A 56,676-nucleotide genomic window follows, 5' to 3' on the forward strand; every position below is an offset into this window, starting at 1 on the left:
AGGTGCGCGGCCAGCAGGTCCCGCACCGGCGGTTCCGAACGGGTGAAGACCCGGCGGGCGCCCTGCGGGCCGGCCAGGTCGAGCACCTGCTCCAGGATCCGCCCGGCCCGACGACCGTCCCCGCCGCGCTCGGCCAGCACCGCGTCCAGCAGGCCGGCGTCCAGGCGTACCGGCAGGGGCCAGGCGGCGGCCGGCGGCCCCTGCCAGTCGGGCAGCGCCCTCCCGGCCGCGCCGGCGTCCCCGGCGCGCAGCTCGACCCGGGCCAGCGCCACCGCGAGCGCCGGGGACGCCGTGTCCTCGGTGGCGCCGGCCAGCAGTTCGCGGGCCGTGTCCACGTCGCCCCGCTCGGCACGGAGGTCCGCCTCGGCGGCCCGCAGCAGGCCGGCCAACTCGGCGGCGGCAGGCCGGTCGGTCAACGACTCCCGGGCGCGGACGAGCAGCCGCTGCCCGGCGGCCGGATCACCGGTGTCGTGGTGCAGGTGGGCCCGACACAGCGCGGCCACCGCCGCCGCCACCGGCTCGCCGGGCCACCCCGCCGACCCGTCGTCACCCGACTCCGCCACGGCGGAACTCGCGGAGCCCGCCGAGCCTGCGGAGCCGGTCACCGGCACCGCCAGGGCGAGGTTGGCGGCAGCCTCCTCGGGTTGGTCACGATGCAGTGCCACCAGGGCCAACGCCAGGTAGGCGTAGGCACAGTCGAGGCGGCACGACCAGCCCCGGGAGGCCGCCACACCCAGGGCGTCGCGGGCCGCCTGCTCGGCCGCGCGAAGCTCTCCCCGGACGGCGAGCAGCAACGCGGAGCGGCTGGCAGCGACCAGCTCCGTACGCGGCCGGCCGGCCTCCCGGGCCGCCGCCCGCGCCCGGACGAACCGCGCGTCGGGCAGCGCGCCGGCGGCCAGCTCGACCAGGCCCAGCGCGGTGCCCGTGAAGGCCCGCAGGTCCGCGTCCTCGGCGGCGCTGCTCCCGCCGACGGCCTGCGTGGGGTTCGGCACACCGGTCGGCGTCGCCCCGGCCGGACGGCTCCGCAGCAGACGAGCGGCGGCGGCCCGCACCTCGGCCGGATCGCCGGCGAGGCGGGCCACGGTCAGCTCCAGCGCGGTGGCCAACCGCAGGAACCGGTCCCGACGCGGCACCGGCAGGCCGCCCGCGTACCCGGCGGCGGCGCGCAGGTGAGCGGTGGCGCCCGGCAGGTCACCGGCGTACGCCCGCTCGGCGGCGCAGGCCAACGCCACCTCCGGGTCGGCGCGGACCACCTCCGGAGGCGGCGACGCCGGCGTCGGTCCGCTCACCGGCTCCGGGTCGTACCTGGTCAGCTCCGGCCAGTGCGCGACGAACAGGTCACCGGCCCGGTCCCACCGGCCGGCGGCCAACGCGTGCCGCAACCCGTCGGCCGGGCGGCCGTCGCCGGCGTACCAGTCGGCCGCCCGCGCGTGCAGCTCACGCAACTCCTCGACGGGCAGCCGGGCCAGCTCGGCGCGGAGCAGGTCGGCCAGCAGGGGGTCGCAGCGGTACCAGGGCGGGCGGGTGTCCTCCCGGTGCAGCAGACCGCCGGCCCCCGCCAGGTCGGCCAACGACCGGCCGGCGTCGGCACGGCCGGTCAACGCCTCGGCCAGGTCGGCGCAGACGGTCTCGGCGAGAGCGGTACGGCGCAGCAGATCCCGGTCGGCGGGGTCGACCGACGCGAGCACCTCCTCGTGCAGGTAACCGGCGATCTCCGGGTGGTCACCGCCGAACTGCCCCACCCAGCGCTCCGGGTCGGGGTGCCCCCGCAGGGCCAGCGCGGCGATGCGCAGCGCGGCCGGCCAACCTCCGGTGCGCTCGCGCAACCGTCGTACGGCGGCAGCCGGCAGCGGCGCGCCGTGCGCGATGAGCAGGTCGGCCACCTCGTCGTCGGTGAAGGCCAGCTCGTCGGGGCCGATCTCGGTCAGCTCTCCGGCGAGGCGCAGCCGGTGCAGGGGCAGCGGCAGGCCGGCCCGGGCACCGACCACCAGGTGCAACCGCTGACCGGCGTGCCGGAGCAGGAACTCCAGCCCGGTCAGCGCCGCCGGGTCGCCGACCCGGTGCAGGTCGTCCAGGACCAGCAGCACCGACCGGTCGGCGGCGGCGAGCGCGGCGGCGAGTATCTCCAGCTGGTCGGGGCGGGGTGCCCGGTCGGGAACCGGCGCGGCCGGGCCGTCGTCCGCCGGCCCGGTGGCCGAGCGCAGGGCCGCCGCCAGGTACGCCCAGAGCCGGTCGCCGTCGTCACCGGCCTCCACCGACACCCACGCGGGTCCGGGTCCCGCCTCGGGCGTGTCAGCGGCCAGCCGCACCCAGGAGGCCAGCAGGGTGGTCTTGCCCCAGCCGGCGGGGGCGGCGACCAGGGTGACCGGTCCCGCGCTGCCCTCGTCGAGCCTGCGCAGCAGTCGGGGCCGCGCCACCACCGGCTCGGGCGGCGCCGCCGGGCTCAGCCGGGACGCCAGCAACGGCGGGTCCGCCGGTCGCCCCTGTGCCGTGCCGACGCGCACGCGATCCTGCTGTTCCGGCACCCGGCTCCACCCCCGTCGACGCGTTCCACCCCCCGGTCGGCGAGCGGTTACCCGGCCCGGACGTGTTCACCCCTTCCGGGCGAGCCCGCTTCACCCGGTCCGGGCCGAGGGTCGAGGGACGTGGACCGGGAGGACGGGTGGGGCTGATGGGACGGCTGACGCGGGCGCGATCCGCCCTCGGCGGCACGGCGCTGGCCGGGGCGGCGCGCCTGCTCCGGTGGCGTGGCCGGACCGGCGCGGGCGGTGACCCCGCCGCGCCGGCCCGGTGGGAGGTGGTGACGGTGGGCCGGCCGCCGGAGCAGGTGCTGCCCGGCGGCCGGTGGCCCGAGCCGCTGCGCCGCCTGGACGGCGCGGTCGAGGTGCGGATGCGGCCGGCGCCGGGCGACCGGGGCACCGAGCTGGCGGCCCGTCCGCTGGCCGGCGCCACCCCGACCGTCGGGCTGGCCGCGCATCTGGTCGGCGACGACCCGGGGCTGCTGGTCCGCCGCACGCTGCGCCAGGTGAAGCAGCGCATCGAGACCGGCGAGGTGCTGCGCCCCGACCGGTCCCCACTGGACGTTCCCCGCGCCGGCTGGTGGTGACGACGGATTCCCGCGCTCATGATCTACCGGTGGCGGCGGTGGGTGGCAGACTCTGGGGATGGCTGGGGAGCGGACGTATGACGTGGTGCTGTTCGGAGCCACCGGGTTCACCGGAGGGCTGACCGCCGAATACCTGGCCCGGCACGCGCCGTCCGGGCTGCGCTGGGCGCTGGCCGGGCGCAACCCGGATCGCCTGGCCGCGGTACGGGACCGACTCACCGCGATCGACGCGACCCTGGCCGGGTTGCCGCTGCTCACCGCCGACGTGACCGACGCCGACTCGCTGAGCGCGGTGGCCGAGAGCGCCCGGGTGGTGGCGAGCACCGTCGGCCCGTACATCCACCACGGGGAGCCGCTGGTCGCCGCCTGCGCCCGCGCCGGCACCGACTACCTGGACATCACGGGTGAGCCGGAGTTCGTCGACCTGATGTACGTCCGCCACCACGCCGAGGCGACCCGCACCGGAGCGCGGCTGGTGCACGCCTGCGGGTTCGACTCCGTCCCTCACGACCTGGGCGTCTGGTTCACCGTCAGGCAGTTGCCCGCCGACGTCCCGATCACCGTGGACGGCTACGTGCGCGCCGGCGGCCGGTTCTCCGGCGGCACGTACCACTCCGCGCTGACCGCGTTCTCCCGCACGGGGCAGGCCAGCCGGGCGGCCCGGGACCGCCGGGCGCTCGAGCCGCGCCCCACCGACCGACGGGTCCGGGCGGTGCCCGGCCGGCTGTCCCGCTCGGCGGAGCTGCGCATCTGGACCGTGCCGCTGCCCACCATCGACCCCCAGGTGGTCCGCCGTTCGGCGGCGGCCCGCCCGGAGTACGGCCCGGACTTCCGCTACCGGCACTTCGCCGCCGTGAAGCGGCTGCCGACCGTGCTGGCCGGCGCGGCGGGGCTCGGCGTACTGGTCGGGTTGGTGAAGGTGCCGCCCACCCGGCGCTGGCTGCTCGGCCGGCTCGCCTCCGGGCAGGGGCCCACCGCGCAGCAGCGGGCGGCGTCCTGGTTCCGGGTCCGGTTCGTCGGCACCGGCGGCGGGCGACGGGTGGTCACCGAGGTCGCCGGCGGCGATCCGGGCTACGACGAGACGGCGAAGATGCTCGCCGAGTCGGCGCTCTGCCTGGCACTGGACGAGCTGCCGACGACCGCCGGCCAGCTCACCCCGGTCGCCGCGATGGGTGACGCGCTGCTCGACCGGCTCGTCCGGGCCGGGCTCACCTTCCGCGTGCTGAAGCAGGAGGCCACGACCCCGGGGCCGGAGGCGCCGTCGACGCCGGGGGCCGAGGCGGCGACTTGACCCTCGACCGGGTCGAGGGGGCAGGATGCCCGGCGTGGAGAGCGACCTGCACAGCATCGGTGAGCTGGCCCGGGCCAGCGGCCTGACCGTCAGCGCGCTGCGCTTCTACGACTCCGCCGGGGTGCTGGAGCCGGCCCTGGTCGACCCGGTGACGGGCTACCGCTGGTACACCGACGAGCAGATCGCCCCGGCCCGGCTGGTGGCCGGGCTGCGCCGGGTCGGCATGCCGGTGCCGGAGATCGCCACGGCGGTACGCGCCGAGCCGGCAGCGGTGCACCGGCTGCTCGACGCGCACCTGCGCCGACTGTCGGACGGGCTCGCCGACGCCCGCCGGGAGATCACCCGGCTCCGCGCACTGGTCGACCCGGCGCCGCCGGCGACCACCACGCTGCTGCTCTCCCCCGCCGAGCTGGCCACCGCCCTCGACGCGGTGCGCTTCGCCGTCGGCGCCGATCCGGAACTGCCGGTGCTCTCCGCCGTGCTCTTCGACGTCGAGCTGGACGGCGTCCGGCTGGTCGCCACCGACCGGCACCGGCTCGCGCTGGCCCGGGCCGGTGCCAGCGTCGACGGGCCGCCGGTGCGGGTGCTCGTCGGGGTGGACCTGGTCGACCGGCTCCGCGCGCTGCTCGACGTCGCCGACGCCCGGCCGGTGCGGCTGACCGTGTCCGGCGCGGACCTGCGGGTCGCGGTGGCCGCCCGGACGCTGACCGGCACCGCCCTGCCGCACGACTTCCCCGACTACCGCAGGCTGCTGCGGGAAACCGTCGGTGAGCGTCCGGCCGCGTACCGGATCCCGGTGGACACCGCGGCGCTGCGCGCCGCGCTGACCGACCCGGCGGCCCCCACGGTCGCCCGTGAGTTCGGTGGCGAGTCGCTGGCGGTCACCGTGCTCGGCCTCGACGAGCGAGGTCACCTGCGACTGCTCCCCGCCGCCGGTCTCGCGCCGGACGGCCACGACCCGAGCGGGCTGCGGGTCGGTGTGAACGGTGGCTACCTGCTGGACGCGCTGGACGCGGCCGGCGGATCGCAACTCGTGCTGGAGCTGGACGGGCCGATCGCACCGCTGGCCGTCCGCCGCCCCGACGACGCGGACACCTTCTCCGTGCTGATGCCGGTCCGGCTCTGAGCCCTCCGGCGCACACGCGACGGTGGGCTCGCGCTCCCCGTCCCGGCGGGGCGGGGGCGCGACGGTAGCATCTGGTGGTCCACTCGACCCCGGACGGAGGCGTACGGAGCAGCATGCTCGACATGGAGTTGATCCGGAAGGATCGCGAGGCGGTGGCGACCGCGCTGGCGAAGCGACTGGATCCCGCCGAGGTCGATCGGGCCCTGGACGAGATTCAGCGGCTCGACCAGGAGCGGCGCGCCCTGATCACGGAGATCGACGCGGAGCGGCAGCGCCGCAAGGCGGAGGCCCGGGCGTACGCGCAGGCGAAGCGCGCCGGCACCGCGCCGCAGGTCACCGCGCCGGAGGCCGAGCGTAAGCAGCTCGCGGAGCTGGAGTCTCAGCTGGACGAGGTGCAGGCCCGGCTGCGCGACGCGATGAGTGAGCTGCCCAACCTGCCCAGCGACGACGTGGTGGCCGGCGGCAAGGAAGCCAACCGGGTGGTGAAGACCTTCGGCGAGCCACCGGTGATCGAGAAGGTCCGCGACCACGTGGAGCTGAGCCGCGCGTTGGGCCTGGTCGACTACGAGCGCGGGGTCAAGCTCGGCGGGTCCGGTTTCTGGATCTACACCGGGGTCGGCGCCCGGCTGGAGTGGGCGCTGCTCAACTACTTCGTCGACCAGCACATCAAGGCCGGTTACGAGTTCCTGCTCCCGCCGCACTTGCTGCTGGATTCGGCCGGCTTCGCCGCCGGGCAGTTCCCCAAGTTCTACGACGACGTCTACCACCTGGACTCGGCGTCCGCCCCGCGTGGCCAGTTCCTGCTGCCCACGTCGGAGACGGCGATCCTCGGCGCGTACCAGGACGAGATCCTGGAGACCCCGAAGCTGCCGCTGAAGGCGTTCGCGTACACCCCGTGCTACCGGCGGGAGTCGGCCGGCTCGCACTCGGACGAGCGCGGCACGGTGCGGGGGCACCAGTTCAACAAGGTGGAGATCTTCCAGTTCACCCTGCCGGAGCAGGCCGACGCGGCGCTGGAGGAGATGCTCGCCCACGCCGAGAGCCTGGTCGAGGGGCTGGGTCTGCACTACCAGCGCACGCTGCTCTCGGCCGGTGACGCCAGCGCCTCGATGAAGAAGACCCTCGACATCGAGGTGTGGATGCCGAGCACCGGTAAGTACAAGGAGGTGTCGTCGGTCTCCTGGGCCGGCGACTACCAGGCTCGTCGGGCGGCCATCCGTTACCGCGAGCCGGGCGGCAAGCAGACGCGCTTCGTGCACACCCTCAACGGGTCGGCGCTGGCCACCAGCCGGCTCTTCCCGGCCATCCTGGAGCAGTACCAGCAGGCCGACGGCAGCGTCCTGATCCCCAAGGTCCTCCAGGACCGCCTGGGCACCGACCGCCTGACCCCGCTGCGCTAGCTGGAAAACAACGCTCCCCGCACCTGGTCGACGGCGGCGGGACTGATGCCTGCGCACCAGTCCCGCCGCCGTCCACTCGGCCACGATTGTGACACCGTGGTCAATCCCGACGCTGAGCTGTTCCGGCTCCCGCGCGGACGTGCGGTGCCGGTTCAGGCACCGAACACCTCCGCGTGGGTCAGGCGGGCGTCACCGGGCTGCCAGTCGGCGACCGCGATCGCCACGTACCGCCCGGAGGACCTCGTCGAGATGGTGGTCTCGGGTCGCGGCTTCGGGACCGAGGCGACCGCTACGTAGCCGAGCCCGTCGGCAGAGGTGGCTACGGTGATCGGCCGCCGCCGACCGGGAGTCCAGGTCAGGCGGACCGATGCCAGACCCTGGAGCGATCCGAGGTCGATCACCAATCGGCCGGTCGGGCCGGGTTGCCAGGCGGTAACCGGGTCGCCGTCGACGGCGGCCGACGGGTCGGTCATGCCAGCCGGGAGCGGTGAGGTCGGGTAGGTCGTCCGAGACCGGGCCAGGTCGCTGGTTGGCGTCACCATCCCACCCGCGAACGCGACGTCCCGGCTGCGTCCAGCGGGTACCGTCACCCGCCGTCGGGCACCGCCGGCCATGGACTCCAGCTGCACCATCACGATGTGCTCGGCGGGTGCGGTGATTCGGAGGTGGTGCGAGTCGGTGACGTCGAACCGGGTACCGGCGGGAATCGACTTCGCCGGTCGTACCGCGGTCGCGGTGAACCGCGGCGGCTCGACGCGTGCGGTGGCGGCGGCAAGGTCGACCTGGTAGCTGGTGGTCCCGGATCCGGTGACCTGGCTTCCGTGGTAAAGCCGCAGCGTGGCGTGCTGCGACAGGGTGACGGCCGCCGTCGTGATGTCCTCGTCGGACAGGTTGAACAGGCTCAGGTATCCGTCCGCGTCACTCACCCGCAACGCCTCCGGACCGCCATTGGGCAGGGTTCGAGACGCCGCGGCGGCCAGGGCCGACCTGCTCGCGCCCGTGTACCCCTCGATGATCAGCCGAGTGCTGCCGGTGGCCGGTCCGCTGGACAGGGTGACGGTGGTGGCGGTCACGGTGATCGGATTCTGGCCGTTGTGGACTACCAGACCCGCTCGTCCGTCGACGTCCAGCCAGGAGCCGGCGATAGTCGGGCTGTCCGGCACGACCGCCGCGTCGCTCCAGTTGATGCCGTCCAGAGAGGTCTGGATGACGTATCGGGTGCCGTACGCGGCCTCCCAGTCCAGGCGTACGCCGCTGATGTCGATGGACTCGCCGAGGTCGACGGCGAGCCAACTGTCCGCGCGGCCGCGTTCCTCCCGGGCGACCGCCCAGCGGGTGCCGGAGTTGCCGTCGGTCGCGTTCGGTGCGGGGTAGGCGGGGTCGGCGGACGAGGCCGTGGTGGGCCGACCGGTGGCGAGGTCGATCCCGCTGGCGCCGAGCACGGCGAAGGCGAACAGCGAGTAGCCGTACTGGTTGACGGGGGATCGGCCGAGCATCCGCACGTACCTGGCTGGACGAGGCGCAAAGCTGATCTGGTCGGTTCCGCCGTCGCCGAGGCCCTGTTGTCCAGCCAGGGTGACGGACCCCTGTTCGCCGGTGAAGGTGCGGGTGCCGGTGAGCCCGGGTACACCGGGCATGTCCAGGTTGAACAGGGTGAGCGCGCCCTCGTCGGCACCGATGCCGGTGGTGGCGTACACGACCGTACCGGTGGGCAGCGTGACGTATCCCGCGGTGCCGCCGGCGACGCGTAGAACGGTGGCCGTGGCGTCGAGACCGTCCCGGGCCATGGTGTACGCAGCGGAGGTGCGGCCCAGGACCGGCGCCGACTGCCTCGGCAGCAGCGAGGCGGCCCGGGTGTCGAACAACCAATTATCGTGGGCGGGGGCCCACAGGAACGAGACGTACCCGGTCTTGCTGACCGCCGCGGCGAAGGCGGTCGGGGTTTGCTGGGCGGTCAGCCCGGCCTGCTCCCCGAAGTCCCGGGTGCCCGCCGCCGCCGCGAAGAACGTGGTGCTGGCGACCGGCTCGACCACGCCACCGTTGGCTGCCCGCCAGGAATGGAAGAGATAACTGATGGCGAGTTCGGCCCGGGCCTCGGGCTCGTACTTCGGCTCGCCGCTGAACTTGGTGAGCCGATACTCGGGCGGGTAGTTCAGGTAGGGCATGAGCCGGTCGGCGAGGTCCGCCTCGGCCCGGGCGGCGTGCCGGTCGCCTTGGACCTGCGCGAGGAAGGCGAGTGGCAGGACATCACGGCCGTACAGGTGGTAGCGGTCCGCGACCATCGGCATGAAGGGTTCGCCAGCATCGCTGGCCAGCAGCCGCATGGTCCGCCACAGCTGGGCGGCGCTGGGCTGCCGGGTGAGTGCCTCGGGGAGCGGTTGGCCGGCGGTCAGGAAGTGCGCAGCGGTACGACCCGCAGTGCGCCACAGTTCTTCCTGGTAGTGCGGGCCGAAGGAGCCGTGATTCTCGACGAGGAACGTGTCGTGGATGTTGTGGGCGGTGTTCCAGTCCGCGACCGCCCGCCCGTCGACGACGGCGGCGTTGGCGCGGTCGGCTGCGGGTAGTCCGGTCGCGTTGAGCGTCCACGTCAGGAACCGCTCGCGCCACGCCGCGGCTGCGGGGTCGTCCGTCGCCCAGGCCAGGCCGGGCGCGATCGCCTGGGCGTAAACCCCCATCTCCTCGAGCTTGGTGTCGCCGATCCAGCCACCGGTGAGGCCGTTCGGCGTCCAACTGCCACTCAGCGGGTCGTTACGGGTGCCGAGGGAATGGGCGTACGCGGCCTGCCCGCGGGCGATGCGGTCAACGTTGTTGCGGGTCACCTCGTCCAGTTCGGACCACAGCAGTCGGGCGGCCAGGACGAAGTACAGCTCGAAGGTGCTGTCCCAGAAGAGCTGTCGGCCCCACTCGGTGCCGCCGGCGAGCCGGTTGGTGGCCGCAAATCGGCGGATGGTGGCGACGGTACGGGCGTGGAGCGTGTCCCGGTCGACGCCCGCGGCCGCCGGGTCGTACCCGGGCGAGATGAGCAGGACCGCGTTACCGAGGACGACCGCGAACCTGAAGTCCGCGAGGCGGTATGCGTTGATCGCCGGATCCCATTGCTCCTCGGCCCATCGGGTGTGGGCGAGCAGCAGCGCGTGGTAGGTGTTGGCAACCGGGCCGGTGGCCGCGGCGTATGACGTGGTGGCGGCTGGCGCGGCTTGGGCGGTGGCGGTGGGTCGGGCGATGGCGAGTCCAGCGCCGACGGCGCTGCCAAGGATGAGGAGCCGCCGCCTGCTCAACTCGAATTCGGATATACGCATGGTGGTCCTTCGGTGTGACAACGTTGTCAGACAGACTCTGACGATCGTTTCCGGATGTCAAGACCAACGTCGTTGCCTCAGGGCTTCGGCCGGCGGGGGTTCCGGTACCGCAAGACACCCCCGCCCTTCCGGCCGTCGATCATGAAGTTATTGCCCGTCGCCTCGGCGTGTCGTGGCAATAACTTCATGATCAACGAGGCTGGGTGGGGTGCGGAGGCGGTGGGTGCGGGCCTGGGTCAGGGCTGCCAGGATCAGCAGGGCCGCCAGGGCGGCTACGAGCAGTGCCGGGCCGATGGCGTCCAGGGCGTTGGACAGGGTTCGTTGTAACTGGGACGCCGCTCGGATGACCGGGTCGTGGAGGGCGTCGCGGCGGCCGGCGGCGAGCCGTAGCTCGTACCAGCCGTACCAGGCGACGTAGCCGCCGGCGGCCAACAGCACCAGGCCACTGAGGCGGGGCACCAGCGCACCGGCGACGCGCAGCCGGGCCACCAGGCCGTCGCGCAGCAGCGCCACCCCGAGGGCGGCGACCGCGACCACCAGCCCCATCCCGAGGGCGTACGCGCCGAACAGCGCCAGCCCCTGACCGGTCGAGCCGGCCTGGAGGCTGGTCACCACGATGGCCAGGAACGGCGCGATGGCGCAGCCGAGCGAGGCCAGCGAGTACGCCGCGCCGAACAGCGCCATCGACGGCCAGGACCGGGTCAGCCGGGGCGCCCGGGCGGACCAGCCGGGGGCGGGCAGCCGCCGACCGGCGAGCAACCAGCAGCCGGCCAGCACCAGCAGCACGCCGAGCGCCACGGTCAGCCACGGCAGCCGGGGCCGCAGCCAGCCGGCCAGCGGCGCGAGCGCCAGGCCGAACGCGCCGAACACCAGCACGTACCCCAGGGTCAACCCGGCCGCCGCGGTGAGCGCGCGGCCGACCGCGCCGCGGGTGTCCGACTTCCCGGCGACCAACAGCGAGAGGTACGCGGGCAGCAACGCGAAGCCGCACGGGTTGACCGCGCCGAGCATGCCGGCGGTCAGCGCGAGCAGCAGTGCGGCGGTCACGCCCCGGCCAGTGCGGCGACCTTGGCGGTGAGCGCCTCACCGTCCAGGAAGCCGTGGTGGACGACCGCGCCGTTCCGGTCGATGATCACGAAGATGCTCTGCTCGGTCACCTTGAACCGCTTCCAGAGCGCACCCTTGCTGTCCTCGATCTGTGGCGTCGCGCCGAGGTCGAACTCGGTGACGAACTCCTTCATGGCCTTCCGCTCGCCCAGCCCGGCGACGCCGACGATCGGCACGGTGTCCCGGTACCGGGGTTCGATCTCGGCCACCGTCCATGCCTGACTGGCGCAGGTGGCGCACCACGGCGCCCAGAACCACAGCACCACCGGTTTGCCGGCGAGCTGTGCCGCGTCGAACGCGGCCCCGCCGAGGGTGGTCCCGGTGAAGCGCAGCACGTCCGGGATCTGCGTTGGGGCGGCGGGTGGTCCGCCGGTCGCCGCGCCGGTCGGGGTGGGCGGGGCGCCGGTCGAGGCCGGGGCCGATCCGGCGGCGGCGGGCCCACCCGGCGCGGTGCCGGTACAGGCGGCAATGCCGAACAGGGCCACCACCAGCGCTGCGGCGGTGGCGGCACGGCGTAGCTGCCCGACCCCTGTCCACGCCATGCTGATCCGCATCCGCTCCTCCGTTCCGGTCCGGAAGGGACCCTTCCTAGCCGTGAGGCGTTGACAGGTGCCCTTCCCTACTCGGCCTTGGCGAGTCGGAGAGCCAACTCCGGGCAGACCTTGACCGCCTTCAGCGCGCCCTCCCGCAGCCAGGTCGGCACCGGGGTGGGCGGGAACGCGGGGTATCCGTTGCCGTCGAGTCGGATGAAGTCCGGCACGACGTGCGCGCACAGCCCGTGCCCGTCGCAGCGCGACCAGTCCAGGGTGAGCTTCTGCGGGTTCGCGTCGGGTGCGCCCGGCAGCCCCATCACGCCCTTGACCCGGCGGCCGCAGCCGTCGCCGGTGGTGTGCAGCCGCAGATCGTCGGCGAAGACCTCGATGGCGGAGAGGGCGAACCGGGCGGTGCCGTCGGGGTGGCTGCACGCGCCCCGGCCCTTCACCTCGCCGGCGGCGGCCCGCACCACGTCCGCCGGCTGGCTCCCGGCCACCGCCAGGTCCACCGCGCGGGCCAGGTCCGGCAGGCCCATCTTGCACGGTCCGCACTGGCCGGCGGACTCCCCGGCCAGGTAGCGCACCACCTGGGCGGCCTCACCAAGCGGGCAGGTGTCGGTGCCGAGCGGGACGATGATGCCGGCGCCGAGAGTGCCGCCGACCGCGGCCAGGCCCTTGCGGGAGACCTCCGCGCGGTCCGCCGCCTCCGGGGTGATCCACTTGCCGTGGTAGCCGCCCATCAGGATGCCCTGAACGTCTGGCACCTCGCACAGGTCGAGGACGTCGCGCAGCGGCATACCGGCGGTGCACTCCACCACGGCCGGTCGGCCCGCCGCACCCGTCACGGTGAGCAGCACGGTGCCCGGCTCGTCGTCGGTGCCGAGCGCCGCGTACTCGTACGGGCCGAGTCGGGCACCGACGGCGAGCTGGGCGTACGTCTCGGCGTTGGAGAGCAGGGTGGGCAGGCCGCCGACCCCGGAGTCGCTGGAGCGCTTCTTGGTGCCGGGTGGGATGTGCGGCAGCCCGTTGATCCCGTTGACCAGGGCGCCGCCCTCGCCGGAGATGAACCGGTGCGGCACGGTGACGATGGTGGCCGGCACCGGCATCCGCCGTTCCGCCAGCGCCTCCATCAGCGAGTCCCGGCCCACCCCGTCGTCGGCCACGCCGATGACGATCTCCTCGGCGTCCAGCGCGTACGCGGCCAGCGCCGCACCGTCCAGGATCAGGTGCGGGGCGCGGGTCAGCAGCACCTTGTCCTTCCAGCTGGCCGGCTCCCCCTCGGTGGCGTTGACCACCACCACGGCGGCGAGGTCCTGCCGCTCGCAGGACTCCAGCACCGCGCGCAGCTTGCGGGCGAACGGGAAGCCCGCCCCGCCCTTGCCCTTGAGCTGCATGCCCTCGGCGAGCCGGAGGAGCTGCGCCGGCTCCATCGGGCCGATCGGCCCGTGCACCTCCTCGTGCGCCGCCAGGTCCAGCCGGCCGAACTCCGCGAAACCGGCGGTGAGCCGGGGCTCGCCCACGCAGGCGACCGGGGGCACCGTCGTACGCATCACTTCGCCTCACCCCGCAGCCCGGCCCAGTACGCGCCGTCCACCGCGTCCGCGCTGGCCTTGCGCCGCTTGGCGGACCGGCTCTCGCCGGCGGCCCGCCGTGCCCGCCGCGACGCCAGGTCGACCAGGGTGGGGGTGTCGTCGACGGGCGGCGGCACCTCCTCCGGTACGTACCGGGTCGGCGGGCGCCAGTAGTCCGGCTCCTCCGGCAGGTCGTCCTCGGCGCTGTGCCGGCCGCTGCCACTGCGCGGCGCCGCCGAGATCGGACCGGCCGAGATCGGACCGGCCGAGATCGGACCAGCCGAGATCGGACCAGCCGAGATCGGTTCGGCGGAGACCGGCCCTGCCGAGATCGGCGCGGTGGCCTGCCACCGGCGCGGGCTGTCCCACGGCTCCTCGGGCTCGTCGAGCATCCGCTGCGGCGAGGCCGAGTACCTGGTGCCGTCGTCCTCCACCGACCGGGAGCGGCGGCTCGAGCGCCGGGCGACCGGCTCCAACTCCTCCTCGTCGCGCCGACGGGTGACCGTCTCCTCCGCGCTCCGGCGACCCGACCGGCGGGTCGACGACTCCCGCTCGTCGCGCCGGCCACGCGTGGCCCGTTCGGTGTCCCGCCGGGCCGCCGGCTCCTCGTCGCGTCGGCGTCGGGTGGGCCGCACCGGCTCGGCGAGCGAGCCCGGCTCGGGCACCACCGGGACGGTGAACCGCTCGGGGTCGCGCCGCCGCGGGCCGGCCGGAGCGGTCCACGAGGCGGTGGTGGTCTCCGCCCAGGCGGGGCGCTTCTCGTCGCTGTTCTCGCGGCGTCGGCCCAGCCCGGCCAGCAGCGAGCGGCCCCGGCTCTCCTCGCCGGCCCGACCGGCCATCGCCGTGTTGCGCAGCGCGGCCTGGTGCTGTTCGCGGCTGCGCCGGCCGATGGTGACCGAGAGCCGGACCAGCAGTGCCAGCACGACCAGCAGGACGCAGCCGAGGTAGCTGAACACCACCCAGGACTGGGCGACGCGGCCGGCGTACAGGCCGTGGAACAGGGCGAACGGCCAGGCGACGTACGCCGTGGAGTGCAGTGCGCGCCACAGCCACTTCGGACCGACGCCGGCGAAGCGGGCCCGGATGATGCCGGTCCAGATGACGCTGACCATCAGCAGGGCGGCAACCGTGCCGAGCCCGACGTAGAACCCTCTGCCGCCGATGAAGGGCACCAGCGCGTCGGTCGCCGCCGCCCGGCCGGTGGCGATCTTGGTGAGCACGTGGAAGACCAGCCCGGCGACGCCCAGCACACCGGTGGCCCGGTGCGCCGACTGCATCAGTACCCGGTGCGAGATGCGCAGCACCAGCCGGTCCGTGGCGAGCAGGCCGAGCATCACGGTGAGGCTCAGCGACACCAGGGCGATGACGCCGGCGAAGAACTCGGTGAAGAAGAAGCCGTACGCGTACGCCGTCTGCCCGGCGCCGGTCAGCATGGTCGCCGCCCAGAGCGCGGCGAGCACCGACGCGATCAGCATGGCGGTCGCGGACCGCGATCGGGTGCGTACCCCCCGACTGCTGGCACTGGTCCGGACGGTGGCCGCCTTCTGGTTCTGCTTTGCCCGGGCCATCTGCTCCTCGATCGTCTCGCGGCGGCGCACCACCGGCCGACCCCTGCTCCCCCATCCAGTACGGACCGGCAGGGCTCGCGGATCACCCGGCGGCGGAAATTTCTGAGCCGGATCGAACCAACCGGCGCCGGGACGCGTGTAGCGCCCCACCGCCGGAGCGCGCGTCGACGCACCATCGGCCGAAATGGACAGTGACGGATGTCCATGCATTGACAGGCGCTGCAACACGCTTGTAACCTTTCGGAAAATTTCAGCCTGTGCTGCAAGATTCCGGCAACCAGGCTCTCTTCCCCCTGCGGCGCCACCCCACCCCCGCCCCCGTCAGGAGTCCCGATGCACCGACGTCGACGCGGCTCGGCGATCCTCGCCCTCGGCCTGGTCGCCAGCCTGCTCGTCCCCGCCACCGTGACGGCTCCCCCGGCCGTCGCCGCCCCGTCCGGGGCCAAGAAGGTCATCGTCCAGCTCTTCGAGTGGAACTGGCCCTCGGTGGCCAGCGAGTGCCAGAGCACGCTCGGCCCCAAGGGCTACGGCTACGTCCAGGTGTCACCCCCGCAGGAACACGTGCGGGGCAACCAGTGGTGGCTGGCGTACCAGCCGGTCAGCTACCGGATCGAGTCCCGCAAGGGCACCCGCGCCCAGTTCCAGTCGATGGTGAACACCTGCCACGCGGCCGGGGTCAAGGTGATCGTCGACGCGGTGATCAACCACATGTCCGGCCAGGACAACGGCGGCACCGGCTGGGCCGGCTCCTCGTACTCGCACTACGACTACCCGGGCATCTACCAGACGCAGGACTTCCACCACTGCGGGCGCAACGGTGGCGACGACATCGCCAACTACAACGACCGGTACGAGGTGCAGAACTGCGAACTGGTCAACCTCTCGGACCTGAAGACCGAGTCGGACTACGTCCGCACGAGGATCGCCTCGTACCTGAACGACCTGCTCTCCCTGGGCGTCGACGGCTTCCGGATGGACGCCAGCAAGCACATGCCGGCCGCCGACATCGCCGCGATCAAGGGCAAGCTCTCCCGCTCGGCGTACATCGTCCAGGAGGTCATCCACGGCGCCGGCGAGCCGGTCCAGCCGACCGAGTACACCGGCAACGGTGACGTGCACGAGTTCCGCTACGGCAAGGACCTGGCCCGGGTGTTCCGCTCGGAGCGGCTGTCCTACCTGCGCAACTTCGGCGAGGGCTGGGGGCACCTGCCCACCGGCCCGTCCTCGGTGTTCGTGGACAACCACGACACCCAGCGCGACGCCGGCGGGGTGCTCACGTACAAGGACCGGGGCATCTACGCCCTGGCGAACGCCTTCATGCTGGCCTGGCCGTACGGCTCGCCGACGGTCATGTCCAGCTACACCTTCAGCAACCGGGACGCCGGTCCTCCGTCGGACGGCGCCAACAAGACGCTGAACACGGCCTGCTACTCCGGCTGGGAGTGCGAGCACCGCTGGCCGGTGATCGCCAACATGGTCGGCTTCCGCAACGCCACCGAGGGCGCCGGCGTGACCAACTGGTACGACAACGGCAACAACCACATCGCGTTCAGCCGCAGCGGCAAGGGCTTCATCACGGTCAACGACGAGGACTCCGCGGTGAACGGTCGCTCGTACTACACCGGGCTTCCCGCCGGCCGCTACTGCGACGTCATCCACGGCACGTACGCGGGCGGCACCTGTAGCGGCCCGGTGATCACGGTGGACGGTGGCGGCTGGTTCGCCGCCAACGTGCCGGCGCACGACGCGGTGGCCATCCACGTCGGCGCCCGCGTCTGACCTGCCGGGAAGGGGCTCCTGTCACCGCTTCTTTGTCGGGCAGGAGCCCCTTCTGGCGGCGCAGGTCCGATAGAGTGCTTTAGTGCCGTTTGACCGAATGACCCCGTACCGTCGCCGTGGCGTGTGGATGGCCGCCGCCGTCGCCGTGGCCGCGATGCTGGTCGCCGCGCTGCTGGTCGGCCAGGCCCTCACGCCCCGCTCGACGACCACCGACCGACCAGTTGCGACGGCGCCCGACCCGACGCCGAGCAGCATCGAGCAGAGCCCCGAGGAGTCGGTGCCACCGGCCGCGCCGGCCCCGGACGGGCTACCGGTGGTCGACTACGACCCCGCCCCCAAGGGCTTCCCCACCGATCCGGACACCATGGACACGACGCCGCTGACCGAGGGCGTGCACCCGACGCGGCGGATCGCCGCGTACAACGCGCCCGGCGGGCGTCCGCTGGCCTTCCTCGAACCGACGCTCGCCGGCGTCGAGCTGACGGTGCCGATCGCCCAGCGGCGGGCCGGCTGGACGGCGGTCCTGCTGCCCTCGGCCAACCGGCGGCTGGCCTGGCTGCCGCCCGGCGGGTTCGACGTCGTGCCGCTGCGGGACCAGATCGTGGTGGAACGCAAGGTGCACCGGCTCACCTGGTACCGAGCGGGCAAGGCGGTGCGCTCCTGGGAGGTCAGCCTCGGCCTTCCGGGGCAGGACACCCCGCTCGGCCGGACCTTCATCCTGGGCCGCACGCCGCCGCCGCAGGACGTCTACGGCGGAGTGGACATCTACGCCCTCGGCTCGGTGCCCGACGACCCGGACTCCGTGCCGACCGGGTTGCGGGGAGCGCACATCGGCGTGCACACCTGGTACAACGACGACGACCTGGGCAAGAACACCACCAACGGCTGCATCCGGTTGACCCCCAGCGGCCAACGGGAGCTGCTCGCCGAGGTGCGCCCCGGCAGCAGCCTGGTGGTGGTGGATCAGCTGCCCACCCCGCCGCCCACCGCCTGAGCCGCACCGGTCACTCGCCGAGCAGCCAGCCGTTCTGCTCGGCGATCCGCACCGCCTCGGCCCGGTTGCGGGCGCCGGTCTTGCCGATCGCCGCCGACAGGTGGTTGCGCACCGTCCCCTCGGACAGGTGCAGCGCCCCGGCCAGGTCCGCGACCGTGCCGCCGCCCCGGGCCGCCCGCAGCACCTCGGCCTCCCGCTCGGTGAGCGGGCTCGCCCCGGTGGCCAGCGTCTCCGCGGCCAGCGTCGGGTCGACCACCCGCAGGCCGGCGTGCACCCGGCGGACCGCGTCGGCGAGCTGCCGGGCCGGGGTGTCCTTGACGACGAACCCGTTCGCGCCGGCCTCCATGGCCCGACGCAGGTAACCGGGCCGACCGAAGGTGGTCACCACCAGCACCCGGCAGGCCGGCAGAGCGGCCCGCAGCGCGGCGGCGGCCGCGATCCCGTCCAGACCGGGCATCTCCACGTCCAGCAGGGCCACGTCGGGCCTGGTTCGGCGGGCCTCGGGCACCACCTCGTCACCCCGGCCGACCTCGGCCACCACGGTCAGGTCGGGCTCCAGCGAGAGCAGCGCGGCCAGCGCGCCACGAACCAGCGCCTGGTCGTCGGCGAGCAGCAGCCGGATCGGCGCGTTGGCGGGGCCGGTCACCGGGCTGCCACCGGCGCGTGCACCCGCAACAGGAAGCCCGTTCCGTCCGGACGGCGACCCACGGTCACCGCCGCGTCCAGCCGCCGCGCCCGCTCGCGCAGACCGACCAGGCCGTGCCCGGCGTCGTCGTCGGGAGTGGACGGACCCCGACCGTCGTCACTCACCTCCACCCGGTCCCGGCCCACCCGGACAGTGCAGTTCCGCGCCCCGCTGTGCCGGACCACGTTGGTCACCCCTTCCCGCACCGCCCAGCCGAACAACCGGTCCCACTCGCCCGGCAACGCCGGCACCTCAGCCGGCAGCTCCGCCGCGATGCCCGCCGCGGCCAGCGCCGAACGGGCGCCGGCCAGCTCACCGGCGAGGGTCACCTCGCGGTACGCCCCGACGGTCTGCCGTACGTCCGCCAGCGCCGCCCGGGCCAGCCCCTCCACCTCGGCGATCTCGATGGCGGCCCGCTCCCGGTCCACCTCGATGAGCCGGCCGGCCAACTCCGCCTTGATCGCCACCACCGTCAGCGAGTGCCCGAGGATGTCGTGCAGGTCGCGGGCGGCGCGGGCCCGCTCCTCGGCGACCGCGAGCCGGCGGATCTCCTGCTGCGCGGCCCGGAGCTCACTGTTGCGCTGGGCCAGCCGGGACACCCCGAACATGGCGAACGAGGCGAGCAGCACCGCGAAGACGATGGTGTTCTCCGCCTCCCACGCCGGCACCAGCCAGGACGCCACCAGCGGGGTCACCGCGCAGACGGCGACGCTGGCCAACGCCTCCCGCGACGGCAGCAGGAACACCGCGGCCGCGGCGACGTACACCAGGGTGGCCAGCCAGTCCCCGTCGGTGCCCGGGATGCTGGCCAGGCCCACCGCGAGCAGCAGGAGCAGCCCGGCCCGCGCCCGGGGCACCGGGATCGGCCGCAGCGACTCGCGCAGCCCGCGGGCCCACTGGAACAGCAGGACGTAGCCGACGCTGAAGGCGATCAGGGCGGCCACGCCGAGGACCCGTCGCCAGGGTTGTGGCTGGTGCAGCGCGGTGGCGAGCGGCACGTTGAGGAAGAACAGCCACACCGCGGCCAGCAGCCAGCCGGTGAACCGCCAGTGGCGGCTCACCGGCCGGGGCTGATCCGTCGAGAGGTGCATCGCGTCCACGCTAACGGTCGCCGGTTGTCAGACCCGGGCGGTGTCGCGGCGGAACAGCCGGACCGCGCCGATGCCGAAGACCAGGGCCCAGAAGGCGATGTTGGCCAGCGCCGCCATGCTCACCCCGTCCCCGGTCAGCGGGGCGCGGGACAGCTCACCCACGCCGTAGACGGGGGTGAACGTCGCGACGTGCTGGAGGACGTCCGGCAGCACCTCGACCGGGACGAAGAGCCCGCCGAACATGGCCAGCACGGCCAGGACCGGGCCGATGAACTGCATGACGTTCTCGGCCGGCACCAGGTAGCCGATGAACAGGCCGAACGCGGCGAAGACCAGCGAGCCGAGCCAGGCGGCCAGCCCGGAGAGCAGCCAGACGTACACCGGGATGCGGACGCCGGCGGCGGCGCCCACCAGGAACTCGACGACGACCGCGAGCAGGCCGAGGGTCATCGCGGTGATCAGCTTGGTGGCCACGTACGCGGTCGGGCGCAGCGGGGTGAGCCGCAGCTGCCGGCTCCAGCCAAGCGCCCGCTCGGTGGCCACCGCACCGCCGGCGCTGGTGGTCGCCACCATGGCCGCGTACACGGCCAGGCTGATCATGACGTACGCCGTCACCGGGCGGCCGTTGTCCAGCGCCTGACCGCCCTGCGGCAGGCCGAAGATGAGGAAGAAGACGCCCGGCATGATCAGCGTGAAGGCGAGGGTACGGCGGTTGCGCAGCATCCGGCGCAGCTCGATGCCCTGCACCGCCGGGGCGAAGCCGCCCAGGGCGGGCAGCCGGCGGTCGGTACGGGTGGCGGCGGGGGTGGCCGGCAGGGTGGTCATCTCAGGCTCCGGTGTGCTCGGTGGTCAGGGCGAGGAACGCGTCCTCGAGATTGCGGGAGGTGATCTCCACGTCCCGGGCCGCGGTCCGGGCGAGCAGGTGTCGGGCGACCGCGTCCGAGTCGCCGGTGCGCACCAGCACGCTGTCGCCGCGTACCTCCACGGCGTCCACGCCGGGCAGCGCGGCGAGCGCGGCCTGGTCGGCGCCGGGCAGGGTGGCCCGGACGGTACGGCCGGCGGCAAGGTTCTTGATCTCCGCGGTGGTGCCGTCGGCGACGACGCGCCCCTGCCGCACCAGCACGATCCGGTCGGCGTACGCGTCCGCCTCGTCGAGGTAGTGGGTGGCGAAGATGACCGTCCGCCCCGCCCGCGCGTCGCGGCGCAGCGCCTGCCAGAAGTCCCGCCGGCCCTCGACGTCCATGCCGGTGGTCGGCTCGTCGAGCACCATGAGGTCCGGGTCGGGCAGCAGCGCCAGCGCGAACCGCAGCCGCTGCTGCTGGCCGCCGGAGCAGCGCCCCACCACCCGGTCGGCGATGTCGGTGATGCCGGCCCGCTCCAGCACCTCAACGGCCGGGCGGGTGTGCCGGTAGAAGTGGGCGGTCATCCGGACGGTCTCGCCGACGGTGAGGTCCTTGAGCAGGCCGCCGGTCTGGAGCACGGCGGCGACCCGGCCCCTGGCGACCGCGTCGTCCGGGGTGCCGCCGAGGATGCGGACCGTCCCCGCGTCGGGGCGGGCCAACCCGAGCAGCATGTCGATCGTGGTGGTCTTGCCCGCGCCGTTGGGGCCGAGGAACGCCACCACCTCGCCGGGCTGCACCCGCAGGCTCAGCCCGTCGACCGCGGTGACCGGGCCGAAGGTCTTGGTGAGGCCGTTCAGCTCGACGGCCGGATGCGTACTGGTCATGGCACTCATGCTCCGGCGGCCCGGGGGCCGGTACCCGGAGCGGTCGTCACGTTCCGGCCGTGACATTTGTCAGGGGCCCGTCGCCGGCGGCCCGCGTCATCGCCTGGGCGACACGGAGCGGGCGGCGAGGAATTCCGCGCACGGCAACGGGTAACCGCCGGGCCGGGACGCCGCGACACCGGGAGGACGCGATGGGTGCCACACCGCAGGGCCAGGTCGACACGGTCGTGCTGGTCCACGGGCTCTGGATGACCCCGCGGAGCTGGGAGGGCTGGGCCGACCGGTACGCCGCTCGTGGCCTGCGGATCCTCGCCCCCGCCTGGCCCGGCATGGACCGGGAGGTCGAGCGGCTGCGCGACGATCCGGCCCCGATCGCGCAGCAGAGCATCGCCAGGATCGTCGCGCACTACGACCGGATCATCCGGACGCTGGTCCGGCCGCCGATCATCATGGGGCACTCGTTCGGTGGGCTGATCACCCAACTCCTGGTCGACCGGGGCCTCGGTGCGGCGGCGGTGGGTGTGGCCCCCGCCCCGGTCAAGGGTGTGCTGAAGCTGCCGTTGAGCACGCTCCGCTCGGGCTTCGCGATCCTGCGCAACCCCGCGAACCGCAACCGGGCCGTGCCGTTCACCCCCGAGGAATTCCACTACGCGTTCGGCAACACGATGAGCCGGGCCGACTCCGACCGCGCCTGGCAGCGCTACGCCGTCCCGGGCGCGGGGCGGGTGCTCTTCGAGGGCGCGTTCGCCAACCTCGACCCGACCTCCCCGGCGAGGGTGGACAACGGGCGCAACGATCGGGCCCCGCTGCTGCTGATGGCCGGGGAACTCGACCATGTGGTGCCGCCGTCCGTGGTGCGCTCCAACGCCGGGCTCTACCAGAAGTCCCGGGCGCTCACCGCGTACGAGGAGTTCCCGGGACGATCACACTTCACCGTCGGCCAGGACGGCTGGGAGAAGATCGCCGACTACGCGCTGGACTGGGCGCTGCGCGCGGCGGCCCTGCCCCGGGCGGCGACCATCGCCAGCGAGAGCCCTCGCCGCTGAGCGTCCCCGGTGTGGGCCGCTGCCGGGCGCATGAGCGGGCCGGCCACGGGTAACGGGGAGGGATGAGGGCGAGTTTCCGGCTTGGCCGGATCGCGGGGGTGCCGGTCGGCGTCAACTGGAGTGTCCTGGTCATCTTCGCCCTGATCGCGTGGGGACTGGCGGCCAACCAGTTCCCCCGCTCGTACCCCGACCGTTCCCCGGTGGCGTACACCCTCGCCGGGCTGGCCGCGGCGGTGGTCTTCTTCGTCGGCCTGCTGGCCCACGAGGTGTCGCACGCGGTGGTGGCCAAGCGCAACGGGCTGACGGTCGACGGCATCACGCTCTGGCTGTTCGGCGGCGTCGCCGAGTTGAAGGGCGAACCCCGCGACCCGGGCGCGGAGCTGCGGATCTCCGGGGTCGGGCCGCTGGTCAGCCTGCTGATCGGGGCGTTCTTCGGCGTCATCGCCGCGCTGCTCGCGCTGGCCGGGCAGGGTGGGCTGCTGCTCGGGGTGCTGGCCTGGTTGGCCGGCATCAACGTGCTGCTGGCCGTCTTCAACGTCCTGCCGGCCGCGCCGCTGGACGGCGGTCGGCTGCTGCGCGCCGCCGTGTGGAAGGCGACCGGAGACCGGACCCGGGCGTCGGTGGTCGCCGCCCGCGCCGGGTGGGTGCTCGGCGCGCTGCTGATCGGTCTCGGGCTCTGGCAGTTCCTGTCCGGGGTCGGCTTCGGTGGGCTCTGGCTGGCGCTGATCGGCTGGTTCCTGATCGGCGCCGCCGGGATGGAGGAGCGGCAGACCCGCGCCGGCAGCGCGCTACGCGGGGTCCGGGTCGGCGACGTGATGACCCCGCAGCCGCAGACCGCCTCGGCGGAGATGACCGTCGCCGACTTCGTCGACCACTACCTGTTCGCGTACCGGCACTCGGCGCTGCCGCTGACCGAGGAGGGCCGGCCGACCGGCCTGGTCACCCTCGACCGGGTACGGGGCGTACCGGCCGACCGGCGGGCGTCGACCACGCTGGCCGAGGTGGCCTGCCGAGCCGACCAGTTGGTCCTCGCCCAACCCGGCGAGGAACTCAACGACCTGCTCCCCCGGCTCCGTGAGTGCGCCGACGGCCGCGCCCTGGTGGTGACCGACGACGGCCGCCTGGTCGGCATCATCTCCCCCAGCGACATCAGCCGCGCCGTCCAGAGAGGCACCCTCCGCACCCCCCAACCCACCCCCCACTGACCGCGGTGATCATGAAGTTAGCGGCACGACACGCCGACACTGATGTCGCTAACTTCATGATCACCGGTGCGGGGGCCGGGGTGGACCCCCGGGGAGGCCTTAGCGGGGGAAGTGGGTGTCCAGGTCTTTGGTGCGGAATTTGCCCTTTGGGTCCAGGTGGGTCAGGAGGGCGGTGAAGTCCCTGTGGCGGGGGTAGCGGGTGGACAGCGTGGCCGGGTCGGTGACGAAGACCTTGCCCCAGTGCGGGCGGAACTCGAACGGCGTCAGCCGCTCCTCCACCTCGGCCACCACCGGCAGCACCCTGGCGGCGTCGGCGATCCAGGTGAAGTGCAGGACGAAGCTGTCCCGGTGGTGGTTCGGGCTGAGCCACAACTCGTCGGCCGCCACCGTACGCAGCTCGCACACCTGCAGCACCGGGGCGATCAGGTGCGCCACCTCGTCCAGGGCGGCGAGCGCGTCGGCGGCCGAGGCGCGTGGCACGTGGTACTCGGACTGGAGTTCGTCGCCGTTGCTCGGGGTGAACCCGAGCTTGAAGTGCGGCAGCCGCTCCTGCCACGGGCCCGGCACGCCGAGCTGCGGGGTGCAGTTCTCCGCCGGCATCCCGAGCACGGGGTGGCGCGGCCGGTCGGCGGCCGTCGTGCCGAGCCAGTCCGCCGGGGGCGGGGCCTGGTCGGCCAGCTGCTTGCGCCACACCTCGCGCAGTCGCGGCGCCCGCCAGTCGGTGAACACGCTGACGCTGTAGGCCGAGCCCAGCGCCTCGTCCAGCGCTTCCCGGGGCAGGTCGAGCCGGACGTACTGGCGTACCTCGAAGGCCGGCACCAGGTCGAGGGTGACCCGGGTGACCACGCCGAGCGCGCCGAGCCCGACCACCATGCCGGCGAACGTGTCGGTGTCCCGGTCGACGTGGAGCAGGTCGCCGTCGGCGGTGACCAGCTCCAGGCCGGCGACGGAGGTCGCGAGGTTGCCGTGGGTCTGACCGGAACCGTGGGTTGCGGTGGCGACGGCACCGGCTACCGAGATGTGCGGCAGCGAGGCGAGGTTGGGCAGCGCGTACCCCTGGGCGTACAGCTGTGGGGCGACGTCGCCGTAGCGCAGCGCGCCGGTGACGGTGACCCGTGCGCGCTCGCGGTCCACGTCGATCGACGGCGGCAGCCCGGCCAGGGTGACCAGGTCACCTTCGGTGTCGCCGAGCCGGTTGAAGGAGTGCCCGGTGCCCACCGCCCGGATCCGGTCGCTGCCGGCGACCAGTCGGCGCAGCTCGTCGACGGAGGTGGGCCGGTGGAACGCGCGGGCGGCGTAGCGCACGTTGCCGGCCCAGTTGCGACGTGGGACGTCGGCAGCGGCGGCCGACGGGCCGCCCCGCTCAGGCTCGGTCACGTGGCGCTCTCCCGATCGGTCGAGGGGTGGTCGGCCAGCGCGGCGACCAGCGCGTCCAGCGCCGCGTCGACCTGGAGCCGGCCGTAACCCCGCTGGGCGACCGGCAGGCCGGCCGCGGAGGCGTGTTCGATCTCCGCCCGGGCCGCCTGCCGGGTCGGGCCGTCGCCGGACACCAGGGCGTCCTGGCCGCGCCGGATCAACCGGTCGACGGTGTCCATGCGGTAGCCCCGCAGGCCCGCGGGGAGGTCCGGGTCGGCGAAGGCGGCGCGGCGCAGCGCGGGCAGGTCCACGAACCGGTCGCCGGCGTAGCGGGTGAGCGCGGCGGACACCTGTTCGGGCTGCTCCCGGACCTGGTCGAGCACGAGCAGCTCGACGGCGGGCCGGCCGTCGAGCGGATGGCGGGCGGTCACCGGCGGCCCCAGCGTCACGCCGGGCGTGGGCACCAGCAGCAGTCGCGGCGGCTCCGGACGGCCGTCGCGGCGGGGTGGCTCGTCGAGGATCAACGCGTCGACCTCGGCCCACCGGATCGACCGGCGCAGGCCCGGCCGCCGGATGGTCAGGCCGTCCGCGCCGATCCCGAACCGGAACGGCCGCAGCGCGCTGCCCAGCGCGACGACGCCCAGGGCGACGGCTCCCACCGCGATGATCGTGCGTAGCAGGGCGTCCTCGCGGGGCAGGGCGAGCAGCACCACCCCACCGAGTACGCAGACCAGGGCGAGGACAAGGGCTCCCCGACTCCGGCGTAGTTCCACGCTCGGACCCCCGTTCATGACCGTGGCGTCGGTCCCAGCATCCTCCGACACACCGGGCGCCACGGACACCGGACGATCGGGCACGGTTGTTCTCGCCATCGTCGGGGAACCCTACGCCCATGAGCACTTACCGTGATCCGGCCCTGCGGGGCGACGTGTTCCCCTCGGAGGAGGAGCTGGACCCGACCGGCAGCGGGGTCGAGCCGGCGAGCGCCCCACCGGTCGGGGGGTTGCCGAGCCATCCGTCACCCACGCCCGGTCCCCGACCCACACCGGCACCCGCGCCGGCCCCGACGCCGGTGCCGGCGCCCGGCCCGCCGCCGCGTGCCCCCGGGGCGCGGTCGATCGTGACCCGGCATGTGGACGGCTCGGTGGAGGTGGTCACCGACCTCGACGGGGACGGCGTCGCCGACATCGTGCAGGTCGACCTGAACGGCGACGGCGCGACGGACGTCACCTATGTGGACAGCGATCGGGACGGCCGGCTGGACACCGTGCTGCGCGACCCGGGCATGGTCGGGACGGGCGGTGGAGCGCACCGGGAGGTCTGACCGGCCGCCGGATCACGTCGGGCTCAGAGCTTCGCCATCACCTCGCTGGCGACCAGCTCGATGTGCTCCAGGTCGGTGAGGTCCAGCACCTGGAGGTAGATCCGCTGGCTGCCGATCTCCGCGTACCGGCCGATGGTGTCGAGGACCTCTGCGGGCGTGCCGGCCAGGCCGTTCGCCCGTAGTTCGTCCGTTTCGCGGCCGATGGCGGCTGCCCGGCGGTTCACTTCGGCGTCGTCACGCCCGCAGCAGAGCACCAGGGCGTTGGACCAAACCATCTCGGCCGGGTCCCGCCCGATCTCGGTGCACGCCGCACGGACCCGGTCGAACTGCGCGGCCGTGTCGGCCGCCGAGGCGAACGGCAGGTTGAACTCGTCGGCGTAGCGCGCGGCCAGCCGCGGGGTGCGCTTCGGGCCCATTCCGCCGAGCAGGATCGGTGGGCGGGGCTGCTGTACCGGCTTGGGCAGGGCCGGCGAGTCACTGATCGGGTAGTACCGGCCGGCGTGCTGGAACCGCTCCCCCGGCGGGGTGGCCCAGAGCCCGGTGATGATCGCGAGCTGCTCCTCCAGCCGGTCGAACCGCTCGCCCAGGGACGGGAACGGGATGCCGTACGCGGTGTGCTCGTCGGCGTACCAGCCGGTGCCGATGCCCAGCTCCACCCGGCCACCGCTCATCTCGTCGACCTGGGCCACGGTGATGGCCAGCGGGCCGGGCAGGCGGAAGGTGGCGGCCGTCATCAGGGTGCCGAGCCGGATCCGGCTGGTGTCCCGGGCCAGGCCGGCCAGCGTGGTCCAGGCGTCGGTGGGGCCGGGCTCACCGGTCGCCGAGCCCATCGCGAGGTAGTGGTCGGACCGGAAGAACGCACCGTAGCCGGCGTCCTCGGCGCAGCGGGCCACGGCGAGCAACTGGTCGTAGCTGGCGCCCTGCTGGGGTTCGGTGAAGATCCGCAGTTCCATTCCCCGAGCATAGGAAGCCGGGCGGGCTGCCGCTCCGGTACGGTGGGCGCTCCTCGTATGCCTTGACAGTCATATAACGGGTGGGACATATTGGGCTGGTGTCCACCGACGCCTTCACCGTCCTCGCCGAACCCACCCGGCGCCGGATCCTCGACCAGCTCCGCGACGCGGAGCGCAGCGTCGGCGAGCTGGTGGACAGCCTCGGCGTCAGCCAGCCGGCCGTCTCCAAACACCTGCGCGTGCTTCGCGAGGCCGGCTTCGTCTCCAGCCGGACGGCCGCCCGGCAACGGATCTACCGCCTCGACCCGGGCCCCCTGCGGGCCGTCGACGGCTGGCTGGACCCGTACCGCCGGCTCTGGGACCGGCACCTGGACGCCCTGGAACGGCACCTCGACAGTCAGGAGCAGTGAATGGACCGCAACGCGTTCCGCCCCAGCCCACCCGCGGACGTCCGCGCCGAACCCGCCGACGGCGGCGCCACCCTGGTCTTCGTCCGCGACCTGCGGCACCCCCCGGCCACCGTCTGGGCGGCGCTGACCGAGCCGTCCCGGCTCGCCGAGTGGGCGCCGTTCCTCGCCGACCGTAACCTCGGCTCCCCCGGCTCCGCCGTGCTCACGCTGATCGACGGCGAGACGGCCGCGCCGACCACCGCGACGGTACGTCGGGCCGAGCCGCCGCACCTGCTCGAGTACACCTGGGGCGACGACCTGCTGCGCTGGGAGCTGAGCCCGCTGGGCAGCGGCACCCGGCTCACCCTGCGGCACACCGTCGCCGATCGGGGCCTGCTGGCGATGGTCGCGGCCGGCTGGCACCTCTGCCTCGACGTCGCCGACCGCCTGCTCGACGGTGACCCGGTCGGCCCGATCCGGGGTGCCGAGGCCAAGGACTTCGGCTGGCCCGAGCTGCGCGACGCGTACGCCGATCGGCTCGGTGAGGGCTGACCCGCCGCGTCCCCTGGCCGGCGAACGCGCCGCCCGCCTCCCCCGACCGGGCCGTCACCGGCGACGGGCGTCCGGGTCATCCGGTGCCGACGCCCCTTCCGCCCGCGCGCCCGGGACGTCCACGCTGGACGGAGCGTGCCGCGACCGGCGGCTCGGCGGACGCGAGGAGAAGACGATGGATGATCGGCACCGCGACCGGCTGACGGCGGCCGTGGCGGACCTGGTCCCGGAGCTGTCCCGACGGGCCGGCGAGATCGAGCAGGCCCGGGAGCTGCCCGCCGACCTGCTCGACGCGCTGCGCGCCGCCGGCTGCTTCCGGATGTTCGTGCCGCGCAGCCACGGCGGGTACGAGGCCGACCTGCGCACCGGGCTGCGGGTGCTGGAGACGCTGGCCCGGGCGGACGGGGCGACCGGGTGGACGGTGATGATCGGCGCCGAGACCCCGCACCTGCTCGCGATGCTGTCCCGGGAGCGGTTCGACAAGCTCTACGCCGAGGGCCCGGACGTCGTGGTGGCTGGCGGCTTCGCCCCGCAGGGACGGGCCGAACCGACCGACGGCGGCTACCGGGTCACCGGGCGCTGGGCGTTCGCCAGCGGCAGCCGCCACGCCGACTGGATCTTCGGCAACTGCGTGCTGACCGGCACCGGGCAGCCGGCGGCCGGCGAGCGGCCGCAGCTGCGCTCGATGCTCTTCCCGGCCGACCGGGTCACCGTGCACGACACCTGGCACGCGTTGGGGTTGCGCGGCACCGGCAGCCACGACGTCGAGCTGACCGACGCGTTCTGCCCCGCCGAGGACAGCCTCGACCTGTTCACCGGGGTGCCCTGCGTACCCGGACCGGGCTTCGTCGCACCGCTGGTGCACTTCGTGCTGCACCTCGGCGCGGTCGCCGTGGGCATCGCGCAGGGCGCCCTCGACGACATGGTCGCGTCGCTGGCCGGCGGCCGGCAGCGGCTCTACGCCCGCCAGTCACTGGCGGACTCGCCGGCCTTCCGGATCCAGCTCGGCCGGGCCGACCTCGACGTCCGAGCCGCCCGGGCGCTCCTGCACGACCTGGCCGACGAACTCTGGGCCGCCTGCGCGACCGAACCGGCGGCGGTGGCCCGGCTGCACCCGCGGATCTCGGCCGCGCTGCCCTGGGTGACCGAGCGGACCGCCGCAGCGGTGGACGCCTGCTACCGGGCCGGTGGTGGCGGGGCGTCCCGGGACGGCACGCCGCTGCAACGCCGTTTCCGGGACATCCACACGTTCAGCCAGCACGCCGCGGCGGCCGAGGGCTGGCTGGGCAACAACGGCACCGAACTGCTCGGCCGCCCGGTCGAGCTGGCGTACTGAGCGCCGGCGGGTCGCCCGCCGGCGGCGCGGTCAGACGTACGGCCGGGTGGCGTACGCGGTCCGGAGCGCGGCCAACCCGGCCGGCTTCGGCGACAGCGTGCCCCACCCGGAGTTGAAGTAGTTGGTCCGGACGATCCGTGGCCCGCGCTCGGCGTTGAGCTGCGCCACGGCCGCCGGGACGGTCGCGATCCAGGCAGCCTGATTCGGGATCTCAGCCGACCGCACCCCCCACTCCGCGATGATCACCGGCCGGGACAGCGCCACCGGCCCGAGGTCCGCCACCGCCCAGTCCTTTGTGCGGCGAAACCGGGACAGCGCGGTGTCGTTGGCGTTGGTGGCGTAGACGTTCCACTGGAGGAAGTCCAGCCGGGGCATCAGCCACTCCGGGTGGGTGCGCTGGAAGCAGGCCCGGTCGAAGCCGCCGAGGCCGATGGAGAAGGTGGTGCCGGCGGGCATCGTCCGCGACTTGAACCAGGTGAGGATGTAGTTCACCGCCTGCAACGCCCGCGCGTCCGACTCGGCCCACGTGTACGCCTTGCCGGCCTCGGTGGTGCCGAACTCGTGGTCGGTGTCGAACTCCGAGGCGAGCTGGATGTTCGCCGCGAAGCCGAGCGTGCGGTACTGCGCCAGGGCGCGGTGGAACAACCCGTCGCACTGACCGTTGAGCACCTGGGTGTACCCGTACGCCTTCGGCCAGGTGGTGCCCGGCCGCTGCTGGATGGTCATCGACGGCGCCGGGACGGTGTAGCTGGTGCCGTCCACGGTGAAGGTCTGCGGCCCGGTGTCCGGGGCACCGTAGTGCTTCAACTCGAGGACCATGTTCATCTGCACGCCGGCCTTGCCCAGGTTGACCAGCCAGGGTCGGTTGTAGCCGGGGAAGGTGTAGCCGTCGGCGAAGCTGCGGTACTGGGTGAGCGAGCGGAAGTTGCCGCCGGCCATGTCGGCGGTCGGATCGGCACCGCCGGAGAGGTAGTAGCCACCGAGCACCGGCTGGCTCAGCGAGTAGTCGGCGGTGGCGGTCGCCGTGTTCCCGGCGGCGTCGCGGACCTGGACGGTGACCCGGGGCATCACGCCACCGCCCGGTACACAGCCACCGCGCCGTTGTCGGAGACCCGGGTCCAGATACGCCCGGAGTTGTCGGTGACGGTCACGGCGAGCGGGTCGATGATCGCGGTGACCCTGACCGGGGCACTGCTGTTGCCCTGCGCGTCGCTGACCACGATGGTGACGGTCAGCGGTTTGGTGTCGGCGTCGGAGTAGGTGACGGTCAGCAGCATCTGGTCACCCGGTGCGTAGACGGATGCGCTCAGGGCGGCAGTCGCGGTGGGAGCGGCCATGGTGGGCCCTCTCTGACTCGGCCGCCGGGCCGGGGACGCGGATGAGCGACGCCGGACCGGGCGGGGTCCACAGTGCGATGAAAGGCCGGCGGGGCACGGGCGCGGCGCGACCGTGGGCGGCGTCGCGCCCGGCTGTCGGCGGGTGATGACGTCCTTGTCCCGTGGGCGGTGACACCGCTGCGGGCGCCCGGAGCGGTGTAAACGGCAGTCGCGGGCCTTGCGCGTGGTCGGGCCGGCGGCTGTGCCGTGTCCGCCGCGACCTCAGGGCCGGGCTGGGTGAGGGCGGCGCCGGTACGGACGGTGCTGTCCTCACCGGGCCGGAGGAATGGGATGTGGCCCGACATCCGTCAGCCTCTCCACCTGCCCCAACAGTGCTCTACCAGGGGCTTTACCGTCTTGTCCGGTTTGCGACAGCACCGGAGGGCCCGCAGACGGTCGCCCGCGCGGGGCTGCCGTCGGTCACGTTACGTCGCTGCTACCGATGCCGGCCTCGGCTGGTCCGACTAGCGTTCCAGCGGCGCCGACACCGGCGCGACCGCTTCCCTGCCACGCACTGAATGAGGGCCGATGTTGTTCCGCGCCACCACCGGGGCCGATCTCGACCGGGTCACCGGCTTCTCCGTCGACGAGCCGGTCAGCACGATCGACGCCGACCGCTATCTCGACGAGTTGGGCAAGGGGATGTACCGGCCGGAGTGGACCTGGATCGCCGAGGTCGACCGACGGGTGGTGGGCCGCGCGCTGTGGTGGGGGCAGGCGTCCAGCGAGCACCCGGTCGCCCTGGACTGCCTGCACGTCGAGGCGTCCGTCGCCGACCGCGCGGCGGTCGCGGCTGGCCTGCTCGACGCCGGGCTGGGGGCCTTCGCGCGGCAGGGCGCGCCGAAGCCACCGCTGTACAACCTGACGCTGCCCAACGGCTGGCGCGACGACGAGGCCGTCTCCGCGGCGGTGGCCTGGCGGCGGAGCGCGGCGCTGGCGGTCGGGCTCACCGAGGAGGTGGAGCGGCTGCGGTTGGAGTGGACGCCCGAGGTCGGCGTGCCCTCGGGCAGCGGCAGGCTCGTCTTCTCCGAGGGCTCCGACGAGGAGTTCCTGGACGTGTTCCGCCGGATCGCGGTGGGCAGCCTGGACCTGGAGACCCGCCGGAACCTGGCGGTCAAGGGCCCCGAGGTCACCGCCCGGGAGGAGATGGACTTCTACCTGGGCTGCCCGGGCGAGCGGGCGTGGTGGCGACTGGTCCGGACCGCCGACGGGACGCTCGCCGGTCTGGCGATCCCGTCCGCGACCCCCTACAACCGCAACGTCGGCTACCTGGGCGTGGTGCCCGAGCTGCGCGGACGTCGCTACATCGACGACGTGCTCGCCGAGATCACCCGGTTCCACGCCGAGCAGGGGGCCGAGCTGATCACCGCTACGACCGACACGACCAACGTGCCGATGGCCGCGGCCTTCGCACGGGCGGGTTACCGCACCGCGCAGATCCGACTGCTCTACTCGGCCCCGGGCTCATGAGGCGAGCAGCGTGGCGAGGTCGGTGCGGGAGGTGACACCGAGCTTGGGGAACGCCCGGTAGAGGTGGTGCCCCACGGTTCGGGGGCTCAGGAACAGCTGTGCGGCGATCTCCCGGTTGGTGGCGCCGGCCGCGGCCAACCGGACGACCTCGCGTTCCTGCGGGCTCAGCCGGCTGAGCGGTCCGCCCAGGGACGGTTCCGCCGCGTCGCCGCTGGCCCGCAGCTCCGCCCCGGCCCGGCGGGCCCACGGCTCGGCGCCGAGCGTCGTGAAGGTGTCGAGGGCGTCCCGCAGGTGGCGGCGTGCTTCGAGTTTCCGGCGGGCGCGACGGAGCCACTCTCCGTGGAGCAGTGCCGTCCGGGCCCGGTCGACGGCACCGCCGCCTTGGTGCAGCCGGGCGGCCGACACGAAGTGCTGCTCCGCCTCGCCGTCCGACGCGGTCAGGGCACGACAGCGGTGGGCCAGCGCCACGAGCCCTGGGCGACCCGTCTTCCGCGCCCACTCGTCGAGGAGACGCGTCGGCTCGACGGCCCGCTCGGGTCGGCCGGCACGTACCGCCGCTTCGACGAGATCGGGCAGCAGGAAGACACCGAACAGCCGGTGACCCGGGGCCGCCCGCGCCGCCTCGAACCGCTCCAACGCTGCGTCCGCGCGTCCGACGCCGAGGTCGAGCAGGCCCAGCGCCCACAGTGCGTCCGCCGTTCCCCGGCCGATGCCGCGTGGCTCGGTGTACGCCAGAGCGTCCCACGCCAGCCTCCGGGCCTGCTCCTCCTCTCCGCGTACGGCCGCCAGGGTCGCCAGGACGGCGCGCAGGTGGGCGGCCCGGTGTGCCAGGTTGTATCCCTCGGCCAGCCGGAGTCCGTCGGTGGCGTGCACGGAGGCGGCGTCGTACCGCCCGAGGGTCAGCTCCACCCGGGCGAGCAGGTGCAGCGCGGTGGGCAGCCACCCACCCATGCCGCTGTCCCGGCAGTGGTCGACCGCCTCGGCCGCGATCTCGTACGCGGCCTGGTCATCGGCGCTCAGGTGGCAGTAGATCCCGGTCATCAGCCGGTCCATGAACCCGCTGTCGGTTCGACCCCGCGCCGCCATGAGTGGGTGGAGCGCGCGCAGTGCTCCGGGCACGTCGTCGGCGAGTAGGCGGGCGGGGACGGCCAGCACGAGTTCGGTCGGGGCCCGGGCCGCGACCGCCGCGATCAGCTCCGCGTTCCCGGAGGAGAACGCGGCGTGCAGGGCGTCCACCAGCAGCGCGGGGAGTTTGTCCGGCCGGCGGACCCCGATGTGATCGGCGCAGTCGAGCAGTATGCGGGCGGCGACGTCCGGACTGCCGTACCCCAGCTCCACCACCGCCCGGACCCGCGCGAGATCCGCCGCCAGGCCGGGGTCCTGCGGCGTCACCTCGACCATCGCGGCGAGCCGGCCGCCCCGCTCGTCCTGGCCCGCGTCCGCGGCAGCCTGGGCGGCGGCGACGAACCGGCGGGCCCGGGTCTCCGGCTCGGCCGTGAGCTGGGCGGCCCGCTCGTACGCCGCCGACGCCGACGCGAGCGCCTGCCGGCCGCCGGCCCAGACCGCGACCCGCTCCAACTCGTCGGCGACCTCCTCGTCCGGCCCGGTCGCCGCGGCGGCCAGTTGCCAGGCGCGCCGGTGCGCGTGCTCGGGTGCGACGAGCACGGCTGCCAGCGCCCGGTGTGCGGCGACCCGGCCGGCGAACGGGCTGCCCTGGTACACGGCGTACCGGATCAGCGGATGCCGGAAGCGCAGCACGTCGCCGGACAACACGATGAGGTCGGCGCGTTCGGCCGGCTCCAGGTCAGCGACCGTCGCCTCCGCGGCCCGCAGGATCACATCGAGTGTTCCGGTGTCATCTGCCGCAGCCGTCAGCAGCAGTGCCCGGGTGGTCTCGGGTAGCCGGCTGATCTGCGCCTGGAAGGCGTCCTGGACCCGGCTCGACGGTGCGGACATCGTCAACGGGCTGAGCTGACCGGCGCGCTGCGTCGGGGTCAGGGCGGCGGAGAGTTCCCGCAGCGCGAGCGGGTTGCCCTGCGCCTCGTCCAGGATCCTTTCCCGAACGTACGGCGGCAGGTCCGAAACCAGCGCCGCGGCGGCCTCCTGGTCGAGTCCCGCCAGGTGCAGCGAGGGAAATCCATCAACACCGGCCACCCCTGCGGTGCTCCGGGCCGCGAAGATCAGCACGACCCCCTCGACCTGCAACCGGCGGGCGGCGAACGTCAACGCGTCCACCGACGCCCGGTCGAGCCACTGCGCGTCGTCCACCAGGCAGAGCAGCGTTCCCCCGTCGGCGGCCTCCGACAGCATGGTGAGCACGGCCAGGCCGATGACGAACCGGTCGTGCACCGTGTCGTCGGTGAGCCCGAAGACCGCCCGCAGCGCCCTGGCCTGAGGGCTGGGCAGCTGGTCGACACGATCCATGACCGGCAGGAACAACTGGTGCAGGCCGGCGAAGGCGAGTTCCGTCTCCGATTCCAGGCCGACGAGCCGCAGCACCCGCATCCCGGACGCGCGGGCGGTGGCGTAGTCGAGCAGCGCCGTCTTGCCGATGCCCGCTTCACCGTGGATCAGCAGGACGCTGCTCGCGCCGCCCCGGGCATCGGCCAGCATCCGGTCGACCCGGTCGCGCTCCGCCGCCCGGCCCTGCACCACGTACCCCCGTCGTCACCCGTCCCGCCGCCCCGTCGACGCGACGCCGCACGTCAGACAGCTCGACACGCAGCTCAAGAACCTAGCCGAGCGGACGCCGCCGATCGGGAACGGGCCTCGGGTTGGTGTCCTGCGCTACCGGGCGGGCGTCACTCGGGTGCGGCGCCCCGGACGGCCCAGGCGCGCGCGGCGAGCCGGATCGAGCCGTCCGGCTCGACCGGCAGCCGGGCGGCCAGCAGCTCCCGCAGCGCGGTCCGTTCCGGCTCGGCCAGGGTCGTGACGTACGCCGGGGCGGCGCCCTGACCGCCGAGGAACGGCGTCCAGTAGTCGGTGAAGTCAGCGAAGACGGTCGACACCTCGACGGCCCGGACCGACACCTCCCCCAGCCCGGCTTCCACCCACAGCGCCCGCAGGGCGTCCGGCTGGCACACCGGAAAGCGGCTTCCCTCGTCCAGTTCGGCGGCGACCGGGTCGGGCTGGGCGGCGGCCGCCCAGAAGTGCCGCATCATCGCCATGCCCTCGGCGTAGTCCCAGACGTACGCGGCCACCGCCCCCGCCGGCCGGACCACCCGGGCGAACTCGGCCACCGCCCGCGCCGGCTCGGGGACGAAGTTGAGCGCCAACCCGCTGACCACCGCGTCCACGGCGTTGTCGGGCAACGGCAAGGCCCGGGCGTCACCGACCTGGAAGGTCGCCCGAGCGTCGGTGACGCGGGCTCGCGCGTTGCCGACGAAGCCCACGGAACGATCGATGCCGGTCACCCGGGCAGGATCGGTGTCGGCGAGGATGGTCGAGGTCAACGCGCCGGTGCCGCAGCCCACGTCCAACCAGTGCCGCCCGGGCGGCACGTACAGCCCGTCCAGGAAATCGGCCGCGATCAGGCGGCTCCACCGACCCACATACGTCTCGTACGCGTCACCGTCCGCCCACACCGGGTGCGCCATGCCGGAACGATACGACAGACCTGGGTTTCCCATGACCCGCCGAACCGTCGGTGGCCGTGACCCGTCGGCCCCGACACTCGACCACCTGGCCGATCGGTGCGCGCTGCCCCTGGTCGACGAGACGGGCGGCTCGACGAGGGGCACCGCCGGCGGCGGCTTCAGTCGTCGCGCCCGGCACCGCGGTCGGGTGCGCTCATGTCCCCCGTCCCGGGCGTGCCCTCGGCGAGCCCGTAGCGCAGGTACACGGTGCCCTTCGGACTGGCCACCGGCGGTTCGAGGAGTGTGACGTTCGTGGGCACGACGCCACCGTCGAACACCTTCTTCCCGACGCCGAGCACGACCGGGTACACCCAGAGGTCGAGACGGTCGAAGAGCTTCTCGCGCAGGAGGGTCTGCACCAGGTTCAGGCTCCCGACGACCTTCACGTGCTCGTGCCGGTCACGGATCTCGCGGACCGCGCCGGCCAGATCTGGGCCGAGCTGGCTGGACCCGGCCCACGAGAGGTCGGGTCTGCCGCGGGAGGCCACGTACTTCGGGACGCTGTTGAAGAGTGTGGCGATCTCGCTGTCCTCGCCGCCCTCCTGGTGGGGCCAGTAGCCGGCGAAGATGTCGTACGTCCGCCGGCCGAGCAGGAGGGCATCCGTGCCCTCGTACGCGGCACCGATCTGCGCTCCGGTGGCCTCGTCCAGCAGGGGCGCCTGCCAGCCGCCGAACGGGAACCCCGCCGGGTCCTCGTCGGGGCCACCGGGCGACTGCCCGACGAGGTCGAGGGTCGCGAACAGCTCGATGTGGATGAGGCCCATGCCTGACTCCCGATGAGTTGGTTGTCTCGGTGCGCAGCGCGCTGCCCTGCGTACGTCACCAGGCCCGGACCCCGCACCAGCACTCCCCGCTCACGATAGATCACAGACCGCGTCCACACTGGTAGCTGCCATCCAGCGTCACCGCAGGTGTTGGTCGGTGCCGTGGATCTTCGCCAGTTCCGCGGCGAACTCGGCCTCGGTGAGCGCGCCACGCTGGTGACGGGCGGTGTCCAGCCCGCGCGGCTCAGCCGCCGACCCGGTCGACCAGGGCAGCGGTGACCTCGCGGGTGGTGGCGGTGCCGCCGAGATCGCGGGTACGGGTGCCGGGGTCCCGCAGCGTCGACTCCATCGCCGCCAGCACGTCGTGCGCCGCCGCCGGATGGCCGAGGTGGTCGAGCATCATCGCCGCCGACCACACCGCGCCGACCGGGTTCGCCACCCCCTTGCCGGCGATGTCCGGCGCGGACCCGTGGACCGGCTCGAACATGGATGGGCAGGTGCGCGTCGGATCAAGATTGCCCGACGGGGCGATGCCGATCGAGCCGGCCACCGCCGCCGCGAGGTCGCTGAGGATGTCGCCGAACAGGTTGGACGCCACCACCACGTCGAAGCTGCCCGGTTGCAGCACGAACTTCGCGGCCAACGCGTCGATGTGCTCGCTGCGCCACTCGACGTCCGGGAAGCCCGCCGCCCGTTCGGTCACCACCTCGTCCCAGAAGGGCATGGTGTGCACGATGCCGTTCGACTTGGTCGCCGAGGTGACGTGGCGACGGCGGGTGCGGGCCAACTCGAAGGCGTAGTCGGCGATCCGGCTCACCCCGGCCCGGGTGAACACCGACTCCTGCACGGCCATCTCCTCGGGCTGGCCGCGACCGAGCCGGCCGCCGATCTCGCTGTACTCGCCCTCGACGTTCTCCCGCACGACGACGAAGTCGACCGCACCGGCCCGGGCGCCCCGCACCGGGCTGTCGACACCGTCGAACACCCGCACCGGTCGCAGGTTGACGTACTGCCGGAAGGCCCGCCGGATCGGAATCAGCAGGCCCCACAGCGAGACATGGTCGGGCACGCCGGGCGCGCCGACCGCACCGAGCAGGATCGCGTCGTACGGCCGCAGCACGTCCAACCCGTCGGCCGGCATCATCGCGCCCTCGCGCAGGTAACGCTCGCACGACCAGTCGTACTCGTCGTAGCTGAACTCGATGCCGTGCCGGCGGCAGACGGCGTCGAGCACGGTGCGCGCGGCGGCGGTGACCTCGGTGCCGATGCCGTCGCCGGGGATGACGGCGATGCGCTGGCTCATCGGCCGACTCCGGTGACGGCGAGCATCAGCGGCAGGAGGAGAAGGATGACGATCGCACCGATGACGTCGAACGACGCGCCGGACCGGATCATCCGTGTGATGGGTACGGTGCCGGAGCCGTAGACCACCGCGTTCTGCGGGGTCGACACGGGCAGCATGAAGCCGAAGGACGCCGCGAAGGTGGCCGCGAGGGCCGGCACGAACGGATCCACGCCGGCGGCCACGGCGACCGGAATGATGATCGGTACGACGACCGCGGCGGAGGCGGTGTTGCTGGTCGTCTCGGAGATGATGATCGCCAGCACGACGGCGAAGGCGGTGATCGCGAAGACGTTGGTCAGGCCGAGCCAGTCGGAGCTGGCGTTGCCGATGGTCTTGGCCAGGCCGGTGTCGTCGAGCAGCGCCCCGAAGATGATGCCGGTGCCGAAGAGCAGGATGGTGCCCCAGTCGATGCGCGCGGCGTCGCTCCAGTTGAGGGTGTACTCCCGGTTGCGCCAGTCGGTGGGCAGCAGGAAGAGCAGGGACGCGCCGAGCACGGCGACGATGCCCTCGTTGAGGCGGCCGCTGACCGTCTCGTAGACGCTGGACTCGGTGCCGGCGACCAGGGCGACGATGCCGGGAAGGATCCACAGTGTCACCGTCACCGCGAAGGCGACGAGGGTGTTCTTCTCGGCCCGGGACAGCTTGCCCAGCCGGGCCCGCTCGGCGGCGACGTACTCTTCCACGCCCTCGATCCGGCGGATCTCCGGCTTGTTGAGCAGCAGCAGGATCGTGGCCAACGCGAGGAACATGACCAGGCAGATCGGGAACGCCGTGGCCATCCAGCCGGCGAACGAGATCCGCTCGCCGGTGGCCTCCTCGATGAGGGCGCGCCCGATCAGGTTGGGGGGCGTACCCACGGGGGTGAGCAGACCGCCGACGCTGGCCCCGTACGCGAGCATGAGCATCAGCGCGAAGCCGACCCGCAGCCGGGTCGGGTCCCAGCCCGGCTTGGTCAGGCCGCGGCTCTGGAGCAGCTTGGCGATGACGGCGAGGATGCCCAGCGCGGTGGGCAGCAGCATCGCCACCGTGGCGGTGTTGGACACGAACGCCGACAGCAGAGCGGTGATCACGCCGAAGGCGACGATCACCCGGCCCGTCGTCCTGCCGACGCCGGGCAGCGACAGGATGCGGAACGCGAAGCGTTGCGCCAGGCCGTGTTTGAGCATCGCCTGGGCGAGGATGAACGCCCCGATGAAGGTGAACACCGTCGAGGAGCCGAACGGCTGCAGGACGTCACCGGCCGGGGCGACACCCATCAGCACGATCACGCCGACCCCGATGAGACCGCCGACCGGGATCGGCACCGCCTCGGTGATCCACAGGGCGATCACGCCGATCAGGATCCCGGCCAGGGTCTGCTGGCTGGGTGGCATGTCCAGCGGCAGGGCGAGGAAGATCAGCGCCAGGACCGGCGCGAGGATCAGCCCGACCGTGCGGCGCCGCTTCTCGAATCGCTCTTCGGTCTCGGAGAGCCGCTGCTCGGCGAGGCCGCGATAGGTGGCACCACCGAGCAGCGCCTTGTCGACGTCCACCCGGGCCGGGTCGTCCGGCCGGTCGTCACCCCGTTGCTCCGGTATCGTCGCCCGTGGCTCGCTGTGACCCGCGTCGATGTCAGCCATCCATCGATGGTCCAACTGTGCGGTACGTCACGCAAGGCGCGATCGAACTTCTCTCGCCGTGCGGCATCGACCACCGTCGGCGCCACGGGGGCCGGACGGGGCGGCGGTCTCTCTTTCTGTCTCCGCACCGGCACCACCACGGCGGGCGTCGATGCCCGGTCGGGTCGGCAACGTCGTACCAGCGAGGAATGTTGACATCGGGAGCAACAGGCGATGCTTGTTGAATGACAACCAGCCATCCCGGGGGTGCGTCTTCGGTCCGGAATCGGATCTGGCGCGACTTCCTGGCCGCCGCCGTGGAGGCGGTGCGGGGCCGCACGAGCGGGCAGGAGGAGGCGCTACGGGCAGAGCGCGCCCGCGGGGTGGACCGGCTCGGCCAGCAGGTGGTACGCCAGGAGCGGGCACGACGCAGGACGGCCCCCCGCCGCGCGCTCCGCTGGCTGGCACGCCGCAACGCCGCCTGAGTCGGCGCTCTACCCGTCGCCTCGCTCCACCCGGAGACCACCGCCGCCGCGCGGGATCATGTCGCCGGGCAGCACCAGGAGCGGCTGCCCGACAACCAGACGACGACGCCGGTAGAAGGCGTTCGCGGGCGGCAGGGCGAGCAGGACGACGGAGACCAGCAGCGCGGGCGACGCCACGTACCCCGTGAAGGTGGCGACGGGCTCGACCCACGCCGGTATCCACTGCCCGGCGATGGCATCGACCCTGTCCCAGTCGGTCCTGTCCCCGGCCTCCGCCGGAGGAGTCGGAATGAGACGCAGGGCCAGCCAGCCGCCCGCCACCGCGAGGGTCACGCCGCCGATGACCCAGGTGACGATCCGGGTCCAGTTCCACCCGCCGAGGTTGACCAGCGCCAGCACGACGACGACGAGCGCGCCCAGCGACACGACCAGACCGACGCCCATGAGGAAGGCCATCGGCAGAGCGGCGAACGCACTCGGCGTGCCGACCGCCTCGTGCGCCTTCAGGTACGCGTTCTGGGTGACCGCCTCCGCCGCCACCTGCCCCAGCCGTGCCAGGCCACTCAGCGCCAGCAACAGGCTGGACCCGACGACAACGGCCGGAACCGCTCGCCGGGACACCTGCGCCTTCGAACTCCCCGTGGTCATGAGGACGGATGCTAGTGCCCTGCCCTAGTCGGCTTGAGCGGCTCACGGGACTGGGACAATCTGTGGGGCCGTGTCGATCGGCGGGCCGCTCGTTCGACGTGTGGGAGCGAGGGCCGAGGGACGGACCCGCCGGACGAGGAGAACGCGATGTCGAAGTACCTGCTGATCATGCGGGGCACCGATGAGACGAACGCGGCCATGATGGCTGATCTCGACGAGATGATGGCCAGGACCCGCCGCTTCATCGAGGACATGATGAAGGCAGACGTTCTCGTCGCCGCAGAAGGGCTCGACGATCCGGGCCAGGGTGTCGTGGTCGACTTCAGCGGCGAGGCGCCGGTGGTCACGGACGGGCCGTACGGCGAGACCAGGGAACTGTTCGGTGGCTACTTCCTGCTCGATGTCGCCACGAAACAGGAGGCGGTCGAGTGGGCCAAGCGGGTCCCGGCGGTGCGCGGTTCCACGATCGAGGTCCGGCGGGTGGCCGAGGCCGACGAGGTCCCGCAGGGCAGCGAGAGCAACGGCCCGATCTGATGGGTACGGCCGACGTCGAGACCGTCTGGCGGATCGAGTCGGCCCGGATCGTCGCCGCGCTGACCCGGTTCACCGGCGATTTCGGGCTGGCCGAGGACGCGGCCCAGGAGGCGGTGGCCGAGGCGCTGGCGTCGTGGCCACGTGCCTCTCCGGCCAACCCGGCCGGCTGGCTGATGGCCACGGCCCGGCGGCGGGCGATCGACGCGATCCGCCGCCGGACCGCCCTGCAGGACCGGTACGCCCTGCTGGCGGTCGACCTGACGGTCGACTCGGCGGTCGACGAGGACCTCGACCCCGACAAGATCGACGACGACGTCCTGGCGCTGATGTTCGTCAGCTGCCACCCGGTGCTCTCCCCGGAGGCCCGGGTGGCGCTGACCCTGCGCGTGGTCGGCGGCCTGTCCAGCGAGGAGATCGCCCGCGCGTTCCTCGTACCCGTGCCGACCGTGCAGGCCCGCATCACCCGGGGCAAGAAGACGATCGCGGCGGCCGGGGTGCCGTTCGAGCTGCCGCCGGCCCGCGAGCGCCGGGAACGGCTGGGCGGCGTGCTCAGCGTCCTCTACGTGATCTTCACCGAGGGGTCGACGGCCACCTCGGGCGACCGGCTGCTGCGCCCCGACCTCGCGTACGAGGCGATCCGGCTGGCCCGCACACTGGCCGCGCTGCAATCCGACGAGCCGGAGGTGCACGGCCTGCTCGCGCTCTGCGAGCTGACGGCCGCGCGCTTCCCGGCCCGGACCGGCCCGGACGGTTCGCCGATCCTGCTCGAGGACCAGGACCGGCGGCTCTGGGACCTCTCGGCGATCCGCCGTGGGCTGGCCGCGCTGGCCACGGCATCGACCCGCGGCCTCGGCCCGTACGGCCTGCAGGCCGCGATCGCCGCCAGCCACGCGTCGGCACCATCGGTGGAGGAGACCGACTGGGACCGGATCGTGCTGCTCTACGAGGTGCTCGGCCGGGTCGCGCCCTCGCCGGTGGTCGCACTCAACCGGGCCGTCGCCGTGGCCATGGCCTCGGGTCCGGCGCAAGCCCTGGCCATCGTGGACGAGCTGATCGCCGCGGATCGGCTCCCCGGTTCCCACCTGGTGCCGACCGTACGCGGGGAACTGCTGGCCCGCCTCGACCGGCGACCGGAGGCGCGCGCCGAGCTGGAGCTGGCGGCTCGGCTGTGCGCCAACCAGCGCGAACGCGCAGTACTGCTGCGCAAGGCGGCCGCGCTGGGCTGACCTTGTCCAGCTCGGCCCGCCGGGATTCGAGTGCGCCCGGATGCCGGCGATCACGCAGCGGATGCTCGGGCACGGCGCAGGTCTAACATCCCGGGTCATGCGTGGGTTCTTCACCGTTGGAAGTCGAAGGCTCTCCTATCTGGACTTCGGTGGTTCGGGGGCTCCGCTCCTGGCTCTGCACGGGCACTACAACGAGGCGTCGGCATTCGCGCCGCTGGCCGAGGCGTTGGCACCGCGGTGGCGGGTGATCGCGCTCGATCAGCGCGGGCATGGAGCGTCGGACCGCGCCGACAGCTACGAACGTGACGACTATGTTGGCGACGTCGCCGCATTCCACCGGCATCTGGAGATCGGCCCTGTCGCTCTGCTGGGCCACTCACTCGGCGGAGTGAACGCCTACCAGTACGCCGCGCGGTACGCGGACCGAGTAACCGCGCTGATCGTCGAGGACATCGGCGCGATCGTGGACGTTGATTGGTCGTTCACGACCAGCCTCCCCCGCCACGCGCCATCGCGGGACGCGCTGGCCTCGGCCCTGGGCGCGGCGGCACCCTACCTGGAGTGTTCCTTCCGCCAGGCCAAGGACGGCTGGGGCTTCTCGTTCGACATCGGCGACACGATGGCGTCCCAGAAAGCACTCAGCGGTGACCACTGGAAGGACTGGGTCTCGGTGAGCTGCCCCACCCTCCTGATTCGCGGAACGCGCAGCGATGAACTGGCCGCCGACCACGCCCGCGAGATGATCGCCCGTCGCGCCGGCCAGGCCCGTCTTACCGAACTGCCCGCCGGTCACGTGGTGCACCACGACGCTCCGGCGCAGTTCGCCGCCGCTGTCAGCGCCTTCCTGTCCGAACTCGACTGAGGCAGGATGCGGACAGCGGTCCCTGGTCCCGCGCCCTAGCGTGGCAGCGTGGCTGCACCTCGCACGACCCAGCCAGGGGTGATGAGCCGCCGGCTGACCTTCCTGTTCGCGGTGGCGGCGGGAGCGGCCATCGCCAACCTGTACTGGGCGCAGCCGATACTCGGCCTCATCGCGGGCGATCTGGGCGCCGCGACCGCGACGATCGGTTGGCTCGTCACCGCGACCCAGATCGGGTACGCCGTCGGCGTGCTGCTGCTCGTGCCGCTCGGCGACGTCCTCGACCGCCGCCGGTTCGTCCCGGTGCTGCTGCTGACCTCGGCCGCCGCGCTGCTGCTGTGCGCGCTGGCGCCGTCGACAGGCGTGCTCCTGCTCGCACTGGGGGTTCTCGGCGTGACGACGATTTCCGGGCAGGTCCTGACACCGCTGGCCGGGGACCTTGCCGGCGACGCCCACCGTGGTCAGGTCGTCGGCGTCGTCGGGTCCGGGACCCTCACCGGCATCCTCGCCTCCCGTACGACCAGCGGTTTCGTCGCCGACGCCGCCGGGTGGCGTGCCATCTTCGCCCTCGCTGCGGTCGTCGCCGTCCTGCTCGCCGTCCTGCTCTACCGCGCGATCCCACCGCTGGCACCGCGAACGCGCATGCCGTACCCCGCGCTCATCGCCTCGGTCGGCGCGGTGGTCATGCGCGACCGGGCGGTCCGATGGACGCTTCTCCTCGCGGCCACCGGATTCGCCGTGTTCTCGTTGCTCTGGACGGCGCTGACGTTCCTGCTCAGCGACCCGCCGTTCGAGTACCCGGTACCGGTGATCGGGTTGTTCGGGTTGGCCGGCCTCGCCGGCGCTCTCGCCGTCCAGCACGCCGGTCGGCTGCACGACCGCGGGTGGTCGCTTCCGGCCACCGGCGCGGCATGGGTACTGGCCCTCGGCGCCTTCGTCGGCGCGGCGTTCGCCGGCCGGTCCGCCGTGCTCCTCGTCATCGTGATCGTCGTGGTCGATGTCGTCCTCCAGGCACAGGCCCTGCTCAACCGGGCACGGTTGTTCGCCCTGTCTGAGGAGGCTCGCAGCCGGCTCAACACGGCGCTGGGCACCGCCAACTTCATCGGCGGCGCGGTCGGCTCGGCCGCCGCGACCACGCTCTGGTCCGCGGGTGGCTGGACAGCGGTGACGATGGCGGGGACGGCGCTCTGCTGCTTCGCGCTCACCGTGTGGGCGCTGGGACGTCGGGGCCCGCTCGTGATCCGCCACGGCGTGGTTGACCGCCCTCAAGCCTCCGCGTGATCGCGCGGCGTTTGGACCGGGTGCTCGGACGTCGAACCCGCGAACGAGGGGTTATGAGACCACATTGCCCGCCATGACGACCTGGGTGGATGAGGACTGGCGGCGGAAACCCTCTCGAATCTCACACCACTCCCGGGCCATCCGCTGCCCTCCTGCCTAAATGCGGACCGCAGGTGCCGGCGGCTGGAAACGCCGCCAGATCGAACTGGACTTCAGCACGCCGTGGGCGACGCCGACGTAGATCGCAGTGGGGCCAAGCACGGCGACCACGCCGCCCAGGCATGCCAACAGTGTGCCGACGAGCGGTACGTCGGTTGCAACTGCGACGACAGCCACATAGACCGTGGCCAGCGCTGCGGCGACGGTCCGCAGGGGTGCTGATAGCCTGCTCGGCCAATTGGGCAGTACAAGCTAGGCCGACGAAGCAGAGGACCTGCGGGACTGGAGGCGCGGTCAGATGAGGTCGAGGCTACGAAAGCTGCATATCGGCGGTCGAGAGTTCACCTGGAAGGCCGATATCCGCGATGCGTCTGGACCTGATGGTCCCATCCATCGCTGCATCCGAATCCGCGTCTGGGGAGCGGGAAAGAATGGCCGCGCCCTGCAGGCCGACCTTACTGACCGCCCCCAGCCGGCACCTGGGGAGGAAACGTATCCGTACCCCACGGCTGAGAACGTGCGGGCACTTGCCCAGTACGCCATGAGCGTTGGCTGGACGCCTGAGGCGGTGGGCGGAACGTTCCGAATCACTTCCCCCGCTGACGTTGACTTGCCCGGGTTTGCCATCACTGATCTTTTGTGGATCGCAGAACCCTCCCACTAGCTCTGGTACGTCCCGAGCCGCCTGCCGACTCGGCCACGGTGGCTTCTGACAGGCAGCCGCGTCGGTCCAGATCATGACGCGGGTCGTCCGGTCTAGCAGCGGAAACGCCTCTCGACTTTTCCCACCACTCCCCCACCATCCATCGACCTCTTGCGGACTGGATGCGGCTGTACGGCCAGGCGATGGCCTTGGCGGGCTAAGCCGGGAAAACAGCGCCGTGGGCACCACGGTACGGGGCCGGTTCCATCTGGCCGCCCAGTGCGGCAGCTACCGCACGAGCAGCAGCCAGCTTGACGTCGCCGTCGCACGTGTCGGCCGGGGAATCCCCGATCATCGTCAGCGTCACTCGGCTGGCGCGGTTGCGGCCCTGTACGTGGGCGAGCGCATATCGCGCGCCCTCTGTCGCCTCGGTGATGAACTGCGGGTTGACCGGTCTGTTGACGACAGCATGCGGTCCGTACAGATCCCGCAACCAGTCAAACGCATGGGGAGAAACGACCACCTGGTCCTGGTCGGCCGGCTCAGCCTCAACCGCAACCTTCGCTATGTGAGCCAGCCCGGCGACTATCTGACGGAGCACGAAGACTGCTTCCACGGGGACAACCTACTCAGAACGGGTTCTCCCAAAGATGGAGCATGGCTGGCCGGCTGGCCGTCGGCACGAACCTCGACGCGGTTCGCCCGGGTCGTCGGCAGCATGGCTGACCAGGGTTTTGCTTGGTGGGGCGGGCGGGACTCGAACCCGCGACCGAGGGATTATGAGTCCCCTGCTCTAACCGGCTGAGCTACCGCCCCTGACACCGCGCCGGATCTTATCCCGCCCGGTGGATCACGGGCCAGCAGTGACCCGGCCCCACCTCATCACCGCCGTCGTCGCTTCAACAGCACGATGGGCAACGCGAGGATAACAGTGAGCAGCCAGCCCACCGCGATGATGCCCCAGAACCACGTGTCGTCCGGTTCGCTGTCGGCGGCGAACATGCCGATGGTCAGCAGCAGGCAGAAGCCGCCCATCAGCAGGGTGCCAAGGCCACTCAGCACCATCACCGGGATCTCCCACCAGGAGCGTCCGGCGGGCTCGGCCTGTCGGGCGACGGGCTTCGGCTGGGGGATCTGGTCCGGTGTGCGGGCGGGCATGGTGACGTGCCGGTCGGCGGGCACCTGGGCGTCGATGGCCTGGATCGTTCCCGGCGGCAACTGGAGCATCGTCGGCTCGATGTGCAGCACGATGGCGTCGGCGCCGATCAGTTGTCGTGCCCCGTCGGGCCAGGCGAGCATGGCGGAGCAGTCGTCGTAGCGGACGGTCAGCGGCCCTTCGGCCCTCAGGGAGGTCACACCGTCGGTGCCGACGCGGATCCCGCCGGCACCCTGCCTCGCCCGGTACGTGGTGCCGTCGACGGTGTCGGCGGAGTGGGTGGGCGCGGCGACGAAGCCGGCCCAGTCGGCGGTGTGCCCGCCGGGCACCATCAGCAGTGCCGACGCGGTCATCTCCCCGGCCACCTCGTGCAGGTCGGCGAGGTTGACGGCCTTCAGCTCGGCCCGGTGCTCGTCGATGCTGATGTTCGGCTGCCCGGTCAGCACGTTCAGGGCGTACGACGGCAGCCGCCCGGCGTCCACCTCCGCGGTGCCGAGGACGTCCTCCCGCTTGGCGACAGTGGCGTCGAGGTCCGCCTGCTCGATCCGCCCGACCCGCATCTTGGCGAGCACGTCGATGAAGCCGCCGAGCACGGCGTCCTGCTTCTCCGACAGCGAGTCGGCGAGTGCCCGCAGCGTGGCGTACCCGTCGCCGCGCGGCTCGTACCCCGTGGTGGTGGTGTAGGAGAGGCCGGCGTCCTGGCGCAGCGAGCGGTACAGCTCGCGCTCCAGCACGCCGGCGAAGATGTTGGCGGCGGTGCTGCGTCGCACCACCGAGTCGAGCACCACGGCGCGGGCGCCGCTGACGAAGTACGCCGGCGTCTGCGGCAGCGCCGACGACGCCACCGGCACCGGCTGCCGGACTCCGCCGGGCAGCGGGAGCCGCAGCCCGGCGGGCACCCGGTCGCCGGTGATCCAGAGCACCGCGTTCTCCCGGGTGAACCACCGGGCAGTCCATTCGCGCAGGTCGTCGGCGGTGAGCGCGCCCAGCCCCCACTCCGGGTAGCTGCTCAGCCCGAAGTCCCGGGCGCCGTGTCGCCACAGCGGAATCTCGTCGACGGCGGCGGTGCCCCGGCTGCTCCACTCGGTGCGCAGGATCTCCTTCTCGACGTCCAGCCGTGCCGTCGGCAGGTCGGAGAGGTGCCCGCAGACGGCGGTGAGGAACGCCGCGATGTCCGCCTCGGAGCCCTGGGTGTGGAACATGGTGAACGCGGGGGCGGTCATGCCGTTGACGTGGTAGTCGGCCAGACCGAGCGGTGCCAGCGCGAGGTGCTCGATGAGGTGGGTGATGCCGGCGCGGCCGAGCGTCTCGTCGGCGGTGCCGACCCGGAAGGTCAGGCCGGCGTGCATCGGCCCGCCGGTGGGGGCGAGCAGCGTGGGCACCCCGTCCACGTCCAGGTGCTGGATCACGACTGGCCACCCTTCGCGTACGCCTTGGCGCGGTACTTCGTGAAGCCTTCGGCTCCGCCGACATAGCCCCAGGGGTATTCCGTGCCCAGGTTGCCGAGCGCGGTGAACTGGTTCGCGGCGGCGGACCACTGGCCGGTCACGCTGAACATCACCGCGAACGTCGAGCGGACCCAGACCCAGTCCGCTCGGTCGACGTAGTCGGGGTGCAACACGGATCGTTGCCCGGCCTGCATGATCTCGTTCGCTACCCGCACGCTGTGCAGGTAGTCCGTCTGCTCCTGGTGACTGTCGAAGTCCAGCCAGCGTTCCATGTGCGCTTCGGCTACCAGCACGGCGTTGGGTGCCCCGTCGGGCGCGGCCTGGGCGCACTCGAAGGCGAAGGCGAAGGCCCGGTCCCAGTCGCCGCTCCACTTCGGGCAGAGTTGCTGGAGCAGGCTGGCCTGGGCAGGCAGGTGGTGTGGGTGATGTCGGGCGAGGCGGTCGTAACGGCGACGCGTCTCGTTCTGCCCCAGTTCCAGACCCCGGGCGAGGGTGATCCGTTGCGTCCAGGCCGCCGCGTCGTCCTCGTGCCGGGCGGTGACGTCGATGAGTACCTGTTCGGCCCGCCGCAGGTGGTCGTGGAACTGGTCGAACTGGTTCCGGCTGACGTGCTGGGCCCGGGCACCGCTGCGGATCCGCCAGCCGGTGCGGATGAGGCAGTTACCGAGCAGCGTGCCGGCGAGGGCGTCGGTGGGGTCGTCGTCGTACACCCGCCGCAGAAACGGCTCGGTCCCTTCCTGGTCGCCGGCCGCCCCGACCAGCAGCGTCCGGACGGCGGGGTCGCGGTCAGCGAAGACCGCCTGGACGGCGGGCCAGTCGGCGGCGTCGAGCGCCTTGCGCAGGTCGTTGACCTCGGGGTACGCGGCACCGGCGTCGAAGGTGGGGGCCGATAGAGGGGCGGGCATGGCGGCGATCATAGGTGATCAACTACGGCGGCGATGTCCCGCTTCTTCTGGTCATCCACCGTCGGACTACGTCGCGCGCAACTCCTCCAGCACCGCGCCGGCGGCGCGCCAGCCGCTGGCGAGAGCGCCCTGGATCGATGGGCTGTCGCGGTGGTCACCGGCCACGAACAGGCCCTGCCCCAACGACACGGGTTTGCGCAGCCGCCCCTGCGGTGGCGGCGCGGCGGGCAGCGCGTGCGGGACGGCCACGGTGGTGAGATGCGTCCAGTCGGCGGTGGACCGTCCGTACAGCCGGGTCAACTCGGCCCGTACGGTCGGCTCGCGTGGGGCGGTCGGGCCGACCACGGAGGTGGCCACCAGGTGCCGGCCGGCCGGCGCGTACGTTCCGGCGGCGTTGCTGAGCACCACGGTGTTGGCGACGATCTCGCGCCGATCACCGTCGACGAGCAGGATCGGCTCGGTCAGCGGTGGCTCGGGAGAGCTGTGGTAATAGGTGGTGTAGCTGTGCATCCGTACCGTCGGGAGGGTCGGCAGCAGCGCGGACGCGGCGGGCGGGTCGCCGGCGACCACGACGGCCCGGCAGCGGATGTCGCCGGCCTGGGTCCGCACGCGGCCGGGGGCGACCTCGGCAACCGGGGTGTCCAGCGCGATGAGGTCCGCCGGCAGCGGGTCGGCGATGGCCCGGGGCAGGGCCGCCATCCCCTCGGCGGGCAGGCCGATCCGGCCGCGGGCGAAGGAGCGCAGCACCATGGCCAGCACGCGGCTGGAGGTGGCGAGTTCCCGGTCGATGAACACACCGGACAGGAACGGTCGCAGCAGTTCCTCGATGATCGCGTCGGAGAGGCCGGCACGGCGCAGCGCCACCTCGGCGCTGGTCTCCGGCGCGGCGAGCAGCCGGGAGGTGGGCAGGGTGGCGCAGCCGGCGGCGAGCGCGGCGAAGCGCACCCGGTCGCGCAGCGAGCCGACCCCGGCGAGGGCGGTACGCGGCCCGCCGGTCGGCTCGCGCAGCGGGTTGACCAGCCGCAACAGGTCGTCGCCCCTGCGCACCAGCACCCCGGACGTGAAGTACCCGAGGTGGAGCCGGCCGGTGTCGAGGAGCGTGCCGAGCCGCGGGTAGGCGGTGTTGAGCACCTGGAAACCCCGGTCGATCAGGTAACCGTCCACGACGTCGGTGGCGACCCGGCCGCCGAGGCGGCTGCCGGCCTCCAGGAGCCGCCAGGGCACGCCGGCGCGGTGCAACCGGCGGGCGGCGGCGAGACCGGCCAGGCCGCCGCCGACGATGACGACGTCGGTCTCAGCCAGCATCGCGCGCCTCCCGCCCGCCGTTGGCCCGGGCCAACCGGCCCGGCCACCAGATCTTCGGCCCGACGTCGTACGCGAGCGCGGGCACCAGCAGCGACCGGACGATGATGGTGTCGATGAGCACCCCGACCGCGACCGCGGTGCCCAACTCGACCAGCACCACCAGCGGCAGGACAGCGAGGGCGGAGAAGGTCGCGGCGAGCACGATTCCGGCGGAGGTGATGACCCCGCCGGTGACGGCGAGGCCGGCCAGCACCCCGGCCCGGGTGCCGCGTCTGACCGACTCCTCGCGGACCCGGCTCATCAGGAAGATGTTGTAGTCGATGCCGAGTGCGACCAGGAACACGAACGCGAACAGCGGGAACGACGTGTCCACACCGGGGAAGCCGAAGGCGTGGCGGAACAGCAGCGCGCAGAGGCCGAGGGTGGCCGCGAAGCTGAGCAGCACGGTGGCGATCAGCAGCAGCGGGGCCAGCAGTGCGCGCAGCAGCAGGGCCAGGATGATCGCGATGACCACCAGCACCACCGGGATGATGACGTTCTGGTCGCGCCGGGCGGCGTCGGAGGTGTCCACGTTGATCGCGGTGAAGCCGCCGACCACCGCGTCCGCGCCGGGCACCCGGTGCACGGCCACCCGCAGCTCGCGGATCGTCCGCTCGGCGCCGTCGCTGTCGGGCGGGTCGGCCAGCGTCGCCTCCAGTTGGACCCGCCCGTCGACGACCTTCGGTGCGGCGGCCGGGTCGGGCGGGCCGGTCTGCTGGCCCGCGCTGACCGGGCGGACGGCGGCGACGCCGGGCACGCCCTGCGCCACCTGGGCCACCTGCCGGGCGGTCTGTTCGGTGGCGAAGATGGTGGCCGGGCTGCCGGTGCCGGCCGGAAAGTGCCGGGAGATCACCTCCTGGCCGTCCACCGAGTCGGTGCGCTGGGTGAACAGGTCGGACTGGCCGAGGGTGGTGGCCCCGAGCTGGGTGAGGCCGAGCGTGAGGACGGCGAGTACGACGGCGGTGGTCAGCCAGATCGGTCGGGCGTGCCGCGCGACGAAACCGGCGATGCGGCTCCAGATGCCGTGCTCGGCCCTCGGGTCGGCCTCGTCGGAGCGTGGCCGCCGGGGCCAGAACGCCCACCGGCCGCCGAGCACCAGCAGCGCGGGCAGGAAGGTGAGCATCACCAGCAGGGTGGCGGCGATGCCGATGGCGGCGACCGGGCCGAGCGCCCGGTTGGAGTTGAGGCTGGACAGCAGCAGGCAGAGCAGGCTGACGATGACCGTCCCGCCGGAGGCGATGATGGCCGGCGCGGCACCCTTCCACGCCGTACGCATCGCGTCCCAGGGTCGGTCGTGCCGGTGCAGTTCCTCCCGGTAGCGGGCGATCAGCAGCAGCGCGTAGTCGGTGCCGGCGCCGAAGACCAGCACGGTGAGGATGCCCTGGGCCTGCCCGTTGAGCTTGAGCACGTCGGCGTCGGCGAGCAGGTACACGAAGACCGAGGCCAGCGCGTACGACATGCCGGCGGCCAGCAACGGGAAGATCCAGAGCACCGGGCTCCGGTAGACGATCAGCAGGATGACCAGCACCACGACGAGGGTGACCAGCAGCAGCGGCCCGTCGATGGCGGAGAACACCTCGATCAGGTCGGCGAGCAGGCCGGCCGGCCCGGCGACGTCCACGGTGAGCCCGTCCCGGTCGCCGTCGGCGATGTCGCGCAGCTGCTCGACGACGGCACCGATCTCCTCCCCCTCGGCGTCGTCGACCGGCACGACGACCTGGAGCGCCTGGCCGTCCTCGCTGGGGATCGGCGGGGGCAGCGGGGTGACCACGCCGGGCACCTGGGCGAAGCGGGCGGCGTCGGCGCTGACCCGTTGCCGGTCGGCGTCGGTGATCCCGGAGGTGCGCTCGTAGACGACCAGCGCCGGGATGGTCTCCCGGTCGACGAACTCGCCGGCGAGGTTCTGGGCGCGCGTCGCCTCGGCGTCGGTGGGCAGGAAGGCGGCGTTGTCGTTGGTGGCGACCTCGCTGAGGCGCCCGGAGTACGGCCCGGCCACGCCGCCGATCACCAGCCAGGCCAGAACGACCGCCACCGCGATCAGCGTGGCCCGGCCGAAGCCTCCTCGTCCGGACATCCGCGAACCACCCCAAGAATCGACGCATCAATCGACGCAGCGGGAGTCTAAGTCGACATCGACCATCCTGCCGGGCGACGCCGTCGCCGGAGGGCGAAACCGGGACGAGAGGGGCGCGACGCGCTGGGCGGCGGCAGGGAGGACGCACACGAAAACGCCCGTCGGCGTGGTGCCGACGGGCGTTGGGTGGAGAAGCTCCCCCGATTGGACTCGAACCAATAACCTGCCGGTTAACAGCCGGCTGCTCTGCCAATTGAGCTACAGGGGACCGTGCACCGCCCGGCTCCGGGATCTCCCCGACGCCGTGCGACGGGACAAGAGTACAGGACATCCCCCGGTGTTGGTCCAGTGGGTTGCACCCCCGGCCACCCGTGATCGAGGTGTCCAGGTCAGCGTCGCGAGTAATCGACAATTCGGGTAAATCGTCATCCCGGCACAAGCAGGCATGAGCGGAGAGCAGGATGGGTAGTTAGCTGCGGACAGAGGACGCAGGCGCGAGTTGGTCGCTGCCGACGGGGCAATCCGCCGGGGCGACGGCGCGTCAGGTACGGAAGGAGCCGCCATGCGCGGAAAGATCATGTTCCTTGGCGGGCTGGCTGCGGGATTCGTCCTGGGTGCTCGTGCCGGCCGGGAGAAGTACGAAGAGCTGGTGGTTCGGGGCCGCAAGGTGCTCGACCACCCGACCGTCCAGGAGGCGGCCGGGGTCGCGCAGGCCCAGGCCAACCGGCTCTACAGCGAGGGCAAGGACAAGCTCGGCCAGACGAAGCTGGGCGAGAAGCTGGGCACGGGCAACGGCAGCACCGGCACGCAGGAGCTGACCGCCGCCGACGACGCGTTCGCCGGCACGCCCGCCACCATGGGCGCCAAGGCGGGCTCCGGCTCGTCGGGCGGCAGCTCGGTCGGCACGACCTCCGGGTCGCCGTCGGCCACCCCCCGCCCCAAGTCGTCCGGCTCGGGCACCAACGCCAGCACGCTCTGACCAACCCGCACGTCAACGGGCCGGTCGCCGCAGGGCGACCGGCCCGTGGTCCGTCCCGGGACGGGTCAGTCCTTGCTGCTGAACGCCGCGTCGAAGGCGGCGCTCGGAGCGTCGAAGGCGAGCCGGCGGACGAACTGCAACGCCTCCGGTGCACCGACCAGCCGGTCCATGCCGGCGTCCTCCCACTCGATGGAGATCGGGCCGGTGTAGCCGATCGCGTTCAACGCCCGGAAGCAGTCCTCCCAGGGCACGTCGCCGTGCCCGGTCGAGACGAAGTCCCAGCCGCGGCGCAGGTCAGCCCAGGGCAGGTGGGAGGCGAGCCGGCCGCGCCGGCCGTCCCCGGTGCGCACCTTGGCGTCCTTGCAGTCGACGTGGTAGATCCGGTCGGCGAAGTCGAAGATGAAGTTCACCGGGTCCAGCTCCTGCCAGACGAAGTGCGACGGGTCCCAGTTCAACCCGAACGCGGGCCGGTTGCCGATCGCCTCCAGCGTCCGCTTCGTCGTCCAGTAGTCGTACGCGATCTCGCTGGGGTGCACCTCGTGCGCGAACCGCACCCCCACCTCGTCGAACACGTCGAGGATCGGGTTCCACCGGTCGGCGAAGTCCTGGTAGCCGCGCTCGATCATGGACGGCGGCACCGGCGGGAACATCGCGAGGGTGTGCCAGATCGACGAGCCGGTGAAGCCGACGACCGTCTTCACCCCGAGCTTCGCCGCCGCCCGCGCGGTGTCCTTGATCTCCTCGGCGGCCCGCTGCCGGACGCCCTCGGGCTCCCCGTCACCCCAGATCCGGCCGGGCAGGATGTCCTGGTGCCGCTCGTCGATCGGGTGGTCGCAGACCGCCTGACCGACGAGGTGGTTGGAGATCGTGAAGACCTCGAGGTTGTGCTTGGCGAGGGTCTCCCGCTTGCGGTCGACGTACGAGTCGTCGGCGAGCGCCTTGTCGACCTCGAAGTGGTCGCCCCAGCAGGCGATCTCCAGACCGTCGTAGCCCCACTCGGAGGCGAGCCGACAGACCTCCTCGAAAGGCAGGTCGGCCCACTGGCCGGTGAAGAGCGTGATGGGTCGCGCCATTGTCCTTCTCCCCTGTTGTGATGGGGATTCCTTGTGCGGACCGGGGCGAGGTGACCGGTCGGGCCGGTACGCGGCGGCGGAACGGAGCACCGGTGGATGCGGTACGCACCTGAGCCCGGCGGGTTGCGCCTCCCACCGGGTCACCGGCCACCGTCACGGTCGCCGTCCCCACCCTATTTCCGCCGCCCCCGTCGCGAAAGCCCACGGCCCCGGGTAGTTCGGGCGGTTGGCGCGGGAGCACGCGCCCGACCGTCAGTCGGCCACCTCTTCGGGCGCGGGCAGGACGGCCCGGACGGTGAAGCCACCCCCGGGGCGCGGGCCGGCGGAGAAGGTGCCGCCGATCCGCTCGGCGCGCCGGCGTACGCCGGGCAGGCCGCCACCAGGTCCCGGGGTGCCGCCGCCCGCCGGCCCCTCGTCGCGTACCTCGATGGTGATGCCCTCGGGGTCGTAGCGCAGGCGGACCGCGACCGGCGCGCCCGGGGCGTGCCGTCGCGCGTTGGTCAGCGCCTCCTCGATGATCCGGTACGCCGCCACGTCGACCGCGCCGGGAAGCGGCCGGGGCGGTCCCGACAGGCTCCAGCGCACCGGCTGGCCCGCGGCGAAACCGTCCACCAGCGCGTCGAGGCGGTTCAGGCTGGGCGGCGGCCCGCCGGACGTGTCGAGTTCCTCGGCCCGGCCCAGCGCCTCGCGCAGCCGGTGCCCCTGCACCCGGGCCATCCGGCGCCACCGCCCGAAACTCCCCATGCCGGTCAAGGTACGGCAGCCGGCTGTGAACCCGGCCGTGGACTCGTGGTCACGCCCGGCGTGGCGCGGCGTCCGACGGCACCCCCGTCAGGGCTCGCCGGTCAGGGTCGCAGGCCGGGCGACCCCCGCGCAGCGGCCCGCCGGGCGGGGCACGCCCGGCGGGCCGGATCAGCGGGTCGGATCAGCGAGGGGTCAGGGCAGGGTCCACTTCTGGTTGGCCGCGCCGTTGCAGGTCCAGAGGTGCACGATCGTGCCGTCGGCGGAGTTGTTGCCGGAGACGTCGAGGCACTTGTTCGACGACGCGTTGCGCAGGCTGCCGTCGGCCTGGGCCGCCCAGTTCTGCGCGCCCGTGCCGTTGCAGGTCCAGAGCTGGATCTTGGTGCCGTCGGCGGTGCCGCTGCCGGACACGTCGAGGCACTTGCCGAGCGCCTTGATCGTCGAGTTCGGCGTCACGGTCCAGGTCTGCGCCGTACTGCCGTTGCAGGTGTAGATCTGGATCTGGGTGCCGTCGGCGGTGCCGCTGTTGCGCACGTCCAGGCACTTGCCGCCCAGACCCTTGACCGCGCCGACCCCCGGGGTGCCGCCACCGCCGCCCTTGACCAGGGTGAAGTCGTCCACGTCGAAGAGCCCCGTGCCGCTACCGGTGAAGGTGAGGTAGAGGTTCTGCGTGCTGGACGGGACGTTGGACAGGGAGGTGGTGACGTTGGCGAAGGTCGTCCAGCTGCCGGTGTTCGGCACCGTGACCGAGCCGAGGACCGGGCCGGTGGCCGAACCGGTGCGCACCTGGATGGTGCCGCCCGCGCCGCCGGAGACGACCCGGGACGTGAACGAGGTGACCCCGGTCAGGTTCACACCGTTGTACGCGGCCCAGTCGCCCGGGTCGATGTAGCCGATGGTCTGGCCGCCGTTGGCGCCCGCCTTGGTGAACGGGGTGACCCCGTTGGCCGAGCTGAACGCCTCGGCCTGGATGGTGGTGTTGACGGGCGGCGGCGTGGTGCCCAGCTCCTTGATCCGGATGTTGCGGAACGAGGCGTCGTCACCGGTGCCGTGGTTCTGGATACCGATGTGGCCGGCCAGCGAACGGACCGGGTTGGTGTTGGTGAAATCGTTGATCTTCACGCCGTTGAGGAAGATCTGCAGCCGCTCGCCCTCGACCAGCAGCTCGTAGGTGTTCCACTCTCCCGCAGCGTTCAGCGCCGCGTCGCGGGCGGCGATGTCGGCGGACTTGAACGTGTAGACCGCCCCGGTGGTGCGGTCCGCCGCGTCGGTGGCGTCGATCTGGATCTCGTAGCCGTTGTCCACCGCCGACCACGGGTCACTGGACGGCGGGAAACCGATGAAGATGCCGGAGTTGTCGTCACCGGCCAACTTCCAGTCCAGCTTCAGCGAGTAGTTGGTGAACTGCTTGGCGTTGTACCAGAACAACCCCATGCCGCCGGTCGAGGTGAGGGTGGCGTCGGAGTTGGTGAAGCTGCCCGGGCCGGCCTGCGACC

The 56,676-nt window shown here is 72.9% G+C and carries 48 protein-coding genes, 2 tRNA genes and 1 pseudogene (2 of these 51 running past the window's edge); 19 read left to right on the forward strand and 32 right to left on the reverse strand.

Annotation, left to right across the window (positions count from 1 at the left end):
* A protein-coding gene (locus tag M8C17_RS18920; RefSeq protein ID WP_374558626.1) for a LuxR C-terminal-related transcriptional regulator crosses the window boundary here: on the reverse strand, positions 1–2,525 show its 5' portion. It extends 292 nt beyond the left edge of the window; only the first 2,525 of its 2,817 coding nucleotides appear in the window; its start codon is at positions 2,523–2,525; its stop codon lies off the left edge, out of view.
* A 146-nt stretch (positions 2,526–2,671) separates the two neighbouring features.
* Here M8C17_RS18920 and M8C17_RS18925 point away from each other — a divergent pair, with 146 nt between their 5' ends.
* From M8C17_RS18925 to serS, 4 genes are all read left to right on the forward strand, one after another.
* Complete coding sequence (locus M8C17_RS18925) at positions 2,672–3,106, forward strand: hypothetical protein (protein ID WP_252417827.1); 435 nt, start codon at positions 2,672–2,674, stop codon at positions 3,104–3,106.
* Positions 3,107–3,164: 58 nt separating this feature from the next.
* Positions 3,165–4,397: a trans-acting enoyl reductase family protein gene (locus M8C17_RS18930; protein ID WP_252417828.1), complete on the forward strand. Its 1,233-nt coding sequence runs from the start codon at positions 3,165–3,167 to the stop codon at positions 4,395–4,397.
* Positions 4,398–4,422: 25 nt separating this feature from the next.
* Positions 4,423–5,523 carry a MerR family transcriptional regulator gene (locus M8C17_RS18935; protein ID WP_252417829.1) on the forward strand — a complete coding sequence of 367 codons (1,101 nt, stop codon included), beginning with the start codon at positions 4,423–4,425 and terminating at the stop codon, positions 5,521–5,523.
* 113 nt (positions 5,524–5,636) lie between these two features.
* Positions 5,637–6,923: a serine--tRNA ligase gene (gene serS / locus M8C17_RS18940; protein WP_252417830.1), complete on the forward strand. Its 1,287-nt coding sequence runs from the start codon at positions 5,637–5,639 to the stop codon at positions 6,921–6,923.
* 152 nt (positions 6,924–7,075) lie between these two features.
* Here serS and M8C17_RS18945 read toward each other — a convergent pair whose 3' ends face one another.
* The 5 genes from M8C17_RS18945 to M8C17_RS18965 all read right to left on the reverse strand — a co-directional run bounded on the left by M8C17_RS18945 (position 7,076) and on the right by M8C17_RS18965 (position 15,034).
* Positions 7,076–10,222 (reverse strand): discoidin domain-containing protein, encoded by a 3,147-nt coding sequence (locus M8C17_RS18945; protein WP_252417831.1) that lies wholly within the window; start codon positions 10,220–10,222, stop codon positions 7,076–7,078.
* 147 nt (positions 10,223–10,369) lie between these two features.
* Positions 10,370–11,269, reverse strand: coding sequence for a cytochrome c biogenesis CcdA family protein (locus M8C17_RS18950; protein WP_252417832.1), 900 nt, complete (start codon positions 11,267–11,269; stop codon positions 10,370–10,372).
* Positions 11,266–11,883 (reverse strand): thioredoxin-like domain-containing protein, encoded by a 618-nt coding sequence (locus M8C17_RS18955; protein WP_252417833.1) that lies wholly within the window; start codon positions 11,881–11,883, stop codon positions 11,266–11,268. The genes M8C17_RS18950 and M8C17_RS18955 overlap by 4 nt, the downstream gene beginning before the upstream one ends.
* Positions 11,884–11,948: 65 nt before the next feature.
* Positions 11,949–13,415 carry an NADH-ubiquinone oxidoreductase-F iron-sulfur binding region domain-containing protein gene (locus M8C17_RS18960; protein WP_374558630.1) on the reverse strand — a complete coding sequence of 489 codons (1,467 nt, stop codon included), beginning with the start codon at positions 13,413–13,415 and terminating at the stop codon, positions 11,949–11,951.
* Entirely contained in the window at positions 13,412–15,034 is a 1,623-nt protein-coding gene (locus M8C17_RS18965) for a ferric reductase-like transmembrane domain-containing protein (RefSeq protein ID WP_252417835.1), read from the reverse strand. The genes M8C17_RS18960 and M8C17_RS18965 overlap by 4 nt, the downstream gene beginning before the upstream one ends.
* Before the next feature lie 300 nt (positions 15,035–15,334).
* Here M8C17_RS18965 and M8C17_RS18970 point away from each other — a divergent pair, with 300 nt between their 5' ends.
* Positions 15,335–16,780, forward strand: a complete 1,446-nt coding sequence (locus M8C17_RS18970) for an alpha-amylase family protein (protein ID WP_252417836.1) — start codon at positions 15,335–15,337, stop codon at positions 16,778–16,780.
* A gap of 82 nt (positions 16,781–16,862) precedes the next feature.
* The gene (locus M8C17_RS18975) at positions 16,863–17,774 is read left to right on the forward strand and encodes a L,D-transpeptidase (protein WP_252417837.1); all 912 of its coding nucleotides are present in this window, start codon (positions 16,863–16,865) and stop codon (positions 17,772–17,774) included.
* A gap of 10 nt (positions 17,775–17,784) precedes the next feature.
* Here M8C17_RS18975 and M8C17_RS18980 read toward each other — a convergent pair whose 3' ends face one another.
* The 4 genes from M8C17_RS18980 to M8C17_RS18995 are packed head-to-tail and all read right to left on the reverse strand — an operon-like array spanning position 17,785 to position 21,276.
* Positions 17,785–18,420: a response regulator gene (locus M8C17_RS18980; protein ID WP_252417838.1), complete on the reverse strand. Its 636-nt coding sequence runs from the start codon at positions 18,418–18,420 to the stop codon at positions 17,785–17,787.
* A complete protein-coding gene (locus M8C17_RS18985; protein WP_252417839.1) occupies positions 18,417–19,550 on the reverse strand; it encodes a sensor histidine kinase in 1,134 nt (377 codons plus the stop codon). Before M8C17_RS18985 ends, M8C17_RS18980 begins: the two co-directional genes overlap by 4 nt.
* 27 nt (positions 19,551–19,577) lie before the next feature.
* Positions 19,578–20,375 carry an ABC transporter permease gene (locus M8C17_RS18990; protein ID WP_252417840.1) on the reverse strand — a complete coding sequence of 266 codons (798 nt, stop codon included), beginning with the start codon at positions 20,373–20,375 and terminating at the stop codon, positions 19,578–19,580.
* Between the two features lies 1 nt (position 20,376).
* Positions 20,377–21,276, reverse strand: coding sequence for an ABC transporter ATP-binding protein (locus M8C17_RS18995; RefSeq protein WP_252417841.1), 900 nt, complete (start codon positions 21,274–21,276; stop codon positions 20,377–20,379).
* A 191-nt stretch (positions 21,277–21,467) separates the two neighbouring features.
* On the opposite strand from M8C17_RS18995, the gene M8C17_RS19000 reads away from it, so the two are divergent.
* On the forward strand, positions 21,468–22,322 hold the full coding sequence (locus M8C17_RS19000; RefSeq protein WP_252417842.1) for an alpha/beta hydrolase: 855 nt from the start codon (positions 21,468–21,470) through the stop codon (positions 22,320–22,322).
* A 62-nt stretch (positions 22,323–22,384) separates the two neighbouring features.
* Complete coding sequence (locus M8C17_RS32050) at positions 22,385–23,527, forward strand: site-2 protease family protein (protein ID WP_305884705.1); 1,143 nt, start codon at positions 22,385–22,387, stop codon at positions 23,525–23,527.
* Between the two features lie 99 nt (positions 23,528–23,626).
* Here the strand turns inward: M8C17_RS32050 and M8C17_RS19015 are convergent, their stop codons facing one another.
* Both M8C17_RS19015 and M8C17_RS19020 read right to left on the reverse strand, forming a co-directional pair.
* Complete coding sequence (locus M8C17_RS19015) at positions 23,627–24,904, reverse strand: FAD-binding protein (protein ID WP_252417843.1); 1,278 nt, start codon at positions 24,902–24,904, stop codon at positions 23,627–23,629.
* Positions 24,901–25,656: a hypothetical protein gene (locus tag M8C17_RS19020; protein WP_252417844.1), complete on the reverse strand. Its 756-nt coding sequence runs from the start codon at positions 25,654–25,656 to the stop codon at positions 24,901–24,903. The genes M8C17_RS19015 and M8C17_RS19020 overlap by 4 nt, the downstream gene beginning before the upstream one ends.
* Positions 25,657–25,775: 119 nt before the next feature.
* Between M8C17_RS19020 and M8C17_RS19025 the strand changes: the two genes are divergently transcribed.
* On the forward strand, positions 25,776–26,207 hold the full coding sequence (locus tag M8C17_RS19025; RefSeq protein ID WP_252417845.1) for a hypothetical protein: 432 nt from the start codon (positions 25,776–25,778) through the stop codon (positions 26,205–26,207).
* Between the two features lie 23 nt (positions 26,208–26,230).
* Here the strand turns inward: M8C17_RS19025 and M8C17_RS19030 are convergent, their stop codons facing one another.
* Complete coding sequence (locus M8C17_RS19030; RefSeq protein ID WP_252417846.1) at positions 26,231–27,160, reverse strand: LLM class F420-dependent oxidoreductase; 930 nt, start codon at positions 27,158–27,160, stop codon at positions 26,231–26,233.
* Between the two features lie 98 nt (positions 27,161–27,258).
* Here M8C17_RS19030 and M8C17_RS19035 point away from each other — a divergent pair, with 98 nt between their 5' ends.
* The 3 genes from M8C17_RS19035 (at position 27,259) to M8C17_RS19045 (ending at position 29,437) form a co-directional block, all read left to right on the forward strand.
* A complete protein-coding gene (locus M8C17_RS19035) occupies positions 27,259–27,570 on the forward strand; it encodes a helix-turn-helix transcriptional regulator (protein ID WP_252417847.1) in 312 nt (103 codons plus the stop codon).
* Positions 27,571–28,101 (forward strand): SRPBCC family protein, encoded by a 531-nt coding sequence (locus M8C17_RS19040; protein ID WP_252417848.1) that lies wholly within the window; start codon positions 27,571–27,573, stop codon positions 28,099–28,101.
* 175 nt (positions 28,102–28,276) lie between these two features.
* Positions 28,277–29,437, forward strand: a complete 1,161-nt coding sequence (locus M8C17_RS19045; protein WP_252417849.1) for an acyl-CoA dehydrogenase family protein — start codon at positions 28,277–28,279, stop codon at positions 29,435–29,437.
* 30 nt (positions 29,438–29,467) lie between these two features.
* Here M8C17_RS19045 and M8C17_RS19050 read toward each other — a convergent pair whose 3' ends face one another.
* Both M8C17_RS19050 and M8C17_RS19055 read right to left on the reverse strand, forming a co-directional pair.
* Complete coding sequence (locus M8C17_RS19050) at positions 29,468–30,505, reverse strand: hypothetical protein (RefSeq protein ID WP_252417850.1); 1,038 nt, start codon at positions 30,503–30,505, stop codon at positions 29,468–29,470.
* Positions 30,505–30,774 (reverse strand): hypothetical protein, encoded by a 270-nt coding sequence (locus M8C17_RS19055; protein WP_252417851.1) that lies wholly within the window; start codon positions 30,772–30,774, stop codon positions 30,505–30,507. The genes M8C17_RS19050 and M8C17_RS19055 overlap by 1 nt, the downstream gene beginning before the upstream one ends.
* Positions 30,775–31,341: 567 nt before the next feature.
* On the opposite strand from M8C17_RS19055, the gene M8C17_RS19060 reads away from it, so the two are divergent.
* Complete coding sequence (locus M8C17_RS19060; RefSeq protein WP_252417852.1) at positions 31,342–32,283, forward strand: GNAT family N-acetyltransferase; 942 nt, start codon at positions 31,342–31,344, stop codon at positions 32,281–32,283.
* On the opposite strand, the gene M8C17_RS32180 is transcribed toward M8C17_RS19060, so the two are convergent.
* The 5 genes from M8C17_RS32180 to M8C17_RS19085 all read right to left on the reverse strand — a co-directional run bounded on the left by M8C17_RS32180 (position 32,278) and on the right by M8C17_RS19085 (position 39,646).
* Positions 32,278–34,938 (reverse strand): LuxR C-terminal-related transcriptional regulator, encoded by a 2,661-nt coding sequence (locus M8C17_RS32180; RefSeq protein ID WP_252417853.1) that lies wholly within the window; start codon positions 34,936–34,938, stop codon positions 32,278–32,280. The two genes, M8C17_RS19060 and M8C17_RS32180, sit on opposite strands and share 6 nt — an antisense overlap.
* Positions 34,939–35,084: 146 nt before the next feature.
* Positions 35,085–35,879 (reverse strand): class I SAM-dependent methyltransferase, encoded by a 795-nt coding sequence (locus tag M8C17_RS19070; RefSeq protein WP_252417854.1) that lies wholly within the window; start codon positions 35,877–35,879, stop codon positions 35,085–35,087.
* Positions 35,880–36,037: 158 nt separating this feature from the next.
* The gene (locus M8C17_RS19075) at positions 36,038–36,682 is read right to left on the reverse strand and encodes a dihydrofolate reductase family protein (RefSeq protein WP_252417855.1); all 645 of its coding nucleotides are present in this window, start codon (positions 36,680–36,682) and stop codon (positions 36,038–36,040) included.
* A 244-nt stretch (positions 36,683–36,926) separates the two neighbouring features.
* Complete coding sequence (locus M8C17_RS19080) at positions 36,927–37,985, reverse strand: tartrate dehydrogenase (protein ID WP_252417856.1); 1,059 nt, start codon at positions 37,983–37,985, stop codon at positions 36,927–36,929.
* Entirely contained in the window at positions 37,982–39,646 is a 1,665-nt protein-coding gene (locus M8C17_RS19085; protein ID WP_252417857.1) for a DASS family sodium-coupled anion symporter, read from the reverse strand. The genes M8C17_RS19080 and M8C17_RS19085 overlap by 4 nt, the downstream gene beginning before the upstream one ends.
* Positions 39,647–39,870: 224 nt before the next feature.
* On the opposite strand from M8C17_RS19085, the gene M8C17_RS19090 reads away from it, so the two are divergent.
* Positions 39,871–40,110 (forward strand): hypothetical protein, encoded by a 240-nt coding sequence (locus M8C17_RS19090; RefSeq protein WP_252417858.1) that lies wholly within the window; start codon positions 39,871–39,873, stop codon positions 40,108–40,110.
* A 9-nt stretch (positions 40,111–40,119) separates the two neighbouring features.
* Here the strand turns inward: M8C17_RS19090 and M8C17_RS19095 are convergent, their stop codons facing one another.
* Positions 40,120–40,758 (reverse strand): hypothetical protein, encoded by a 639-nt coding sequence (locus tag M8C17_RS19095; protein ID WP_252417859.1) that lies wholly within the window; start codon positions 40,756–40,758, stop codon positions 40,120–40,122.
* A 147-nt stretch (positions 40,759–40,905) separates the two neighbouring features.
* Between M8C17_RS19095 and M8C17_RS19100 the strand changes: the two genes are divergently transcribed.
* The 4 genes from M8C17_RS19100 to M8C17_RS19115 all read left to right on the forward strand — a co-directional run bounded on the left by M8C17_RS19100 (position 40,906) and on the right by M8C17_RS19115 (position 44,658).
* The gene (locus M8C17_RS19100; protein WP_252417860.1) at positions 40,906–41,292 is read left to right on the forward strand and encodes a YciI family protein; all 387 of its coding nucleotides are present in this window, start codon (positions 40,906–40,908) and stop codon (positions 41,290–41,292) included.
* On the forward strand, positions 41,292–42,518 hold the full coding sequence (locus M8C17_RS19105; RefSeq protein WP_252417861.1) for an RNA polymerase sigma factor: 1,227 nt from the start codon (positions 41,292–41,294) through the stop codon (positions 42,516–42,518). Before M8C17_RS19100 ends, M8C17_RS19105 begins: the two co-directional genes overlap by 1 nt.
* 97 nt (positions 42,519–42,615) lie before the next feature.
* A complete protein-coding gene (locus tag M8C17_RS19110; RefSeq protein WP_252417862.1) occupies positions 42,616–43,380 on the forward strand; it encodes an alpha/beta fold hydrolase in 765 nt (254 codons plus the stop codon).
* Positions 43,381–43,428: 48 nt separating this feature from the next.
* A complete protein-coding gene (locus M8C17_RS19115) occupies positions 43,429–44,658 on the forward strand; it encodes an MFS transporter (protein ID WP_252417863.1) in 1,230 nt (409 codons plus the stop codon).
* Positions 44,659–44,814: 156 nt separating this feature from the next.
* Here M8C17_RS19115 and M8C17_RS19120 read toward each other — a convergent pair.
* The 8 genes and pseudogenes from M8C17_RS19120 to M8C17_RS19155 all read right to left on the reverse strand — a co-directional run.
* Positions 44,815–45,021: pseudogene (locus M8C17_RS19120) on the reverse strand (hypothetical protein); the annotation flags it as partial.
* A gap of 656 nt (positions 45,022–45,677) precedes the next feature.
* Complete coding sequence (locus M8C17_RS19125) at positions 45,678–46,076, reverse strand: hypothetical protein (protein WP_252417864.1); 399 nt, start codon at positions 46,074–46,076, stop codon at positions 45,678–45,680.
* A gap of 123 nt (positions 46,077–46,199) precedes the next feature.
* Positions 46,200–46,276, reverse strand: a tRNA-Ile gene (locus M8C17_RS19130).
* A 66-nt stretch (positions 46,277–46,342) separates the two neighbouring features.
* On the reverse strand, positions 46,343–48,025 hold the full coding sequence (locus tag M8C17_RS19135; RefSeq protein WP_252417865.1) for a pitrilysin family protein: 1,683 nt from the start codon (positions 48,023–48,025) through the stop codon (positions 46,343–46,345).
* Positions 48,022–48,969 carry a hypothetical protein gene (locus tag M8C17_RS19140; RefSeq protein ID WP_252417866.1) on the reverse strand — a complete coding sequence of 316 codons (948 nt, stop codon included), beginning with the start codon at positions 48,967–48,969 and terminating at the stop codon, positions 48,022–48,024. Before M8C17_RS19140 ends, M8C17_RS19135 begins: the two co-directional genes overlap by 4 nt.
* Positions 48,970–49,035: 66 nt before the next feature.
* On the reverse strand, positions 49,036–50,274 hold the full coding sequence (locus M8C17_RS19145; RefSeq protein WP_252417867.1) for an NAD(P)/FAD-dependent oxidoreductase: 1,239 nt from the start codon (positions 50,272–50,274) through the stop codon (positions 49,036–49,038).
* Positions 50,264–52,387: an MMPL family transporter gene (locus M8C17_RS19150; RefSeq protein WP_252417868.1), complete on the reverse strand. Its 2,124-nt coding sequence runs from the start codon at positions 52,385–52,387 to the stop codon at positions 50,264–50,266. Before M8C17_RS19150 ends, M8C17_RS19145 begins: the two co-directional genes overlap by 11 nt.
* Positions 52,388–52,582: 195 nt before the next feature.
* A tRNA-Asn gene (locus M8C17_RS19155) sits at positions 52,583–52,655 on the reverse strand.
* A gap of 294 nt (positions 52,656–52,949) precedes the next feature.
* Between M8C17_RS19155 and M8C17_RS19160 the strand changes: the two genes are divergently transcribed.
* A complete protein-coding gene (locus M8C17_RS19160; protein ID WP_252417869.1) occupies positions 52,950–53,366 on the forward strand; it encodes a hypothetical protein in 417 nt (138 codons plus the stop codon).
* A 65-nt stretch (positions 53,367–53,431) separates the two neighbouring features.
* Here the strand turns inward: M8C17_RS19160 and M8C17_RS19165 are convergent, their stop codons facing one another.
* The 3 genes from M8C17_RS19165 to M8C17_RS19175 all read right to left on the reverse strand — a co-directional run.
* Complete coding sequence (locus M8C17_RS19165) at positions 53,432–54,439, reverse strand: sugar phosphate isomerase/epimerase (protein WP_252417870.1); 1,008 nt, start codon at positions 54,437–54,439, stop codon at positions 53,432–53,434.
* Positions 54,440–54,691: 252 nt separating this feature from the next.
* Positions 54,692–55,183, reverse strand: coding sequence for a sensor histidine kinase (locus M8C17_RS19170; protein WP_252417871.1), 492 nt, complete (start codon positions 55,181–55,183; stop codon positions 54,692–54,694).
* A gap of 192 nt (positions 55,184–55,375) precedes the next feature.
* Positions 55,376–56,676 carry the 3' portion of a ThuA domain-containing protein gene (locus tag M8C17_RS19175; protein ID WP_252417872.1) on the reverse strand. The gene runs 814 nt beyond the window's last position, so only the last 1,301 of its 2,115 coding nucleotides appear in the window; its start codon lies off the right edge, out of view; its stop codon occupies positions 55,376–55,378.

Source organism: Micromonospora sp. RHAY321 (genome assembly GCF_023896955.1).
In the GTDB taxonomy this organism is placed as follows: Bacteria; Actinomycetota; Actinomycetes; order Mycobacteriales; family Micromonosporaceae; genus Micromonospora.

What these genes read in the sequence shown, in the direction of transcription:
- M8C17_RS18985 (WP_252417839.1), bottom strand. Translation starts at nt 19,550, where the DNA reads ATGCACCTCTCGACGGATCAGCCCCGGCCGGTGAGCCGCCACTGGCGG.
- M8C17_RS18955 (WP_252417833.1), bottom strand. Translation starts at nt 11,883, where the DNA reads ATGCGGATCAGCATGGCGTGGACAGGGGTCGGGCAGCTACGCCGTGCC.
- M8C17_RS19050 (WP_252417850.1), bottom strand. Translation starts at nt 30,505, where the DNA reads ATGCCCCGGGTCACCGTCCAGGTCCGCGACGCCGCCGGGAACACGGCG.
- M8C17_RS19060 (WP_252417852.1), top strand. Translation starts at nt 31,342, where the DNA reads ATGTTGTTCCGCGCCACCACCGGGGCCGATCTCGACCGGGTCACCGGC.
- M8C17_RS18990 (WP_252417840.1), bottom strand. Translation starts at nt 20,375, where the DNA reads ATGACCACCCTGCCGGCCACCCCCGCCGCCACCCGTACCGACCGCCGG.
- M8C17_RS19080 (WP_252417856.1), bottom strand. Translation starts at nt 37,985, where the DNA reads ATGAGCCAGCGCATCGCCGTCATCCCCGGCGACGGCATCGGCACCGAG.
- M8C17_RS19070 (WP_252417854.1), bottom strand. Translation starts at nt 35,879, where the DNA reads ATGGCGCACCCGGTGTGGGCGGACGGTGACGCGTACGAGACGTATGTG.
- M8C17_RS18930 (WP_252417828.1), top strand. Translation starts at nt 3,165, where the DNA reads ATGGCTGGGGAGCGGACGTATGACGTGGTGCTGTTCGGAGCCACCGGG.
- M8C17_RS19030 (WP_252417846.1), bottom strand. Translation starts at nt 27,160, where the DNA reads ATGGAACTGCGGATCTTCACCGAACCCCAGCAGGGCGCCAGCTACGAC.
- M8C17_RS19025 (WP_252417845.1), top strand. Translation starts at nt 25,776, where the DNA reads ATGAGCACTTACCGTGATCCGGCCCTGCGGGGCGACGTGTTCCCCTCG.
- M8C17_RS19110 (WP_252417862.1), top strand. Translation starts at nt 42,616, where the DNA reads ATGCGTGGGTTCTTCACCGTTGGAAGTCGAAGGCTCTCCTATCTGGAC.
- M8C17_RS18970 (WP_252417836.1), top strand. Translation starts at nt 15,335, where the DNA reads ATGCACCGACGTCGACGCGGCTCGGCGATCCTCGCCCTCGGCCTGGTC.
- M8C17_RS19040 (WP_252417848.1), top strand. Translation starts at nt 27,571, where the DNA reads ATGGACCGCAACGCGTTCCGCCCCAGCCCACCCGCGGACGTCCGCGCC.
- serS (WP_252417830.1), top strand. Translation starts at nt 5,637, where the DNA reads ATGCTCGACATGGAGTTGATCCGGAAGGATCGCGAGGCGGTGGCGACC.
- M8C17_RS18995 (WP_252417841.1), bottom strand. Translation starts at nt 21,276, where the DNA reads ATGACCAGTACGCATCCGGCCGTCGAGCTGAACGGCCTCACCAAGACC.
- M8C17_RS19145 (WP_252417867.1), bottom strand. Translation starts at nt 50,274, where the DNA reads ATGCTGGCTGAGACCGACGTCGTCATCGTCGGCGGCGGCCTGGCCGGT.
- M8C17_RS19090 (WP_252417858.1), top strand. Translation starts at nt 39,871, where the DNA reads ATGACAACCAGCCATCCCGGGGGTGCGTCTTCGGTCCGGAATCGGATC.
- M8C17_RS19165 (WP_252417870.1), bottom strand. Translation starts at nt 54,439, where the DNA reads ATGGCGCGACCCATCACGCTCTTCACCGGCCAGTGGGCCGACCTGCCT.
- M8C17_RS19100 (WP_252417860.1), top strand. Translation starts at nt 40,906, where the DNA reads ATGTCGAAGTACCTGCTGATCATGCGGGGCACCGATGAGACGAACGCG.
- M8C17_RS19055 (WP_252417851.1), bottom strand. Translation starts at nt 30,774, where the DNA reads ATGGCCGCTCCCACCGCGACTGCCGCCCTGAGCGCATCCGTCTACGCA.
- M8C17_RS18945 (WP_252417831.1), bottom strand. Translation starts at nt 10,222, where the DNA reads ATGCGTATATCCGAATTCGAGTTGAGCAGGCGGCGGCTCCTCATCCTT.
- M8C17_RS19085 (WP_252417857.1), bottom strand. Translation starts at nt 39,646, where the DNA reads ATGGCTGACATCGACGCGGGTCACAGCGAGCCACGGGCGACGATACCG.
- M8C17_RS19105 (WP_252417861.1), top strand. Translation starts at nt 41,292, where the DNA reads ATGGGTACGGCCGACGTCGAGACCGTCTGGCGGATCGAGTCGGCCCGG.
- M8C17_RS19095 (WP_252417859.1), bottom strand. Translation starts at nt 40,758, where the DNA reads ATGACCACGGGGAGTTCGAAGGCGCAGGTGTCCCGGCGAGCGGTTCCG.
- M8C17_RS18925 (WP_252417827.1), top strand. Translation starts at nt 2,672, where the DNA reads ATGGGACGGCTGACGCGGGCGCGATCCGCCCTCGGCGGCACGGCGCTG.
- M8C17_RS19045 (WP_252417849.1), top strand. Translation starts at nt 28,277, where the DNA reads ATGGATGATCGGCACCGCGACCGGCTGACGGCGGCCGTGGCGGACCTG.
- M8C17_RS19160 (WP_252417869.1), top strand. Translation starts at nt 52,950, where the DNA reads ATGCGCGGAAAGATCATGTTCCTTGGCGGGCTGGCTGCGGGATTCGTC.
- M8C17_RS19170 (WP_252417871.1), bottom strand. Translation starts at nt 55,183, where the DNA reads ATGGGGAGTTTCGGGCGGTGGCGCCGGATGGCCCGGGTGCAGGGGCAC.
- M8C17_RS18935 (WP_252417829.1), top strand. Translation starts at nt 4,423, where the DNA reads ATGCCCGGCGTGGAGAGCGACCTGCACAGCATCGGTGAGCTGGCCCGG.
- M8C17_RS19000 (WP_252417842.1), top strand. Translation starts at nt 21,468, where the DNA reads ATGGGTGCCACACCGCAGGGCCAGGTCGACACGGTCGTGCTGGTCCAC.
- M8C17_RS19140 (WP_252417866.1), bottom strand. Translation starts at nt 48,969, where the DNA reads ATGCCCGCCCCTCTATCGGCCCCCACCTTCGACGCCGGTGCCGCGTAC.
- M8C17_RS19150 (WP_252417868.1), bottom strand. Translation starts at nt 52,387, where the DNA reads ATGTCCGGACGAGGAGGCTTCGGCCGGGCCACGCTGATCGCGGTGGCG.
- M8C17_RS32050 (WP_305884705.1), top strand. Translation starts at nt 22,385, where the DNA reads ATGAGGGCGAGTTTCCGGCTTGGCCGGATCGCGGGGGTGCCGGTCGGC.
- M8C17_RS19075 (WP_252417855.1), bottom strand. Translation starts at nt 36,682, where the DNA reads ATGGGCCTCATCCACATCGAGCTGTTCGCGACCCTCGACCTCGTCGGG.